Source organism: Diaphorobacter sp. LI3, assembly GCF_022807955.1.
GTDB classification, from domain to species: Bacteria; Pseudomonadota; Gammaproteobacteria; order Burkholderiales; family Burkholderiaceae_C; genus Diaphorobacter; species Diaphorobacter nitroreducens.
In genome coordinates this window covers 55,103-110,399 of the sequence record NZ_CP094346.1, presented here as the reverse complement: position 1 = coordinate 110,399, position 55,297 = coordinate 55,103, and the positions used below count along the sequence as shown (strand labels likewise).

Here is a 55,297-nt window from a genome sequence, read left to right as displayed (position 1 = left end):
CACGCCTTCGGCAAGGCCCTGGCCGAGCAGCCGTTGATGCGCGCGGTGCTGGCCGACCTGGCGCTGGAGAGCGAGGCCGCGCTGCACCTGGCCATGCGCCTGGCCCAGGCGTACGAGGACGACGGCACGCCCGCCCAGCGTGCCTGGAAGCGCGTGATGACGCCGGCCGCCAAGTTCTGGGTCTGCAAGCGCGCGGTGGAGCTGACCGGCGAGGCCATGGAGGTGTTGGGCGGTAATGGCTATGTGGAGGATGGCATGATGGCGCGCCTGTTCCGCGAGGCGCCCGTCAACTCCATCTGGGAAGGCTCGGGCAACGTGATGTGCCTGGACGTGCTGCGCGCCCTGCAGCGCGAGCCCGAGGCCGCACACGCTTTGCTGACCGAGCTGCACGCCGCGGCGCAGGACGAGCCGCGCATTGCCGCTGCCGCGCGCGAGCTGCAGGCCCTGTTGGCCACACCGGCTGAGCAGTTGGAAGGCCTGGGCCGCGTGCTGACCCAGCGCCTGGTGCTGCTGGCCCAGGCCTGCCTGCTGCGCCAGCAGGCCCCCGCAGCCGTGGCCGATGCGTTCATCGCCACGCGGCTGGCGGACAGCGGGGCCGGCCGCGTGGCGGGCGCTATCGACACGCGCGGTCTGGATGTGGCGGCGGTTCTGGCGCGCGCATTTCCGGGATAGTGGACGGGTCTTCAGAGAAAAAACGGCTTCTAGCGCTCGTCCACCAAGCGCAAGCAGCTATTTTTACAATAGCAAAAACTGCTTCACCTGGCGCGCTGCGCCACAATGCACCATGCTGACCTTCCAAGACATCCAGCACGCCGCTGAGCGCCTGCGCGGCCAGGTGCTGGAAACCCCCTGCGTCGAATCGCGCACGCTCTCGCAGATCGTGGGCGCGCAGGTATTCCTCAAGTTCGAGAACCTGCAGTTCACCGCCTCGTTCAAGGAACGCGGCGCCTGCAACAAGCTGAGCCAGCTCACTCCCCAAGAACGCGAGCGCGGCGTGGTGGCCATGAGCGCGGGCAACCATGCCCAGGGGGTGGCCTACCACGCGCAGCGCCTGGGCCTGCGCGCCGTGATCGTCATGCCGCGCTTCACCCCCGGTGTGAAAGTGGAGCGCACGCGCGGCTTTGGTGCCGAGGTGGTGCTGCACGGCGACACGCTGGAGGAAGCCCGCCAGCACGCCTACCAGTTGGCGGAGCAGCAGGGCCTGACCTTCGTGCACCCCTACGACGACGAGGCCGTGGCCGCCGGCCAGGGCACGCTGGTGCTGGAGATGCTGGCCGCCCAGCCCGACCTGGATGCGCTGGTGGTTTCGGTGGGCGGCGGCGGGCTGCTGGCCGGCATGGCAACGGCGGCGCGGGCCATTAAGCCGAACCTGGAGATCATCGGCGTGCAGACGGCGCGCTTCCCAGCCATGGTGAATGCCATCAAGGGCACGCACCACGCGCAGGGCGCGTCAACCATCGCCGAGGGCATCGCCGTGGGCCAGCCCGGAAAGATGACGCAGGAGGTCATTGGCCGGCTGGTGGATGACCTGCTGCTGGTGGACGAAGGCGACATCGAGCAGGCGGTGCTGATGCTGCTGGAGATCGAGAAGACGCTGGTGGAAGGCGCGGGGGCCGCCGGGCTGGCCGCGCTGGTGCGCCACCCCGAGCGCTTTCGCGGCAAGAAGGTGGGGCTGGTGCTCAGCGGCGGCAACATCGACCCGCTGCTGCTGGCGGCCATCATCGAGCGCGGCATGGTGCGCTCCGGCCGGTTGGCGCGCATCATGGTCAGCGCACGCGACGTGCCCGGCGTGCTCGCCCGCATCACTGCCCTCGTGGCCGAAGCGGGCGCTAACATCGAAGAGGTGCACCATCAGCGCGCCTTCACCGTGCTGGCCGCGCAAAACGTGGAGATCGAACTGGTGCTGCAAACGCGCGGCAAGGCGCACATCCAGCAGGTGCTGGACCTGCTGCGCGCCGCGCAGATGCAAGCGGAGCTGCGCTAAGGCGGGCCGGTGCCCTGCAGGCGCAGGAGTGCGGGTAAGGCCCGTGCAAGCGCGAGGGCGTTGTGGCTACACTTGTCCCCCATCAAGGCACCAGACCCCACAGGAGACCGAACCCATGGCCCATGACCACCCCATCGCCCCCAACGCCGCCGACGTCGAGGCCGCCACGGCCACCGATGCCGCCGAGTCCGTGGTGCATCTGATTCCCGTCGTGATCCCTGCGGTGGGTGCGGCCATGATCTTCCTGCTGGCCTTCATTGCGGTGTACATGGCCTGAACGCACCGCCCGCTCGCCACCCAGCCCCGCATCTGCGGGGCTTTGTTTTTGGTGATCGCGTTTTGCACCGACGCCATGACGCGCATAACGTCATGTGTTTTTTGCATGATTTAGCCCCCTGTCCGACAGACAAATCGGGGGCGTCTTCATAAAATCGTCACCCCAGCCGACCTGTGCAGGGGTGCCGCCGCGGTACCCCCGTTTCGCCAGCCGACTGAGTCCCAGCGGTTTTTTCAAAGGCAGCGCGCAGATCGGTTCAGCGCGGGCCTGTGCGTCGTGACCCGGTTCGCTTCCTTTGAAAAGACTGTTTTTCAACTTCAAAGAAGCCTTCCCGATGAACGCACCCACCATGCCCGTCCTGGACATTCAGGCGCCCGCATACGTCAAGAACGCCAAGCTGATCGCCTGGGTGGCCGAAATGGCCGCGCTGTGCAAGCCCGCCCGCATCCACTGGTGCGACGGTTCGCAGCAGGAGTACGAGCAGTTGTGTCAGCAACTGGTGGATGCCGGCACGTTCAAGAAGCTGAACCCCGCCAAGCGCCCGGGCAGCTACCTCGCGTGGTCCGACCCGTCGGACGTCGCGCGCGTGGAAGACCGCACCTATATCTGCTCGGAGAAAAAGGAAGACGCCGGCCCGACCAACAACTGGATGGCCCCGGCCGAGATGCGCGCCACGCTGCAGCCGCTGTTTGACGGTTGCATGGCTGGCCGCACCATGTACGTGGTGCCCTTCTCCATGGGCCCTCTGGGCTCGCACATCGCCCACATTGGCATCGAACTGACCGACAGCGCCTACGTGGCCGTGAACCAGAAGCTGATGACCCGCATGGGCAAGGCCGTCTATGACGTGCTCGGCACCGACGGCGAGTTCGTGCCCTGCATGCACACCGTGGGCGCCCCGCTGGCCGCAGGCCAGAAGGACACCACGTCCTGGCCCTGCAACCCCCAGGTCAAGTACATCGTCCACTACCCCGAGACCCGCGAGATCTGGTCGTACGGCTCAGGCTACGGCGGCAACGCACTGCTGGGCAAGAAGTGCCTGGCGCTGCGCATTGCCTCGACCATGGGCCGCGACCAGGGCTGGCTGGCCGAGCACATGCTGATCCTGGGCGTGACCAACCCCGAGGGCAAGAAGTACCACGTGGCCGCCGCTTTCCCCAGCGCCTGCGGCAAGACCAACTTCTCCATGCTGGTGCCGCCGGAAGCCGGCTTCGCCGGCTGGAAAGTCACGACCATCGGTGACGACATTGCCTGGATCAAGCCCCATGCCGACGGCAAGATGTACGCCATCAACCCCGAAGCCGGTTACTTCGGCGTGGCCCCCGGCACCAACATGCACACCAACCCGAACTGCATGCGTTCGCTGGACAAGGACGTGATCTTCACCAACGTCGCCCTCACCGACGATGGCGATGTGTGGTGGGAAGGCATGGAGAAGGACACCGGCAAGCTCCCGGACCACCTCATCGACTGGCAGGGCAAGGACTGGACACCGCAGATCGCCAAGGAAACCGGCGCCAAGGCGGCGCACCCCAATTCGCGCTTCACGGTGGCCGCCACCAACAACCCGGCCCTGGACCCCGAGTGGGACAACCCTGCCGGCGTGGCCATCGACGCCTTCATCTTCGGCGGCCGCCGCTCCACCACCGTGCCGCTGGTGACCGAGGCCCGCAGCTGGATGGAAGGCGTTTACATGGCCGCGACCATGGGCTCCGAGACCACCGCCGCCGCCTTTGGTGCGCAAGGCGTCGTGCGCCGCGACCCGTTCGCCATGCTGCCGTTCTGCGGCTACAACATGAGCGACTACTTCCAGCACTGGCTCGACATGGAACACAAGCTGGAGGAGTCCGGCCACCAGCTGCCCAAGATCTTCTGCGTCAACTGGTTCCGCAAAGGCGAGGACGGCAAGTTCGTCTGGCCCGGCTATGGCGACAACATGCGCGTGCTCAAGTGGATGCTGGACCGCATCGAGGGCACGGCGCAAGGCGAGCCGACCATGTTCGGCATTGCTCCGCAGTACGCCGAGATCAACTGGACCGGCCTGGACTTCAGCACCGAGCAGTTCAAGATGGTGACCAGCATCGACAAGGCTGCCTGGGCCGAAGAACTGAAGCTGCACACCGAGCATTTCGACAAGCTGGCCTACCACCTGCCCCAGGAACTGCTGGCCACCAAGGCCGCGCTGGAGAAGCGTCTGGCGGCCTGACCGCCCTGCCTCGGCTCGGCGCGTGTAATTCAGCCGGGCCTACACACACAACCCCGCGACCACATCTGTGGCGCGGGGTTTTTTCATGAATGCGCCCCATAGGAAGCTGCCGCGCACATAGCAAAAAGGGCACCCGAAGGTGCCCTGTTGTCGGTTGGCGCGGGGTCGCCGCGCGGCCGTTCAGCGGTAACGGCGCAGGTCGTCCACCGCGATGCCGTTCATCGCACGGCTCAGGTCGGCCATGATGCGGGCGTCGCGCAGTGCGGCATTCCAGGTGCGCTCGTCCTCTGCCGCACGCCGGTGCGCGTCCGACCAAGCCTTGGCAGCGGCACGCAGGCCCAGCACCGCGCTGCGCGCAGGTGCCGCCAGCAACGCCATTCCTGCGAAAGCGATCACCCACATCACCATCCAGCCGGCCAGCATGTGGCCATCGTTCCAGGTGTCCATGACCTGGTTGGCCACGACAAGCAGCGCGGCGACCAGCGCCGCCAGCAGCAGCGACGTTGCGCCGCGGGTGCCGTCAAAGCGGGCAGCGGTTTGCTTCAGATGGCTTGCGGCCTCTTCAATGCGTGCAATGCCGTGGTGCTGGACAGGAAGATCGATGTGTACAAACTTCGTCATGATGCGACTCGTACGCCACTGTTGGCGAAATTGCCGGGCAATGCAGCAATATTAGGGTTTACCCTGGTTTGTGTCCAATTTATATGTTGAATCACCCATATTCATCCGTGTGATGATTGCAGCATGCAGCCATTGAACTTTCGCACGCTGGATCTCAATCTGCTGCGCGTCTTTGACGAGGTCATGGCCGAGCGCAACCTGACCCGCGCCGCCGAGAAACTGGCCATCACACAGCCCGCCGTGAGCAACGCACTGCGCCGGTTGCGCGAGGTGCTGGGCGACGAGCTGGTCACGCGGCGCGGCCACGGCGTGGAGCCCACGCCGCGGGCACTGGCCCTGTGGCCCGCCGTACGGCACGCATTGGCACAGTTGCAGGAGACACTTTCCCCCGGGCGCTTTGTCCCGGCGTCCGCTCAGACGACCTTCGTTCTGGCGATGGCCGACGCCACGGGTGCCACGCTGATCCCGCCACTCATCGAGATCGTGGAACGCGAGGCCCCCGGCGTCTCGCTGCGCGTGGTGCCGCTGACCACGCGCGACCCGCGCCGCCTGCTGGACGACGAGAGCGCCGACATGGCCGTGGGTTACTTCCCCGCCGTGCTGGCCGACCTCACGGCGCGGGCGCAGTCGGACAACGTGGTGGCGCACGAAAGCACCCGCCTCTACGACGGTCAGTACGTGTGCGTGATGCGCGCGGATCACCCGCTGGCCGCCGTGCCGATGACGCTGGACCTGTACTGCGCCGCGCGCCACCTGCTGGTGAGCTTCTCGGGCAAGCCCTTCGGCTTCATCGACGGGGCATTGGCCGCGTTGGGACGTGAACGCCGCATCGTGCTTACCGTGAACCAGTTCTTCACCGCGGGGCGGGTGGTGGCCACCACGGACCTGCTCACCGTGCTGCCGCGCCACTTCGTCGGCGTGGCCAGCGTGCGCGACGAACTGGTGTGGCGCCCGCTGCCCATGACGCTGCCGCCCGTGCACGTGGACGCACTGTGGCACCGCCGACGCAACCACGACCCCGCCCACCGCTGGCTGCGCGAGGCGATTGCGCGCGCCGCGCGCAACACGCCCGCCCCCATTCACCGCCAGGATTGACCCCACCCACTCACCCATGAAGCTGCAACTGCTGTCCGACCTGCACCTGGAAGCCCACCCGCATTTCACCCCCAGCCCCGCCGTTGGCGCCGATGTCCTGGTGTTGGCCGGCGACATCGGCTCTTACCAGGCCGGCTCGCTGCTGTCGGATGAGGACTTCGGCCTGGCGCGCTTCTCCCCTCTGCCGCAGTACGCCGGATGGCCCACGCCAGTGGTCTTCGTCCCTGGCAACCATGAATACGACATGCAGGACTTCGACGCCGCGCATGCGCGCCTGCGCCGCATCTGCGACCGGCTGGGGCTGATCTGGCTGGAGCGTGAGAGCATGGTGCTGCAGGGGGTCCGCTTCGTTGGAACGACGCTGTGGAGCGACTTCGACGCGCTGGCCGACCACGCGGGGATCACCGACCCGGGCCAGCGACTGCAGCGGCGCGAGAAGGCGTTCCGCGCGGCCAATTTCTATCTCTCCAAGACTGGCAGCACCCGCCAGGGTGGGCCCTTCCTGGCCGCCGAGGTGCGCGAACAGGCCCTGGTTTGCCAGTCTTGGTTACGCAACGCGCTCGCACAGCCCTTTGCGGGCACGACGGTGGCCGTCACGCACTTCGCGCCCAGCCTGCTCAGCGCCGACCCGCGCTACGGCCTGGTGCCGGGCACGGCGGGGTTTTGCAATGCGCTGGACGACTGCCTGCCCCACGCCCAGCTGTGGCTGCACGGCCATCTGCATGCGCCCAGCGACTACCTGGTGCGCGGGGCCCGCGTGGACGGCACGCCCTGGAGCTGCCGCGTAGTGGCCAACCCGCTGGGCTATGCCCGCAAGGGGGAGCAGGCAACCTTTGAGCCGCACTGCGTGCTCACCGTATGATGCGTGCGGGCCCTGCGCCCGCCACCGCGTACCGCATCAAAAATATGACTGAAGTCAAGACAACAGGCGCCGGCGCGGATTAGTCTGAATTCTCGTTTCCGGAGCACTTCGAATGAACATCCTGCTTGCTGTCGACGGCAGCACCTACACCAAGAAAATGCTGGCCTACCTGGCCGCTCACGACGAGATGCTGGGCAGCTCGCACACCTACACGGCCATCACCGTGCAGCCCCAGTTGCCTCCCCGCGCGCGCGCCGCGCTCGGCAAGGAAGTCGTGGACAAGTACCACGCTGAGGAAGGCGAAAAGGTGCTGTCGCCCGTCGTGAAGTTCATGGCGCGTCAGGGCGTGCAGCTCAAGACCATGACCAAGGTGGGCCCGGCGGGCGAGACCATCGCCAAGGTGGCCGAGTCCGGCAAGTACGACCTGGTCGTCATGGGCACGCACGGCCACGGCTCGCTGGGCAAGCTGGTGATGGGCTCGGTCAGCACGCAGGTGCTGGCCAACTGCCAGGTGCCGGTACTGCTGGTGCGCTGATCAGGCCACCCGCATGGCGGGGCCGCTCGCCAGGCCGCTCAGGCAGGTGTCCGCGGCCCAGTCGATGATGCACTCGTCCGCATAGCCGCGGTCGCGCAGCATGCCGAGCATGGGATCGGCATTGCGCGCCAGCAGCGCACACAAGATCACATCGGGCGGCAACTCGCGCCGCAGCTGTCCCTGGGCCTGCGCCTCGACGATCCAGCCGAGGATGCAGGCATGCACCTCCTGCATCGATGCCTGGTAGGCGTCGCAGGCGCGCAGCGCCTGGGCCAGCGCGGAGTTGCGGCTGGGCAGCAGCGGCACCTCGTCGGCCAGTTGCAGTTGCAGCGTCCAGCACAGCAGCGCGTGCAGGCGCTGCATGGCGCCCAGTTCGGCCGGCAGTGCCGCCAGAAAGCGCTGCAGGCGCTCCACCACATGCACCATGGCGGCCGAGCACAGGTCGTCCTTGCCGGCAAAGTGTTTGTACAGGCTGGCCTTGGCAATGCCCACGGCCGCGGCGACCTCGTCCACGGTCATGGTCTCGAAGCCTTTTTCGCCCAGCAGGCGGCTCGCGGCCTCCACGATGGCATCCTCGCGCGCCCGGAGCATCTGCTCCTTGAAGGACGGACGGGGCGGCTGCAGCGTGTTCATGCGGGCGATGTTAGCGAGCCTTCACCCCGCGCAGGCCGATAACCCTAAAGACCCCCATCCGCGTGTGCCGTCAGGCCGACAGGTACTGCGCCGCCGCGCTGGTGAGCGCATCGGCCAGCGCATCCAGCACTTCCGACTCCAGGTTCCATGAGTGCCAATACAGCTGGATGGGCAGCGTATGGCCCGGCGCCAGGTCCACCAGCCGGCCCTGCTGCAGCCAGGGACGCGCGAGCAGCTCGGGCACCACGCTCACGCCCCAGCCCGCGGCCACGGCGCGCACCTGGCCCTCCGAACTGGGCACGAACACGCGGCTGAGCGACACGCGTTTCAGGCCAAAGGTGCGCGTGACGAACTCGGCCTGCATATCGTCCTTGCGGTTGAACGAGACGAAAGGCTCGTCGCGGAAGTTGTGCGCCGTGAGCCCTTGCGGCAGTTGTCGGCGCGCCAGCTCTGGCGCGGCCACGGCGACGTACTGCATCGCGCCCAGGGGCACCATGCGACAGCCGCGCAGCGCGCTCTTCAACGTCGTCACGCAGCCCATGACCTGGCCCGAGCGCAGCCACTCCTGCGTGAAGTCCTGGTCGTCGGCAATGATCTCCAGCGGCAGGCGCTGGCGCACCAGATCGCCGAGCGCGTCCACCGCCCAGGTGGCGATGCTGTCGGCGTTGATGGCGATGGCGATGCGCTCTTCCTCGCGGCCGCCGCCGCGCCCGCTGGGCATGAGGTCCTGCAGATCGCGCTCCAGGTCGGCGCGCAGCAGGCGCAACTGCTTGGTGTGCTTGAGCAGCAACTGCCCGGCCGAGGTGGGCTTGAGCGGCCGGCTGCGCACGATGAGCACCGAGCCCACCTGCGCCTCCAGCGCACGCAGGCGCTGCGACACGGCGGACTGGGTGATGTTCAGGCGGCGCGCGGCGCGCTCGAAACCGCCCTCTTCGACGATGGCGGCCAGGCATTCCAATGCGGCGGGGTCAAATGTGCTCACAGTCGGTATCCATTAGTCATTCTGATGAATTCCGAAGAAGTTTAATCACGCTTTTGTTTTTCATTGGGCCGCAGCACACTGCGCGCCATGAAAACCATCGTCCTGGGCGCCGGCATCATCGGCATTAGCACCGCCTGGCATCTGCGCGAGCGCGGGCATGAAGTCACTGTGGTCGACCGCCAGCCCGACGCGGCGCTGGAGACCAGTTTTGCCAACGCGGCGCAGATCTCGGTGAGCTACTGCGAGCCCTGGGCCAACCGCGAGGCGCCATGGAAGGCCCTCAAGTGGATGTTCGACAAGGAAGCGCCGCTGCTGTTTCGCCCCCAGCTGGACTGGGAGCAATGGCGCTGGTGCCTGAAGTTCCTGGCGCAGTGCAACGACACGGCCTTCGCACGCAACGTGCAGCAGATCGTGGCGCTGGGCGCGTACAGCCATGCCGCACTCAAGGACATAGTGCGCGCCACGGGCATCGAGTACCACCGGCTGGAACGCGGCATCGCGCACTTCTACACCGACCAGAAGTCCTTTGACGACGCGGCCCATGCTGTGGAACTGATGCGCCGCTTCGGCGTGCAGCGGCGCGTGGTCAGCCGCGACGAGCTGCTCGCCATCGAGCCGGCCTTCCGCGCTTACGGCGACCGCATCACCGGCGGCACCTACACCAGCACCGACGAGAGCGGCGACGCGCGCGTATTCACCCAGGCACTGGCCCGCCGCTGCGCCGAGCGCGGCGTGCAGTTCCTCTACGGTCACGACGTGCTGCGCCTGAACCGCTCCGGCGACGCTATTGAATCAATAGCTATTCGCGCTCGCCATGAAAGCGCTACAGGCCAAAAAGACCAAATACTGAAAGCCGATGCCGTGGTCGTTGCATGCGGCAGCTACAGCGCACCGCTGCTGCGGGGCGTGGGCGTGCACCTGCCCATCTACCCCGGCAAGGGCTACAGCGCCACGTTCCCGCTGCTCAAACCGGAGGGCGCGCCCATGGTTTCCACCATCGACGACGGCAAGAAGATCGCCATGAGCCGCCTGGGCAACGTGCTGCGCGTGGCCGGCACCATCGAGCTGGGCGGCTACGACCTGTCGCTGGACAGCCCTGTGGCGCGCGCGCGCTGCCACATGCTGTCGCGCCGCATTGAGACCATCCTGCCCGGCGTGTGCGACACGCGCACGCCCGAGGAAGGCGGAGATCCGCAGTACTGGACCGGCCTGCGACCCGCCACGCCCACCAACATCCCGTTCATCGGCCGTACGCCGCTGCACGGCCTGTGGGTGAACGCCGGCCACGGCACGCTGGGCTGGACGCATGGCGCCGGCTCGGGCAAGGCCATGGCCGAGCTGCTGAGCGGCGAGCGGCCAGCCATGGACTTCGCCTTTCTGGGCGACGACACGCCCGCTGCCGCCTACGGGGCGCCGCGCCTGGCCTGAGCGAGTCGCACCTCAGCGTTTGCGCTGCACCAGCAGGTTGCGCTTGGCATCCTCGGGGTAGGCGAAGGTCACCGCGCCGGCCTGCACCTTGCCCATCACCAGCATGTTGGGGGTGATGGCCTCTTTCTCCTCGGCCGAGAAGGGCCGCTCGTAGGTCGCCACCACGCCGTAATACACGCGCTGCAGGTTCTCCAGCGAATGCTTGAGGGCCGTGCCGTTGACCTGCCCGTCGCGGATGCCCAGCAGTGCATACATCAGCAGGTAGGCCGCGTCGTACCCTTGCGCCGCCGCCATCGGCACGGCCGGGCGGCCTTTGAAGGCGCGCGCGTAGGTGCTCAGGAACGAGGCGCGGCGTTCGTTGCTGGGCTCGGCGATGAAGGTCTGCGCCGTCAGCGCTCCCTCGGCGGCGTCCTTGCCGCCCTGGATGAAGAACGGGAACGACAGCGTCCAGCCGCCGACCTGCGGCACCTTCCAGCCCAGCTCCTTGCGACCTTGGGCAATGACAGCGTTCTCCGGCCCTACGGTGTAGCTGAAGATGACCTGTGCGCCCGCATCGCGCGCGGCCTGCAACTGGGGCGCCAGGCTCTTCACGCCCAGAGGGAAGTTGGTCGCGTACACGGGCGTGAGCTGGTGCGCGGCGAGCGCCGCTTCCACGTCCTTGCGCCCGGCCTGGCCGTAGCCCGTGTCGTCGGCAAAGAGGGCCACGCGCGTCCAGCCGCGGCGCAGGATGTCCTCCACCACGAAGGGCGCCTGGATGTTGTCGGGGGCCGAGGTGCGGAAGATGAAGCTCTGCGCCGCCGGATAGGTGCGTGTCACGGGGGTGCCCGTGGCGCACGGCACGATCAAGGGCAGCTTCGCCTGCTGGAACACGTCCAGCGATTTCATCGCCACGCCGGTGTTGCAAAAGCCCAGGGCAGCCACCACGCCTTCTCTGGCCAGTTCCTGCGAGCGTTGACGGCCGGTGTCGGGCGAGCCCTGGTCGTCCTTGACCACCAGCTCCACAGGCCGGCCCAGGTAGCCGCCCACGGCGTTGAACTGCTCCACCGCGAGCTGGATGCCCTGCAGCATGGGCGTGCCGAAGTCCGACGACGGCCCCGAAAAGGGGCCGATGACCCCCACCTTCACGGGCTGGGCGCCCGCCATGCCCGCCAACGCCCACAGCGCCAGCGCCCCTGCCCAGTGTCTGGGTCTCATGGCCATCATCGCGTCTCCGCAATGTTGTGAAAAACACTCCAGCCTAACCAAAAGCGCGGGCGCGCGATGTGGTTTATTGCGCAGCGGTGCGCGGTCGCGGTCAGGGGCGGGTATGCGATTTGCGGTGAGGGACCGCGCACGCGTTCAGTGCAGCACTGGCGCCGGGCCGGCCAGGAAGTCCAGCAGCGCCGCCTCGAAACCCTCGGGGTCTTCAAGCTGCGGCCAGTGGCCCACGCCGGGCAGCAGCACGGCACGCGCATCGGGCAGCACATGGGCCAAGGCGAGCAGTGCCTCGGGCGGAGTGCAGCGGTCGTGCTCACCCCCGATGAGCAGCGCGGGCACCTGCAGGCGCACAAGTTCCGGCGCACGCCGCGCGAAAGCCGTCAGGGCCTCCAACGCACGGCGGTAGGTGGCGGGCGGCACGCGGCCCATGGCGTGCCGTGCAAGCTGCAGCCCCTCGGGCAGCGCGCCGGGGCCGGCGTCGCGCGCCACGGTAGGGTCGGCCAGCCGGGCCATGTCCCGTCCATCGTCCAAGCCCGCAAGGCGCGGCGCCACCCACACGGCGGTGGCGGCCTCGTCCAGCGCCGGGCCGCCGGCACACAGCACCAGCCGCCGCACGCGCAGCGGTGCCCGCACGGCGATCTCCAGCGCCAGCATCGCCCCCAGGCCGTGGCCGACCAGCACCACCTGCTCGCACCGCAGGGCATCGAGCAACAGCAGCGCACGCTGGGCCAGGCCCTTGAAGTTGTAGGGCTCCACCGGCGCACTGCCGCCATAGCCCGGCATGTCCCATGCCACGGCGCGATAGCCCGCGGCGGCCAGGGTTTCCAGCGTCGGGGCAAAGCCCAGGTGATCGCTATCGGCATCGTGCAGCAGCAACACGGTAGGGCCGGAGCCGAGCAGGGAAAAGCGTGGAAGAAGAGACATCGCAGGGTCCAGGGCCGCAGGGCATGCGCGCTGCAGGCGCGCAGGTGCAGACTGATAATAGCCCTCCCATTGCCCTACGCGGCGCGCCCAAGGCGCCGCCCCCTTCGTGAACAGCCGCCTGCCCCACCCGCCCTCCAGCCAACCTCCCGTCTTCACGCCACGCGAGTTCCGCGACGCGCTGGGCATGTTCGCCACAGGCGTGACCATCGTCACGGCGCGCGGGGAAGGCGGCGCGCTGATCGGCATGACGGCAAACTCGTTCAACTCGGTGTCGCTGGAGCCGCCGCTGGTGCTGTGGAGCCTGGGGCACAAGACGTCGTCGCTGCCCGCTTTTTCCCGTGCCACGCACTACGCCATCAATGTGCTGACGGTGGAACAGCGCGCCCTGGCCGAGCAGTTCGCCACGCGCGGCATCGACCGCTTCGCCGGCGTGGCCTACCGCCTGGGACTGAGCAGCGTGCCGGTGCTGGACGGCGCGGCGGCCGTGTTCGAGTGCTTCAACCGCAGCCAGTACGTGGAGGGCGACCACACGATCTTCGTCGGCCAGGTGGAGCGCTGCAGCCACCGGGAAGGCGCCTCGCCCCTGCTGTACCACGGGGGGGTGTTCTATACGGAGCATCCGCTGGGAAGCCTTTCGGCCACCGTAGCCCGCCCGATGGAGAAATAGCCGCCCCGGCTTGCGCCGGAGCGCGGGCACGCCCGGCCGCTTCTGGGCTGGGCGGAACGGGCCTGATATCTGCCCGTTACTTGGCTGTCGCCTCGGGCAGTTCGATCTTCACTTCCAGCACTTCCAGGTCGTCCTGGCGCTCGAAGTGGACCTTCAGGTCGTCGGCGTTGATCTTCACGTACTTGGAGATCACCGCCACCAGCTCGCGCTGCAGCGCGGGCAGATAGTCGGGCTGGCCGGCGCTGCGGCCGCTGCGCTCATGCGCCAGGATGATCTGCAGGCGCTCCTTGGCCACCGAGGCCGTCTTTTTCTTCTCGCCGAGCAGGAAGGACAGCAGGGACATCTCGCTTACCTCCCGCCGAAGATGCGCTTGAAGAAGCCGGGCTTGGCCGCCTCGATGAAACGCAGGGGCTTGTCCTCGCCCAGGAAGCGCGCAACCACGTCCTTGTAGGCCTCGGACACATCGGTGCCCGACAGGTGGATGGCGGGCAGGCCCTGGTTGGAGGCCTGCAGCACGCTCTCGGACTCCGGGATCACGCCGATGAGCTTGATGCGCAGGATGTCCTGGATGTCCTCCAGGCTCAGCATCTGGCCGTCTTCCACACGATGGGGGTTGTAGCGCGTGATCAGCAGGTGTTCCTTGACGGGCTCGCCGCCTTCGATGGCGCGCTTGGTCTTGCTGCTGAGCATGCCCAGGATGCGGTCGGAGTCGCGCACGCTGGAGACTTCGGGGTTGGTGACCAGCAGCGCCTCGTCGGCGAAGTGCATGGCCATCAGCGCGCCGCTTTCGATGCCGGCGGGCGAGTCGCAGACGATGTAGTCAAAGCCCATGTCGGCGAGGTCCTTGAGCACCTTGCCCACGCCGTCCTGCGTGAGCGCGTCCTTGTCGCGCGTCTGGCTGGCGGCCAGCACGAACAGGTTCTCGCACTGCTTGTCCTTGATGAGGGCCTGGTTCAGGTTGGCCTCGCCCTGGATCACGTTGATCAGGTCATACACCACGCGGCGCTCGCAGCCCATGATGAGGTCCAGGTTGCGCAGGCCGACGTCAAAGTCGATGACGGCGGTCTTGTGGCCGGCGAGCGCCAGGCCCGATGCGAAGGCGGCACTGGTGGTGGTCTTGCCCACGCCCCCCTTGCCGGAGGTCACGACGACGATTTTGGCCATGTTCTGAGAGGTCCTTGCGTTGCGGTCTGTGGAGTAAGAAAAGGGGGGGACGGTCACAGCGGCTCGATGAGCAGCTTCTCACCGTCCAGCCGCACCTGGGCCGGCTTGCCGCGCACGTTGTCGGGCAGCTCGGTCTCGGTGGTGCGGTAGATGCCTGCCACGGAGACCAGTTGCGGCTCCATGCAGGTGCTGAAAATCCGGGCGCTGGTGTCGCCGCGCGCGCCGGCGATGGCCCGCCCGCGCAGCGGTGCGTACACGTGGATGTTGCCGTCGGCGATCACCTCGGCGCCAAAGCTGACCACGGCCATCACCACCAGGTCCGAGCCGCGGGCATACACCTGCTGGCCCGAGCGCAGCGGCTTGTCCACCACCACGGTCCCCGGCGCCGGCGCGGGCACGGGGACCTCGCGCACGACCTCCACCTCGCGGATGACTTCGTGGACCACCTCGCGGGGAGTGTTCTCACGCGGCGCCTGCATGCGCGGGGGCGGCGCGTCAGGGGCGGCAATCAGGCCCGCGTCGTGCGCGTCCTGCCTCTGCGCGCTGCTGCCGCCGCGCACGGCCACGGGCTGCGTGCGGTGGCTGCGCAGCGTCTTGACCAGCGCGGCGAAGTCGATGGGCTGTGGCTCGTCCTGCACGGCCGAGAGGTCGATCAGCACCGGGTCGTTGTCGAAAAATTCGGGGTCGTCGGCCCTGCGGGCAGCCAACTCGGCGGCGATGCTGGCCACGTCGGTGGTCTTGAGCACCATGGCCACCACGGGCAGCTGGGCACTCTTGAGGTCTAGGTGGGTGCGGGCCCGGCCCGCCGTATCAACGGCCATGAAGCGGTTCGGATGGGAAAAAAGACGCCGCGCACGGGCGCCGCCTCGAAGCCGCAAAGTGTACCTGCGCTGCGCCGCTGCCACCGTATCAGGACGTGCGGCGAACCCAGGCGCACCCCAGGCCTGGGCCGCCGCGGATCTGGCTTCGCCAGTCCACCGGCTGCGTCCCCCTTCCCGCCGCGCAGCGCGGCGAGAGAAGGGGGAAGGTGCGCCAGCGCCCGCGGGGGGGATGCTCAGAACTTCGGAATGCGGATGCGGCTGATCATCAGCGAGCCCGACAGCGCGAACAGCAGCACCAGCGGGTGCAGCGTGAAACCGCCGATCGTCACCGACCCCAGCCACAGCTGGCCGCGCACCGCGCCCACGCTGGCGGCCACGGCCATCAGGCCCACGAGCACGATGGAAGTGGGGATCGGCGTGCCCTCGAAGTACTTGACCTTGCCCGACGGGCCCTCGGCCAGCGTTTCGGCCGTGATGTTGAAGCGCGCTAGGCGCGACACGCCGCAGGCCACGAAAAAGGCCAGCACCACGCGGTCGTACAGCCCCTGCATGCCGCAGGCGTAGGCGATGATGGCGGGCGCCACGCCGAAGGAGATCACGTCGGCCAGCGAGTCCAGCTCGCGCCCCATGGCCGAGCTTTTCTGCCGCCAGCGCGCGATGCGCCCGTCCAGCACGTCGAACACCAGCGCCGCCAGCACCAGCGCACAGGCGAAGTACACATGGCGCACGTCCGACGTTTCCAGATAGGTCATCGACGAGAACAGCGCCCCGACGCCGCACACCGCGTTGCCCAGCGTGAACCAGTCCGCGAGGTGGAACTCGCGGATCATCGAAAAGCGTTTGTGGGGAGAAGCCATGGCGGCATTATCGAACGGCCGCCGGGCCTTTCCTTGTCCGCCGATGGCTGATTCGGTCTACTGGAAACGCGGGGCGCGCTTCTCGATGAAGGCGGTGACCGCCTCGCGGTGGTCGGCCGTCTTGTGGGCGATGGCCTGGTAGCCGGCGGAGATCTCCAGCAGCGAGGCCAGCGAGGCGTGCTCGCCCTCGCGCAGCAGCCGCTTGGTCATGCGCATCACGGCACCGGGGTTGGCGGCGATCTTCTCGGCCAGCGCACGCGCGGTGGGCAGGAGCTGGTCGGCCGGCACCACGCGGCTCACCAGACCGCAGGCCAGGGCCTCCTGGGCGCTGATGGCCTCTCCGGTGAAAGCCATCTCGGACGCCTTGGCCATGCCCACGGCCCGCGGCAGCAGCCAGGCGCCGCCGTCGCCGGGCACGATGCCCACGCGCACGAAGCTCTCGGCAAAGGTGGCGTTCTCTGCCGCGATGCGGATGTCGCACATGCAGGTCAGGTCCAGCCCCGCGCCGATGGCCGGGCCGTTGACGGCGCAGATCACCGGCACGTCGAGCTGGTACAGCGCGTTGGGGATCTGCTGGATGCCCTGGCGGTATTCCTCGCGGATCAGGTCGGGCGTGAGCGCATCGTCGAAGAAGCGCTGCATGTCCTTGACGTTGCCGCCCGAGCTGAAGATGGGGCCCGCGCCGGTGAGGATCAGCACCTTCACGCTGGCGTCCTTGCGCACGGTGTCGCAAAGCTGCACGAACTCCTGCACGGCCGTGTTGCCGGTGAGCGCATTGCGCGTCTCGGGCTGGTTCATGGTGGCGGTCAGGATGCCGCCGTCGCGTTCGATGGTCAGGAAGGCCATGGTGTCTCTCCGTAGTCAAAAGTAGGAGCTGCCAGCGCTCATCATTTCTTGAGTCCAATGCAAAAACACATTGAATGCCTTGATTGATATGCGCAAACAGCTATGGTTTTCAGAGCATTATTTCCACATCGGTGATGCGGCGCACGAGGTCCAGCGTCAGCCCGTCGTGCGCCAGCAGCGCCTCGCCGGCCACGCCGTGCCAGTAAGACTCGCTGCCGGCCGTCTGGCGCCAGGCGTGCAGGCGGCGGGTAAACAGCTGCAGGTCGTATTCCGCGGTGAAGCCGATGGCGCCGTGGATGGCATGGGCGAACTCGGCCACAGCCAATGCGGCCTCGCTGCAGCGCGCCTTGGCTGTGGCCACACGCAGCCGGTCGGGCAGCACACCGGCGCCGTTGCAGCCCAGCTGCGCAGCCATGCGCGCGGCGAACACATGCTCGCTCATCACCGCCAGCTGGTGCTGGATGGCCTGGAACTTGCCGATGGGGCGGCCGAACTGCTGGCGCTCGTTGGCGTACTGCAGGGTGCGGCGGAACACGTCGCCCAACGCGCCGGCCATCTGCGGGGCCACCACGGCGGCCTGCAGGGTGCGTGCGTCTTGCGCGGCGTCCACCGGCACCCCGGGCGCGGCCTCCCCCTGGGCAGCAGACCAGGCCAGGGCGGCATCCAGCGCCAGCGCCTGGGGCGCAGCCTGCGCATCGGCCGTGGCCAGCAGGTGCCAGGCGCTGCCAGCCTGCACCAGCACGTGATCGGCCACCTGGCCGCCGCGCACCAGGGCGCAGCGCACGCCGCCATCCGGCAGCTGCTCGCCACGCGCCAGCGTGATACTGCCGGCGGGGCGAGCCACGCCGCCCTGGGCCAGCAGCGCGCGCGCCACCATGGTCTCGCCCAGCGGCAGCGGCAGCGCATGCGCGCCGCATTGCTCCAGCACGCCGAACACCTGGGTCAGCCCCAGCCCGGCGCCGCCGTCGTCCTCGGGCAACAGCGCGTCGGCCAGCCCCGTGGCCTCCAGTTGCGCCCACAGCAGCTGCGTCGCAGGCGCGGCGCGCCCGCCGGATTCAATGGCGCGCACCACCGGGGGGGTGCACTGGTCGGCCAGCACCTGGCGGGCCGCGTCGGCAAACAGATCGTTGTCTTGGCTCATGTCGTGGCTCCGTTTCAGCGCAGGCCCAGGCCCCGGGCGATCATCCCGCGCAGGATGTCGCGCGTGCCGCCGCGCAAAGAGAACGAGGGCGAGGCCTCGGTCACGTATTTCAGGGTCATCAGCAGCTCCACGGGCACGTCCTCCGCCTCGCGGGCGAACAGGTCGTCGGAGATGGCCGCAGGGATCATCTGCTCCAGCGTGGTGCCCAGCTCCTTGACCAGCGCGGCCTCGACGATGGGGCTTTCGCCGCGCACCAGCTTGTCCTGAATGGCCACCGACATGGCGCGCAACGGCGCGAGCTGCGTGAGCACCTGGCCGGCCAGGCGTTGGGCCGACTCCGTGCGCCCTTGCGGCGTGCGCACGTACTGAAGCCACTGGTCGAACAGCACGATGCTGGAGAACAGCCGCTCGGGCCCGCTGCGCTCGAAGGCGAGTTCCGCCGTCACCTGCACCCAGCCCTGGCCCTCGGCGCCGATGAGCGCATCGGGGCCCAGTTGCACGTTGTCGAAGAACACCTCGCAGAAATGGCGGTCGCCCGACAGGTCCTCGATGGGGCGCACCGTGACGCCGGGCAGCGACAGGTCCACGATGACCTGCGACAGGCCCTTGTGGCGATCCTCGCTGATGCCGGAGGTGCGCACCAGCGCAATCATGTACTGGCAGTGGTGCGCGTTGGTGGTCCAGATCTTCTGGCCGTTGAGCACAAAGCCCTGGTCATTGGGCGTGGCACGGGTGCGCACGCTGGCCAGGTCCGAGCCCGAACCCGGCTCGCTCATGCCGATGCAAAAGAACGCCTCGCCCTTGCACACGCGCGGAAGGTAAAACTGCTTTTGCGCCTCGGTGCCGTACTTCAGGATCAGCGGCGCGCTCTGGCGGTCGGCGATCCAGTGCGAGCCCACGGGCGCGCCGCAGGCGAGGAACTCCTCCACCAGCACATAGCGCGTGAAGGCGCTGCGTCCGCCACCACCATATTCCTTGGGCAGCGTGACGCCGATCCAGCCGCGGGCGGCCAGCTTGCGGCTCAGCTCGCTGCTGTAGCCGCCCCACGAGCGGGCGCGGATATGCGCGGGCAGTTCGGCAATCGCCTCGGCCAGGAAGGCACGCACCTCGGCGCGCAGGGCCTCGTCCTCGGGGGGGATGCGCGTGAGCGCGAGTGAATCCAGGGTACTCATCCCAAAACTCCGTTGTCTCTGTGGGTTTGCAGTGCCTCGGGCGCAAGGCCGAGGTGGCGGGCCAGCACCGCATCGGTGTGCTGGCCCAGTTGCGGGGGCGTATGGCGGTAGCTCACCGGGGTGTCCGACAGGCGCAGGGGGCTGGCCACCAGCGGCACGCTGCCCGCCTGGGGGTGCTGCATGGCAATCTGCATGCCGCGCGCCTTGACCTGCGGGTCGTCGAACACCTCGCGCACGGTGTGGATGGGGCCGCAGGGCACGCCGTGCTGCTCCAGCAGGGCGATCCAGTCGCGCGTGGGCTTGCCCACCGTCACGCCGCGTATCAGCGCCACCAGTTCGTGGCGGTGCGCCACGCGCGCGGCGTTGGTGGCAAAGCGCGCATCCTGCGCCCAGCCGGGCTGGCCCGCGGCGTGGCACAAGCGCGCGAACTGCCCGTCGTTGCCCACGGCCAGGATCATGTGGCCGTCGGCCGTGGGGAAGTCCTGGTAGGGCACGGTGTTGGGGTGGGCGTTGCCCATGCGCTGCGGCACCTTGCCGCCGTACAGGTAGTTCATGCCCTGGTTGGCCAGGCACGCCACGCCCACGTCCAGCAGCGCCAGGTCGATGTGCTGGCCGCGGCCGGTGTGCTCGCGCGCCTGCAGCGCGGCCAGGATGGCGGTGCTGGCGTACAGGCCGGTGAGGATGTCGGTGAGCGCCACGCCCACCTTCATCGGGCCGCCGCCGTCCTCGCCGTCGGGGCGGCCGGTGACGCTCATCAGCCCGCCCATGCCCTGGATCAGGAAGTCGTAGCCGGCGCGGTGCGCATACGGCCCGCTCTGCCCGAAGCCAGTGATGGAGCAGTACACCAGGCGCGGGTTGAGTGCGCTCAAGGCGGCATAGTCCAGCCCGTATTGCGCCAAGCCCCCGGTCTTGAAGTTCTCCACCAGCACGTCGCATTGCTGCGCCAGGCGCCGCACCAGCTCCTGCCCCTCGGGGCGGGTGAAGTCTATGGTCACCGACTGCTTGTTGCGATTGGTGCACATGTAGTAGGCCGACTCGCCCGTGGGCTGGCCGGCGGGGTCGGTCACGTAGGGCGGGCCCCAGGCGCGCGTGTCGTCGCCGCTGCCGGGGCGCTCCACCTTGATGACCTCGGCGCCCAGGTCACCCAGCGTCTGGGCGGCCCAGGGGCCGGCCAGCACGCGCGACAGGTCCAGCACTTTCACGTGCTGCAGCGCGCCGGGTTGCAGGGCGGCCGGCGAGGTCATTGCAGCGGTACCTTGGCCTGGGTGACGATGCGCTTCCACAGCGCGATCTCGTTCTTCTGGAACTCGTGCATCTGGGCGGGGCCGCCGGTCATGGGCGTGGCGCCCAGGCGCTCGTAAAAGGCGCGGGTCTCATCCATCTTGGAGATGGTGGTGAACAGCTCGGCCAGCTTGGCGGTCTCGGCCGGGGGTGTCTTGCTGCTGACCATCGCGCCCACCCAGGTGTAGGCCTCGAAGCCGGGCAGGCCGGCCTCGCTGGCGGTGGGCACGTCGGGCGAGGTGGCCACGCGCTTGTCCGCCGCCACGGCCAGCACCTTGACGCGCCCGCCCTTGGCCAGCTCCTGCACGGCCGTGACTTCGGCAAAGGCGTAGTCCACGGTGCCCGCGGCGAGGGCGGTCATGGTCTCGCCGGCGCCCTTGAACGGCACATGCACGGTCTGCACGCCGGCGCTGTCGTTGAGCAGCTCGCCCATGAGCTGGTAACCGGCCGAACCGGCACCGAAGTTCACCTTGCCCGGATGGGCCCTGGCATAGCTGACCAGCCCCTTGAGGTCGGCAAACGGCGCCTGCGGGGCCGTGGCCAGCATGGCGGGCGAACGCATCATCATGGTCAGCGGCGCAAAGTCCTTCACCGGGTCGTAGGGCAGCTCCTTGAACAGCGCCGCGTTCACCGCCAGGGTGGAGTTGCTGCCGATGAAGACGGTGTAGCCGTCGGCCGGGGCCGAGAGCACCTGCTTGACCGCAATGAAGCCGTTGGCGCCGGGCTTGTTCTCCACCACCACGGACTGGCCCGTGAGGTTCTGCAGTTTGCGCGCGAAGTAGCGCGCCGAGGTGTCGGTGCCGCTGCCGGGCCCGAAGGGCACGACGAACTTGAGGGTCTTGGACGGGAAGGCCTGCGCCTGCACGGCGGGCGCGAGGGCGGCGCCCAGGGCCACGAGGCTGGCGCCCGCGAGGGCGCGCAGGGTGGTTCTGCGGTGGAATGCCATGTGCAATGTCTCCTTGGAGTCTCTGCTCCGCTACGGTGCCCCGCAAAGGGGTCGGAGTTGGCACTCTAGGCAGCACCTTGCATGCTGTCTAATATTAAAAGTTTAGATTTCAATACTTTTTTCATATCGCATGAACCTCCGGCAACTCAGCCAGTTCGTCGCATTGGCGGAAACCGGCAACTTCCACCGCGCGGCCGAGCGCCTGCACATGGCGCAACCGCCCCTGTCGGTGTCCATCCGCAAGCTGGAGGAGGAACTCGGCAGCCCCCTGTTCGAGCGCACCACCACGGGCGTGGTGCTCACCCCCGCCGGCGAGGCCATGCTGGGTGACGCGCGCCGCGCGCTGTTCCACGCCCAGCAGTGCCGCCAGGCGGTACAGGACGCGCGCGAGGGCGAGGGCGGGCTGCTGCGCCTGGGCATCATCGGCTCGGCCACCTATGCGCTGCTGCCGCAACTCATCCCCTCGCTGCGCCAGCGCTATCCGCAGATCGAGTTGGAGCTAAGCGAAGCCACGTCGTCCGAGATCCTGGAGGGGCTGGTGTCGCGGCGCTTTGATGCCGGCCTGCTGCGCTACCCGGTGCTGGACCCGAGCGGCTTCGAGCTGCTGCCGCTGGACCGCGACGACTTCGTGCTGGCCGTGGCCGAGAGCAGCCCGCTGGCGCAGCGCGACGCCATCGCGCTGGCCGAGGCCGCGCACGAGCCCTTCATCATGTACCCGCAGCACAAGGTGCCCAGCCTCTCGGCCCTGGCCATGATGCGCTGCCAGTTCTCTGGCTTTGCGCCGCGCGTGGCACAGGAGGCGATGCAGGTGCAGACCATCATGAGCCTGGTGGCCTCGGGCCTGGGCGTGGGCCTGGTGGCCAGCGTGGCGCGGCAGGTGGTGCCGCGCGGCGTGAAATGCCTGGCGCTCACCGACAACCCGCCGGGCTTTCACGTGGGCATTGCGCTGGCGCGCCTGGCCGGCGGCACCAGCCGCGTGGTGGAGCGCTTCACGGAGCACGCGCTGCGCTTTGCCAGCGTGCCGCGCGTGGAAGGCGAGAACTGGGACAAACCGGGCTGAACCACCCGTCCATCAAGCGCGAGCAGCTATCTTTTAAGCAACCGCCGCCGCACGCCGCGCGGCAAAGTCCACGTACCACGCCAGGCAGCCGGGATTGGCCATCGCGTCCGGGTTGACCACCTTGTCCGTCGGCTGGCCCAGCAGCAGCTTCTTGACGGGCAGCTCCTGCTTTTTGCCGCTCAGCGTGCGCGGCACCTCGGCCACCTGCACGATTTCGTCGGGCAGGAAGCGCGGGCTCAGGCTGGCGCGGATGGCGTCGTTGATCCGCGCGCGCAGGCCGTCGTCCAGCACCAGGCCGCTGCGCAGCACCACGAACAGCGGCATGTAGCTCGCGCGGCCCAGGTATTCCAGGTCCACGACCAGGCTGTCGAGCACCTCGGGCAGGGCCTCGACGGCGCTGTAGATCTCGCTCGTGCCCATGCGCAGGCCGTGGCGATTGATGGTGGCGTCGCTGCGGCCGTAGATCACGCAGCCGGGGTGGGCGCTGGAGCCGATCTCGATCCAGTCGCCGTGGCGCCAGACGGCGCCGGCCTCGGGCCCCAGGTCGCCGCCGCCGGGCCTGCGGCCATGGCCGGGGGGGTACATCTCGAAGTAGCTGGCGCGGTAGCGTGCGCCATCGGCGTCGCCCCACAGGAACAAGGGCATGGACGGGATGGGCTGGGTGCACACCAGCTCGCCCACGGCGTCCACCACCGGGCGGCCCTGCTCGTCCCAGGCCTCGACGGCCGCGCCCAGCATGCGGCACTGCATGCGCCCGGGCGTTTGCGGCAGCTCGCGATTGCCGCCGATGAAGGCCCCCGCGAAGTCGGTGCCGCCGGAGATGTTGCACCACCAGACCTGCGGCACGCCCGCGCTGGCCAGGAGTTGCGATCCCCACCGCTGCACTTCGGCAGGCAGCGGCGACCCCGTGGAGCCCAGCACGCGGATCGCCGACAGATCGCCGCAGGCCGCAGGGGTGATCCAGGCCTTCATGCAGTGGCTGTAGAACGCGGCGCCAGCGCCGAAGAAGGTCACGCGCTCCTCGGCCGCCATGCGCCACAGCACTGTCCAGTCGGGCCGCTCCTTGCTGCCGCCGGGGTTGCCGTCGTAGAGCACGCAGGTGGTGCCGCCCAGCAGGCCGCCGACCTGGGCGTTCCACATGATCCAGCCGGTGGAGCTGTACCAGTGGTAGCGCTCGCCCAGGGAGTTGGGCGCGTAGCTGCTGCCGATGTCGTTGTGCAGCACTGCCAGCTGCAGCATCACCAGCATCATGCCGCCATGGCCGTGCACGATGGGCTTGGGCAGGCCGGTGGTGCCGCTGGAATAGACGATCCACAGCGGGTGGTCGAACGGCAGCCACGCCGGTTCAAAGGCCGCAGTCTCTGCATCATTTCGGGCGATGACGCTTGCGTAGCAAGCGGTATCAGCTACTGTTTTTGAAGCATCCAGGTTGTTCACCAGCACCACGTGGCGCAGCGTGGGCAGTTGCGCGCGCAGCTCCGCCAGCACGTCGCAACGGTCATGGTCGCGCCCCCCATAGGTGACGCCGTCCACGGCCAACAGCACCGTCGGTGCGATCTGACGGAAGCGGTCCAGCACCGCGTGCGTGCCCATGTCGGGCGCGCACAGGCTCCACACCGCACCGATGCTGGCGCAGGCCAGGAAGGCGACGATGGTCTCGGGGATGTTGGGCAGGTAGGCTGCCACGCGATCGCCGGGCCGTACGCCTTGGGCCCTCATGTGCAGCGCCAGCGCCGCCACCTGCCGGCGCAGCGCGGGCCAGGACAGCTCGCGGCGCTCGCCGCGTTCGTTGCGGCCGATGAGGGCCGGCTGGCCCGCGGCCTGTGCGGCGTCCACATGGCGCAGCACCTGGCGCGCGTAGTTCACCTGCGCGCCGGGGAACCACTGCGCGCCGGGCATCACGTTCTTTGCGAGTACCGCGCGGTGCGGCGTGGGTGACTGCAGGTCGAAGTAGTCCCAGACGCTCTGCCAGAAGGCGTCCAGATCGGTGGTGGACCAGCGCCAAAGCGCGTGGTAATCGTCAAAGCGCAGGCCGTGCTGCGCCTGCAGCCAATCCTGGTAGCGGCGTATCTGGGGCGTGTAAGGCGGGTGTGTTGGGGGGATGTTGTGGTGTGTCTCCATGCGCACAGCCTAGCGCGGTCGCGGTCGCCGTGCGCGCCACGCACGTGACAACTGGCCGGTCGCACCTGGCCGGTCGCACCTGGCCGGTCGCACCTCGCCGGTCGCACCTCGCCGGTCGCACCTGGCCGGCTGCACCTGGCCTCAGCGCCGCGGCTGCTCCGTCACGCTGGTGATGGCATAGCCCTTGTCACGCAGCTGCCGTCCGGGCTCGGGAATACCAAGGTCGTTCCAGTGCGCCTGGGTTTCGTCCCGTTCCACGGCGCGGTGCTCGCAGTTCCAATCGGTATTGATGGCCTCCTGCGGTATGGGCTTGCCCTCGGGCACGGCCAGATGGGAATAACGCCCCTCGGCTTCGGATCGGCGGTAGATGTCCACGCGCATGTCGGGTCCTTTGCTTGCTGGTTGCAGGGTTCTCCACTGTAGTGAGACCATCGCCCGCCCGGCGTAGGAAGCGGCCGCATGGCCGCCGTGCTTGACGCAAGGCAAGATCGCCGCTTTCTGCCCTGCCGACAATTGCCCGCTGTTGCCACTGCCGGCGGCCTGTTTCTGAATCATGACAACACAAGACGTTTCCTCTCAGCGCAGCGACGTGCTCGTCGTGGGTGCGGGGCCTGCCGGGCTGTCGCTGGCGGCCTCGCTGGCCCAGGCCGGCATGCAGGTCACGGTGCTGGAGCAGCAACCCGCCTCCACGCTGGCCGCGCCCCCGGCCGACGGGCGCGAGATTGCACTCACCCACCCCAGCGTGGCCACGCTGCAGCGCATCGGCAGCTGGCAGCGCCTGGCCGCGCACGAGGTCGGCCTGCTGCGCGAGGCGCAGGTGCACGACGGCCCCGTGGGCCAGCGCGGGGCCATGCAGCTGCACGCAGGCGGCAGCGGCGTCCAGCATCTGGGCTGGATCGTGCCCAACCATGCGCTGCGCCGCACGGCCTACGAAGTGGCCGCGCACACGCCCGGCGTACGACTGGTCACCGAGGCACGCGTCACGCGCGTGGCCGTCACGCCCGCGCATGCCGAGCTGGAATACACCGACACCCGCAACCTCGACGCAGCGCCCCTGCGTCTGCAGGCCCCGCTGCTGGTGGCGGCCGACAGCCGCTTTTCCGCCACGCGGCGCCAGTTGGGCATTGGCGCAGCCATGCACGACTTCGGCCGCACGGTCATCGTCTGCCGCCTGCGCCATGAGCTGCCCCACCACGAGGTCGCGCACGAGTGCTTCGGCTACGAGCAGACGCTGGCGATCCTGCCGCTGCCGGGCGACCTGGTCGATGGCGCGCCGATGTGCTCGGCCGTGGTCACCACCGGCGCGGCGCATGCGCAGGAGTTGCTGGCACTGCCCCCTGAGGCATTCGCCGCACGCGTGCAAGCCCAGTTCAAGGACCGCCTGGGCGCCATGCGGCTGGTGGGCGAGCGCCACGCCTACCCGCTGGTCGCCGTGTATGCGCACCGCTTCGCCGCCGCGCGCTGCGCGCTGCTGGGTGACGCGGCCGTCGGCATGCACCCGGTGACGGCGCACGGGTTCAACCTGGGGCTGGCGGGTGTGGACAGCCTCACGCGCACTCTCACCCATGCACGCGAGCGCGGCGCGGACATCGGCGCCGCCAGCGTGCTGGAGGGTTACGCGCGCGGCCATCACCGCCACGCCTGGCCGCTGTACCAGGGCACGAATGCCATCGTGCGCCTGTACACCGACGACCGGCCGCTGCCCCGCCTGCTGCGCCAGGTGGTGCTGGCGGGCGCCAACCGGCTGCCGCCCCTCAAGGGCGCCATCGTGAGCCAGCTCACAGGCCGGCGCCCCGCCTGGCCCAGCGCCGCACCTTAGCGCGCACACCGCCATTCAACTGGAGGGGCAGGCACTCGCTGCCTGTCCCGGCCAGCGTCCTGCGGCACACCCATCCATAATGGCCGCATGGACAACCTGTTGGACCATCTCTGCGAGACCGTCACCCGCGCACGCACCGTCGAAGAGCTCACCCGGCCGCTGCTGGAGCTGCTGGAAGACATCACCGGGTTCGAATCCACCTACCTCACGGTGGTGGACCTGGAGCGGGGTGTGCAACGTGTGCTGTACGCGCGCAACACGCGCCAGATGCAGATCCCCGAGGGACTGAGCGTGCCCTGGCACGACACGTTGTGCAAACGTGCGCTGGACGAGGGCCGCCCCTTCACCGCCGACGTGGGGCAATGCTGGGGCGATTCGCAGGCCGCCGCGGCGCTGGGCATCCAGACCTACGCCAGCACACCGGTGCGCATGGCCGACGGCCAGCTCTACGGCACGCTCTGCGCCGCCAGCGACGAGCGCCAGGAGCTCACTTCGCAGGCGCGCAACGCGCTGACGCTGTTCGCGCGGCTCATTGGCCAGCAGGTCGAGCGCGAGGAGCTGCTGCAGCAATTGCTGCAGGCCAATGCCCGGCTTGCGGCCTATGCGGCGACCGATGCCCTTACCGGCCTACCCAACCGCCGCTCGCTGCGCGAAATGCTGCACCAGCAACTGGCGCAAGGCGCGCGCCAGGGCACGGCGGTGCTGATCGCTTTCATGGACCTGGACGGTTTCAAGGCGATCAACGACACCTATGGCCACGAGGTGGGCGACCTCTTCCTGGCCGACATGGCCGAGCGGCTGCGCGGCGCGGCGCGCGCGCAGGACTTCGTCGCACGCTACGGGGGCGATGAGTTCGTGGCCGTAGGCCCCGGCCCCGCGCCCGGCCCGGCGCTGGAGGCGGCCCGCCAGGGGTTCGGCCAGCGCCTGGCACAGGCCACGCGCGGGCGCTTTGGCGGGGCGGGCGCCCCCATCGACTACGCCGGCGCCAGCGTGGGTGTGATCGCCGTGCTCCCCAACGGCATGACGGCCGACGAGGCGCTGCGCGAGGCCGACCGCGCCATGTACGCCGCCAAGAAGGCGCGCCGCGCCGTGCGCTGAACAAGCCCCCGCACGGGCATGCGCGACAGGGGGCCGGGATAATCCGCCGCTCTGCCAGCCCCCTCCACCCCTTTGCCCATGCCCGCAGCCCTGCCCCGCGTGCTGTCCGTCATCCCGCCGATGACGCAGCTCAACACGCCCTACCCCTCCACCGCCTACCTCACGGGCTTTCTGCGCTCGCGCGGCGTGCCGGCGTGGCAGGAGGATTTGGCGATCGCGCTGGTGTTGCGGCTGCTCTCGCGCGACGGTCTCGCGCAGGTCGCCGAAAGGGCGCGGGCCCTGCCCGCAAACGCGCAGAGCCCGGCGGTGCAGTCCTTTCTTGCACAGCAGGAGCGGTACCTGGCCACCATCGGCCCGGCCATGGCCTTTTTGCAGGGCCGCGACAGCACACTCGCGCACCGCATCGTGGGCCGCCACTACCTGCCGGAAGGGCCGCGCTTCGCGGCGCTGGACGTGTACGAGGACGACGGCAGCGGCGACCCGCTGGGCTGGGCCTTCGGCGCCCTGGGCCTGACCGACAAGGCCAAGCATCTGGCCACGCTGTACCTCAACGACCTGGCGGACGTGCTGCAGGGCGCCGTGGACGCGCGTTTCGAGTTTGTGCGATACGCCGAACAGCTCGCCGGCAGCCAGCCCACGTTCGACCCGCTGGCCGACGCGCTGGCGCAGGCGCCGACCTTCGTGGACGAGGTGCTGCAGCAGCTCACCCATGAGGCCGTCGCGCGCCACCAGCCCGGCGTGGTGCTGCTCTCGGTGCCCTTCCCGGGCTCGGTGTACGGCGCGTTTCGCATTGCCCAGGCCATCAAGGCACGGCACCCGCACATCGTCACCGTGCTGGGCGGCGGCTTCGTCAACACCGAGCTGCGCGAGCTGGCCGACCCACGGGTGTTCGATTTTTTCGACTACGTGACGCTGGACGCCGGCGAGCGCCCGCTGCTCGCGCTGCTGGAGCACCTGCAAGGCCAGCGTGGGCGCCAGCGGCTGGTGCGCACCTTTGTGCGCAATGACGATGGCGCCGTGCAGTACGTCCACCTGGCGGAGCCCGACGTCGCCTTTGCCGAGATCGGCACGCCCACCTGGGACGGCCTGCCGCTTCAGCGCTATCTGTCGCTGCTGGACATGCTCAACCCCATGCACCGGCTGTGGAGCGACGGGCGCTGGAACAAGCTCACCGTGGCGCACGGCTGCTACTGGAAGAAGTGCAGCTTCTGCGACGTGAATCTGGACTACATCGGCCGCTACGAGGGCGCCAGCGCCCAGGTGCTGGCCGACCGCATCGCGGCCATCGTGGCCGAGACCGGGCAGACCGGTTTTCACTTCGTCGATGAAGCCGCGCCACCCAAGGCCCTCAAGGCGCTCGCGCAGGAGCTGATCGCACGCGGCACCGGCATCTCCTGGTGGGGCAACGTGCGCTTTGAAAAGACCTTCACGCCCGAGCTGGCCGAGCTGCTGGCCGACGCGGGCTGCATCGCCATCTCGGGTGGGCTGGAGGTGGCCTACGATCGGCTGCTGGGCCTGATGAAGAAGGGTGTCAGCGTGGACCAGGTGGCGCGCGTGACCCGCGCATTCAGCGACGCGGGCATCCTGGTGCATGCCTACCTCATGTACGGCTTTCCGTCGCAGACCGAGCAGGACACGGTGGACGCACTGGAATACGTGCGCCAGCTGTTCGAGAACGGCTGCATCCAGAGCGGCTTCTTCCACCGCTTTGCCTGCACCGTGCATTCGCCCGTGGGACAGAACCCCGAGGAATACGGCGTGACCCTGGCCCCGCTGCCGCCGGGCGGTTTTGCCAAGAACGATGTGGCGTTCATCGACCCCACGGGGGTGGACCACGACGCGCTGGGCGCCGGGCTGAAGAAGGCCATCTACAACTACATGCACGGCATCGGGCTGGAGCAGGACGTGCGCATGTGGTTCCCCTTCCACGTGCCCAAGACCACGGTGCGGTGCGACCGCATCGCGCGCGCCCTGGCGGCGCGATAGCTATTGTTTTAATAGCTTCTCGCGCTTTCCCCGCAAAGCGTTGCGCTCACCGCGCGTACACTACGTGCCCGGTATTTCTGAGCAACGAGGTGTCCTATGTGGTGGCAGCAGCAACGTTTTTCGGCACAAGGGCGCTGGCAGGCCATTGCAGAGCAGGCGGCCGTGGTCGAAGTGGATGTCCAAGGCGTGGTGCGCGAAGTGAACGCGCGGTTTTGTGACCTGCTGGGCTACCAGCGTGCCGAATTGATCGGCCAGCCCCAAACGATTTTCTATCCGCCGGAATACGTTGCCAGCCCTGCCTTTCAGGCCAATTGGCGGCGCCTGTGTGGCGGCGAATTCGTGCAAGGCACGGCGCAGCGCCGCTGCAAAAACGGCACCGTGGTCTGGGTGCAGGGCATGTTCTACCCCGTGCGCGATGCCCGCGGCCGGGTGGAGCGCATCGTGGGGCTGGTTTACGACGTGACCGCCACGCAGGAGCAGACGCAACGCGCCCATGCCATCCTGGAGGCCATCGAACGCTCCATGGCAGTGATCGAGTTCGACCTGCAAGGCCATGTGCTGCGCGCCAACGACCACTTTCTGCACACCATGGGCTATACCCGCCAGAACCTGGTGGGCCAGCACCATCGCATCTTGTGCTCGCCCGCATTCGCGCAAAGCAGCGACTACCCACGCTTTTGGGACGATTTGCGCGCGGGCGTGTATTCCAAGGGCAAGATCGAGCGCGTCGATGCGCGGGGGCGCACGGTGTGGCTGGAGGCGACGTACAACCCGGTGCTCGACCCTGACGGCGTGGTGAGCCACATCGTCAAGTTCGCCACCGACATCACCGCGCGTGTGCAGCAGGCGCAGGCGCGCGAGCAGGGCGTGAACACGGCGTTTGCCGTGGCGCAGGAGACGCAGCAGCTCTCCGAAGAAGGCACGCAAACCATCGTCGACGCCACGGCGCGCATCCAGTCGATCGCCCAGCTGTTCGAGGACACCGCGGCCCGCGTGCACGAACTCGGGCGCAAGACCGAGAGCATCGCCGCCAGCGTGCAGGGCATACGCCGCGTGGCCGACCAGACCAACCTGCTGGCCCTCAACGCGGCGGTGGAGGCCGCGCGTGCCGGCGTGGCCGGGCGCGGCTTTGCCGTGGTGGCCGAGGAGGTGCGCAAACTCGCCGGCGACAGCCGCACCGCCACCAACGACATCCACCAGACCATCCAGGCCGTGCTGCAGGAGATGCGGGCGATGATCGACCACATCCAGGGCGGTGTGGCGGCGGTGGAGCAGGGCGCCCAGCTGTCACGCCAGGCGCGCGACGCCATCGAGCGCATCCGCGAGGACGCACACAAGGTGGTTGACGTGGTGCAGGAGCTGCACGCGCTCGAGACCGGCAAGCCGGGGCGCTGAGGGCCTGGCAAACCTGGGCCCCGTGACGGCAGAAAACGGCCCCGCCACGCTCGGCAGGCCGGCGGCGATGGGCCCGTCTGGCACCCCTGGGTGATAGCGCACTCCTGCACACTCCTGATTTGATAGCTGTTTGCGCTTGCCACACAAGCGCCAGAGGCCCATCTAACCTCTAAAATCAGCGCTTTCACACAAGGAGAGCCCCATGGCCCTTTTGCAATGGAATGAGCGCCCGGCGCAGGTGCTGCAGGGTGGCGGCGTGATCGGACCGGACGAGCGCCTGCCCTGGCCGCAGACCGGGCTGATGGGCATACAGCACGTCATCGCCATGTTCGGCGCCACGGTGCTGGCGCCCATCCTGATGGGGTTCGACCCCAACGTGGCGGTGCTGATGAGCGGCATCGGCACGCTGATTTTCTTCCTCATCACCGGCGGCAAGGTCCCGAGCTACCTGGGCTCGTCGTTCGCCTTCATCGGCGTGGTGATCGCGGCCACGGCCTATGCAGGCAAAGGGCCCAACGCCAACATCGGCGTGGCGCTGGGCGGCATCATCGCCTGCGGCCTGGTGTACACGCTGGTGGGCGTGGTGGTGCACCTGGTGGGCACAGGCTGGATCGAGCGCTTCATGCCCCCGGTGGTCACCGGCGCGGTGGTGGCCGTGATCGGGCTGAACCTGGCCGGCATCCCCATCAAGAACATGGCGGCCAACAACTTCGAGGCCTGGATGCAGGCCCTGACCTTCGTGTGCGTGGCGCTGGTGGCGGTATTCACCAGCGGCATGCTGCAGCGCCTGCTGATCCTGGTGGGCCTGATCATCGCCAGCCTGCTGTACGCGCTGCTGACCAACGGCATGGGCCTGGGCAAGCCGATCGACGTGTCGGGCATCGCCAACGCCGCCTGGTTTGGCCTGCCGCAGTTCCATGCGCCGGTGTTCGAAGCCAACGCCCTGCTGCTCATAGTGCCCGTGGTCATCATCCTGGTGGCCGAGAACCTGGGCCACATCAAGGCCGTGACGGCCATGACCGGCAAGAACCTGGACCAATACATGGGCCGCGCCTTCATCGGCGACGGCGTGGCGACGATGGTGAGCGGCGCGGCCGGCGGCACGGGCGTGACGACGTACGCCGAGAACATCGGCGTGATGGCCGCCACGCGCATCTACTCCACGGCGGTGTTCTTGGTCGCGGCGCTGCTGGCGGTGCTGCTGGGCTTCTCGCCCAAGTTCGGCGCGCTGATCCAGGCGATCCCGCTGCCGGTCATGGGCGGCGTGTCCATCGTGGTGTTCGGCCTGATTGCGATTGCCGGCGCCAAGATCTGGGTGGACAACCGGGTGGATTTCTCGCAGAACAAGAACCTCATCGTGGCGGCGATCACGCTGATCCTGGGCACGGGCGAATTCACGCTGAAGTTCGGCGACTTCGCGCTGGGCGGCATCGGCACCGCGACCTTCGGCGCCATCGTGCTCTACGCGGCCCTGAACCGCGGCAAGTAAGGCTGGGCGGGAGCGCCCAGGCGCGCTCCCGTATCCATAGCTGCTGGCGCTTATCCTGAAACGATTCAAGGCACTTTCCGCCTTGAAGACCAATTGTGACAAGCGCCAGCAGCTCTTTTTTCAGTAGCAAACCGATCAACGCCGCAGCAGCGACCACACCATCTCGATGCCCGCGGTGAGCAGGTCGAACTCGTCGCTGCGCGTGCCCTCCAGCCGTTCGCGCTGGCGCGCACGCTCCTCCCGCGCACGGTTGCGCTCCAGCGCCACCAGCGCATCGGCCAGGGCGTCGGGCGAGGCGGCGTCCGCCGGCGCGGTCTGACGGGCGGCGCTGCCGTGGCGCACCAGGGCCTTGTCCACCGCCTGCGGGTCCAGCAGCGACAGGGCCGAGCGGCAGTAAGGGCAGGCGTGGTCGTGGCGGATGTCCACCGTGCCGCCGCAGCTTGTGCAGTTGATGGTGCCCACACGCTCGGCCAGCGCCTCGATCTCCATCGTGGACAGGTGCCGCACGAAGCCCTTCTCGACCATGAACGAACCAAAGGTCGAAAAGCGCCCGTGGCGCGCCGCGCAGCGGTAGGTGACGTAGCGCCCCCCCTGCGCCACGTCGTAGCCCTTGGCCAGCGCCTGGCTGCAGCGCGGGCAGCGCAGCCGGTCGGCCAGCGGGTGGTGTGCATCGCCACGGTGCTGGTGCAGCAGTTCGAACAGCTCCAGCACGGCCGCCGGCGCCAGGCGCGTGTTCTCCTGCGGGTCGAACCACATGCCCTGGCAGGCAAAGCACAGGTCCAGCTCCAGCGTGCCTCCGGTGCTGGCGGCAAAGCGCCGGATCTCGGTGGGCTGGCGGCACGAGGGGCAAAGCGGTGTGAACGGCATGGTGGACGCGATCGTACTGCCTGCCCGGCCGGTGCCGCGACGCGGCCGTGCCTGCGCGGGCGGCCTGCGTCAGCGCGGTGTAAGGCCAGGGTTATCCCTAGCCGCGCACGGAGCGGCTGCTAAGATTTACGCTCTTTTTTGCGCCCCGCGCCAGCTGCCCGCCAGGCCTGCACGGGGCGCTTGTCCGTCTGGAGTTAGCGTGTCCACCTCGTCGTCCCCCCGTATCCAGCACCCCGGTCTGGCCCAGAAAATCATGAGCGCGGCCGAAGCCGCGGCCCTGATCCCGGCCGGCGCCAATATCGGCATGAGCGGCTTCACCGGCGCGGGCTATCCCAAGCAGGTGCCCCAGGCGCTGGCCGCGCGCATCGAGGCCGAGCATGCAGCAGGCCGGCCGTTCCAGGTCAACGTGTGGACGGGCGCCTCCACCGCGCCCGAACTGGACGGCGCGCTGGCCAAGGTGAACGGCATCCACCAGCGCCTGCCCTTCCAGTCGGACCCGATTTGCCGCGACAAGATCAACGCGGGCGAGGTGCACTACCTGGACATCCACCTCTCGCACGTGGCGCAGCACGCCTGGTTCGGCTTCCTGGGCCCCATGCAGGTGGCCGTGGTGGAGGTGCTGGGCATCCTGCCCGACGGCCGGCTGATCCCCTCGGCCGCCGTGGGCAACAACAAGACCTGGCTGGAGATCGCCGACAAGGTGATCCTCGAGGTGAACTCGCTGCCCCCGATCGAGATGGAGGGCATGCACGACATCTACTACGGCACGGCCATCCCGCCGCGCCGCCAGCCTATCCACCTGACGCAGGCCACCGAGCGCATCGGCGAGCCGTACCTGCGCGTGGACCCGTCCAAGGTGATCGCGGTGGTCCAGACGCACCAGCGCGACCGCGACACGGCCTTCGCCAAGCCCGACGCAGTCTCCAACCAGATCGCGGCGCACATCATCGACTTCCTGGCCCACGAGGTGAAGGTGGGCCGCCTGCCCAAGAACATGCTGCCGCTGCAGTCGGGCGTGGGCAACGTGGCCAACGCGGTGCTGACCGGGCTGCTGGACGGCCCGTTCGACGAACTGCTGGGCTTCACCGAGGTGCTGCAGGACGGCATGCTGGAGCTGATCAAGCGCGGCAAGATGACTGCGGCGTCGGCCACCGCGATCTCGCTGAGCAGCGAGGCGCTGAAGGACTTCAACGAGCACATTGCCTTCTACCGCGACCGCATCGTGCTGCGCCCGCAGGAGATCAGCAACCACCCCGAGCTGGTGCGGCGCCTGGGCGTGATCGCCATGAACGCCATGATCGAGGCCGACATCTACGGCAACATCAATTCCACGCACGTGATGGGCTCGGCCATGATGAACGGCATCGGCGGCTCGGGCGACTATGCGCGCAACGGCTACCTGTCGTTCTTCGTCACGCCCTCGGTGGCCAAGGGCGGCAAGGTGAGCTGCATCGTGCCCATGGTCTCGCACGTGGACCACACCGAGCACGACACGCAGATCATCGTCACCGAGCAAGGCCTGGCCGACCTGCGCGGCCTGTCGCCACGCCAGCGCGCGCAGGTCATCATCGACAAGTGCGCGCACCCGGACTTCCGCCCGCTGCTGCAGGACTATTTCGACCGCGCGCGCAGCAAGGGCGCGCAGCACACGCCCCACATCCTGGGCGAGGCCTTGTCCTGGCACGAGCGCTGCCTGGCCACGGGCAGCATGCTGCCCTGAGGGCCCAGCCGTCCCTGGCGCCCCGGGGCCTACAGATAGCACCGAGGCGCAAAGCGCCTCAGCGGTGCCGTGTTCAGGCGATGAAGCGGCCCGTGCTGCCCAGCACGCCCAGGTCGATGAAGCGCGAGCCCACGTAGGGCGCCTGGCCGCTGTAGTCCACCACGAAGCCGCCCAGGTCCAGGTTGCGGATGCCCGCCAGCGCCGCGCGCAGCTTGGGCTGGGTCACGTCCTTGCCGGCGCGGTCCAGGCCTTCGATGAGCACGCGCGCATTCACGTAGGCCTCCAGGCTGCCTTGCGAGAACTCGCTCTTGCCCTGCGCGCGCATGGCGGACTGGTAGTCGCGCACCAGCTGCAGCTTGGCGCGGTTGGGGTCGGGCACGATCATGGACAGCGCGAGGCCGCTGCCGTCCTCGCCCAGCTGGCCCAGGCTGGCGCTGGGCAGCGTCACGCTCAGGCCGGCCATGAGCACGCCGGGCGCTTCCTTCTTGATGCCGCGCACCAGGCCCACGGACACCGTGCCCGCGGTCGCCAGCAGCACGGCCGAAGGGCGCGCCGCGGCCACGGCCTGCAGCACCTGGGGGAGGTTCTTGCCGTCGGTGGCCACGGCCACCTGCACGGCGGGCTTCATGTTCAGCGCCGCCAGGGCGCGCGTGGCGTCCTCCAGCATTTCGCGGCCGTAGCCGTTGTCCAGGTACACCACGCCGATGCCCTTCAGGCCCATGCCCGCCAGGCGCTGGATGAGGCGCTGCACCTCGTCGGTGTAGCTGGCGCGCACATGGAACACGTTGCGCGTGCTCTTGCGCAGCGACGACGCGCCCGTGATCGGCGCTACGTAGGGGATGCCGGCCTCTTCCACCAGCGGCACGATGGCCGCGTTGTTGGGCGTGCCCACGCACGACAGCAGCGCCAGTGCGCTGCCCTGGCCGATGATCTGCTTGACGTTGGCCAGCGTGCGCTCGGGGTCATAGGCGTCGTCCACCATCTGCAGCTGCAGCGTGCGCCCATGCACACCGCCGCGCGCGTTGGCCTGCGCGAAAGCAGCGCCAGCGCCCAACTGGATGTCGGTGCCAAAGCCCAGCAGCGGGCCGCTCATGGCGGCCGAGCAGCCGATCGAGAGGGCCTTGGCGGACACGCCTGGCGCGTCCTGCGCACGGGCCGGGAGCACGAAGGCCGGCGCGGCCGCGAGGGCGGCGGCTCGGCCGGCTTGGAGGACAAACTGGCGGCGTTGCATGGTCAAAGGAATGTGTGGGTTGGATGGGAAGGCTGCCCCGCGGCGCCCCGGCCCGCTGATGGGCCACGCAAAGCACTGCGCACGGGAAACGGATAAGCTCCAAACGAGCAAACCGGTCGATACTGGGCGCGTGGAGGTTGCAACTTCCGCCACCGAGCCCACCAATCGTGCCAAAGCCCGGCGCCGCTGCCGGGCGCAGCCCTGATGTGAGACCCCTCAGCCCATGTCCCTCTGGAAAAAACCCACCACCCTCGCGCTGATCACCGCCTCCAGCGCCAACACCGCCGTGAGCCACCTTGGCATCGAGTTCACCGAAGTCGGCGACGACTTCCTGCGCGCGCGCGTGCCCGTGGACGAGCGCACGCGCCAGCCCTTCGGCCTGCTGCACGGCGGCGTGAGCGTGGTGCTGGCCGAGACGCTGGGCTCGGTGGGCGCCTACCACGCCAGCCCCGAGGGCTGGCTGGCCGTGGGCCTGGACATCAACGCCAACCACCTGCGCGCCGCCAGGAGCGGATGGGTCACGGGCACGGCCCGGCCGGTGCACATCGGCAAGACCACACAGGTCTGGCAGATCGACATGGTGAACGACGCGGGCGAGCTGACCTGCGTGTCGCGCATCACCATGGCGATGCTGGCGCCGAAATAAAGGCATCCCCCTGAGGCGCTGCGCGCCTGGGTGCAGCCGCCAGAGGCGGCCGCTCTTTGGGGGATGTCCCAGCCTGCGCAGGCAAGCTCGGAGCCGCGCCCCTCAGCCCATTCTCTCGCGCTGCGCACGGGAAGGGGGACGACGCCAGGGGCTGGTCAAAGCCCTCTCCACGGCGTCTGCTGAGGTGGCCTGCTCCGCGGACTTCGGAAGAGGCAGCGTGGCGAGGAATCGCGCGCCGGCACCGTTCCGGGCCGCAGTGGGACAATGGGTCCAATCGGGGTGTAGCGCCTGATGGATAAGCGCGAGCAGCTACTTTTTTAATAGCAACACAACCCCACTCGCGCCCAGAGACAGCGCCTGCGGCCCACAGCCCGCGGCCTGCGCTGCGGCTTTCGGAAGGTTGGAGCGCGGTGATGGGTTGCGCGCCGGCGCACCTGCCGCGTTGCGGAGGCTTATGCGCCCCATCGTGCCGCAGCGCTTGACTCGTCTGCGCTGTCAGCTACTTATTCAGCAGCATCGTTCTGGCGTGCCAGGCGCTCGCTCTTCCAGTAGACCTCGCTGCCGCCGTCCATGCGGTTGAGCGCGCGCGAGAGCACGAACAGCAGGTCGGACAGACGGTTCAGGTACTGGCGCGGCGCGGCGCGCATGGTCTCGTGCTGCTGCAGCGCCACCACGGCGCGCTCGGCGCGGCGGGCCACCGTGCGGCACACATGGGCCTGGCAGGCGGCGCGCGTGCCCGCGGGCAGAATGAATTCCAGCAGCCGCGGCAGCTCGGCGTTGTAGCGCGCGAGCGCGTTGTCCAGCTGCAGCAGCGCATCGTCCTTGAGCAGCTCGTAGCCGGGCATGGACAGCTCGCCGCCCAGGTTGAACAGCTGGTGCTGCACGTCGATCAGCAGCTCGCGCATGTCCGCGGGCAGCGGCTCGCACAGCAGCAGGCCGATGTGGGAGTTGAGCTCGTCCACGTCGCCCATGGCCTGCGGGCGGCCGCTGGCCTTGGATACGCGGGTGTTGTCGCCCAGGCCCGTAGACCCGTCGTCGCCGGTGCGCGTGGCGATTTGTGTCAGTCTGTTTCCCATGGCGCGTTTCCTCCTCATTCGGGGCCGGGGCAACGATTGTGCGTTACATCCGCCGGGCCATTGTGGAGACGGGCAACAGCGGGCAAAAGTGCTGGCTGCGGCATCCATGCTGCGGTGCAATGAAGGCCTGTTCAACTTCCACCGGAGCCGAATCGATGCCTCACACACCGCAACGACGCACCCTCCCCTCCTTCGATGCCCGCAGCGTGATGCTGTTTGCGGCGCTGACCGTGGGCGGTGCGGCGGCGCAGGCCCAGACGCCCAGCGCCCCCTCCGCACAACCGCAGTACCAGACGGGGCCGGGCCCAGCCACAACGCAGCCCAAAGCGACCTTTGGCGGCAGCAGCACGGCCACGCCCAGCGGCAGCAGCGCCAGCGCCTTTGAACGCGCCGATGCCAACCGCGACGGCCAGCTGAGCAGCGCCGAGGCGGGCCAGCTACCCGCCATCGCCAACCGCTTCCAGGCGCTGGACAAGGACAAGAACGGCAGTCTGTCCCGCACCGAATTCGAGGCCGGCAGCCGGTCTTGACGCTTAAAGGGACGGGCATGGTCAAGCATTGATTACGCACCCTTCGAGCGCAACGCCGTACCCGTCCTGGGCGGCCCGTCTGGGCGACCCCGTCCTCTCGGGCCGCCACCACCCCCCGCCTGCACTGTCCTCCAGGGTGCGGGCGGGGTTTTTCCATGGATACACGCTAGATCGGCCTTTCGCCACAGCCGACCATGGTGGACTCTCAACACGCGGCCCGCAGGCCGCAGCCCGGACTTCTAGAATGGCCGCCACCCACGCGCCTTGAAGGAAGCCCGCCATGAACGCCCCCGCGACCACCGCCCATCTGCAACCCCTGACCACGCCGCGCCCCGTGCCGCAGGCGATGCTGGATGCGCTGGCCGCACGCTTTGGCGCGCAGTACTCGGCGGCGCAGGCGGTGTGCGAGCAGCACGGGCGCGACGAGGGCTCGCTGCAGGCGCCCCCGCCTGCGGCCGTGGTCTTTGCCGAGAACACGCAGGACGTGCAGGACGCCGTGCGCCTGGCCGCGCAGTACGGCGTGCCAGTGATCCCCTACGGCGCGGGCTCGTCGCTCGAAGGGCACCTGCTGGCCGTCCAGGGCGGCATCAGCATCGACATGGGCCGCATGAACCGGGTGCTGTCCGTTGACGCCGACGACCTCACCGTGACCGTGCAGCCCGGCATCACGCGCAAGCAGCTCAATGAGGCGATCAAGGACACGGGCCTGTTCTTCCCCATCGACCCGGGCGCCGACGCCAGCATCGGCGGCATGGCTGCCACGCGCGCCAGCGGCACCAACGCCGTGCGCTACGGCACCATGCGCGAGAACGTGCTGGCGCTGGAGGTGGTCACCGCCCGTGGCGAGGTGATCCGCACCGGCACGCGCGCCAAGAAGAGCAGCGCCGGCTACGACCTCACGCGCCTGATGGTGGGCAGCGAGGGGACGCTGGGCCTGTTCACCGAGGTCACCGTGCGCCTGTACCCGCTGCCCGAGGCGGTGAGCGCGGCGATCTGCTCGTTTCCCACCATAGAGGCCGCCGTGCGCACGGTGATCCAGACCATCCAGCTCGGTGTGCCGATCGCGCGCGTGGAGCTCATCGACGCCAACAGCGTGCGCATGGTCAACGCCCACAGCAAGCTCCGTCTGCGCGAGGAGCCGCTGCTGCTGATGGAATTCCATGGCTCGCCCGCCGGCGTGCAGGAACAGGCCGAGGTGGTGCAGGACATTGCACGCGAATGGGACGGCAACGCGTTTGAATGGGCCACCACGCCCGAGGAGCGCACGCGCCTGTGGACCGCGCGGCACAACGCCTACTTTGCCGCCGTACAGAGCCGCCCCGGCTGCAAGGCCATCAGCACCGACACCTGCGTGCCCATCAGCCGCCTGGCCGACTGCCTGCTCGACTCCGTGGCCGAGGCCGACGCGAGCGGCATCCCCTACTTCCTGGTGGGCCACGTGGGCGACGGCAACTTCCACTTCGGCTACCTGCTGGACCCGGCCGTCCCCGCCGAGCGCGAGACAGCCGAGCGGCTCAACCACCAGCTCGTGGCGCGCGCGCTGCGCCTGGGCGGCACCTGCACCGGCGAGCACGGCGTGGGCGTGCACAAGATGGGCTTTCTGGTGGACGAGGCCGGCGAAGGCGCGGTGGAGATGATGCGCGCCATCAAGCGCGCGCTGGACCCGCAGAACATCCTCAATCCGGGCAAGATCTTCGCGCTATAGCCTGCGCCGCGGCGGCCGCGCGGGCACTCCTGATTCAATAGCTGCAAGCGCTTGCTGCATAAGCGCTAGGGCCTTTTTTACCCTTGTTTTCCGCGCAACGGGCCCGAGCGCGCGGGCAATAAAGAGCCCAGCCGGTCCGCGGCTGGGCTGGGGCAGGCGCTCCACCACCCGGCACCACGCGGACCAAGCCGCGCCGCACCGGCGCGGCTTCAGGCGCCGAACAGCTTGTTGGCCGTCTCGGCCACCAGACGGCCCTGGAAGCGTGCGCCGTCCAGCTCGGTCGCGCTGGGCTGGCGCTGGCCCTGGCCGCCGGCGATGGTGGTCGCACCGTAGGGGGCGCCGCCCACCACTTCGTCCAGCGTCATCTGGCCCTGGAAGCTGTAGGGCAGCCCCACGATCACCATGCCGAAGTGCAGCAGGTTGGTGATGATGGAAAACAACGTCGTCTCCTGCCCGCCGTGCTGCGTGGCGGTGGAGGTGAACGCCGCGCCCACCTTGCCGTTGAGGGCGCCGCGCGCCCACAGGCCGCCCGCCTGGTCGAGGAAGCTGCCCATCTGCGAGGGCATGCGGCCAAAGCGCGTGGGCGCGCCGACGATGATCGCGTCGTAGTTTTCCAGCTCGGTCACGGTGGCGACGGGTGCGGACTGGTCCAGCTTGAAGTGCGCGGACCGGGCGATCTCCTGCGGCACCGTTTCGGGAACGCGCTTCACGTCCACCGTGGCACCGGCAGAGCGCGCGCCTTCGGCGACGGCCTGCGCCATGGTTTCGAGATGGCCGTAAGTCGAGTAGTAGAGAACGAGTACCTTGGACATGACTTTCCCTTTTCAAGAACGCTTGTGCAGCCACAAGCAGCATGGCAGGCAGCGCGCGCAGCACCCCGCCGCCTTCATGGGCCAGCACACGGTGGCACCCCGCTCCAGCGGGCTCTATCGGCGCCGGTTCGATCTCACTTAACCACCCCGGTCCTGCGCCGCGCGGTGTGCGCGCGCACCCGGGCAGCCAGGCAGCGCACGTAGTCATCGCGGATGCCCAGTAGGTCGAGTTGGCACGCCAGCTGGTCCAGGTAGTCGCGGTTGCTGCCCACGCTGCCCTGCGCGCTGGCGATGATGGCCGCGGTGTCGTCCAGCGACAGCCCGCCGCGGTGCAGCGGGTGCGCGGTGTTGGCGGACAGCACCAGCGCGCGCACACCGCCCTGCGGCGTGTGCAGCGGTTGAAAGCCCGGGCAGTAGCTGCCGTGGATCATTTCGCGCCGCCACAGCATGCGCGACTCCCGCTCCAGCAGCGCCTGCGGAATGCGGAATGCCAACCCCTCGCAGTCACCCACGCCGCGCTGCAGCGTGAGCACCAGGCCCGGGCTGTCGGGTGTACCGCGGCCGATCGTGGTGGCCAGCGCGAAGCGGCGCGCATGGTCCGCGAGCCGGGCGCGGCGCACCTCGTCAAAGTGGATGGCGGGGTTCCACATCAGCGAGCCGTACGCAAACACCCAGAGGTCGCACCCCTCGCTCTGCGCCAGCACGGCCTGGCGTGAGCGCTCGACCACGTCATCGGGCAGCCGCCAGTCGGCGGACAGGCCCTGCTGGCGCGCCTGCGCATCCCAGGCGGCGAGCACCTCGTCGGTCAGGCGCAGCCCGCTGGCCTGGGGCGGCGTGAGCCGTCCTTGCAGTTCGGGCAGGTGCCTGAAGGCGTGGGGTTCCATGGGTGGGGTCGATGCAGAACCGGGGGGAAGGAGCGGGCGCGTACGCTGGAGAACGGCGCGGCGGCGCGCAGCTCTTCACTGCGGTTCACTGTATTTCGCATCCACCGCTTGATCAATGGGCCAGAGCGCATCACACCGTCCTGCATAACGGCCGAATGCAGGCTGCGACGAACGCTTGCCGCCCCGCGCCCAGCGGCAGGGGAACCGCCAAGCCGGTATGCGCGGCGCAGGGCTTGCCCTGGAGGGCGCGCCAGCGCTCCTGTTTCAATAGCTGTTAGCGCTTGCTACGTATGCGCTGGAAGCCCCCGGCACCTGTCACGCGGCCTGCGCCTGGCGTCGCGCCACGCCACCGCCCACCAGGGCCGCCGAGACCACACTCAGCACCAGCGCCAGGGCCGAGCCGTAGAAGATGTCGGCGGTCTGCCCGCGGTCCAGCAGCACGCCAAACAATGGCGCCGCGACGGAAAAGCCCAGGTCCAGCCCCGAATACACCGTGCCGTACACGCGGCCCGTAGCGCCGGGGGGCGCGGCGCGCTTGATGAGCATGTCGCGCGACGGACCGGCAATGCCCACGCCCATGCCCGCCAGCGCGGCCACGGCCAGCGCCACCGTGCCGGGCAGTGCGCCCAGCCCCACCAGCACCAGCAGCGCGGCGGAGGCCATCAGGCAGATGCTGATGGTCTTTTCCAGCCGCACCACGCGGCCCACGAGGAAGCCCCCGATCACCATGCCCACGGCACTGCACAGCATGTAGCCCGTGACCACCATGGAGGTCAGCGACAGCGGCATGTCGTACATCCGCTGCAGCGCCGGGGCGGCAAAGCTCTGGATGGCGCTGAGCGAGCAGGTGCTCCAGAAGAAGAACGAGAAGCACAGCCACACGGCCGGGAGCTTGAGGAAGGCCATGGGGTGTTCCTGCGCGTGCGCGCTGCCCGTGGCGCCCTTGGCCGGCGCATGCGCCCAGGCGCCCTGACGGTCGTCCAGCGCGTCGCGGTTCCACACCATGACGGCCAGCACCACCAGGGCCAGCGCACCGCCGCTCAGGCAGGCCATGCGCCAGGATCCCGTGGCCGTGGCGATGCCCGCCATGAACAGCGGCGCGGTGGCCCAGCCCAGGTTGCCCGAGATGCCGTGCACCGAGAAGCCGTGGCCCAGCCGCGCGGGCGACACGCGCTTGTTGAGGATGGTGAAGTCCACCGGGTGGAACGGCGCATTGCCCAGGCCCGCCAGCACCGACGCCACCACCAGGCCCAGGTAGCCGCTGGCGCTGCCCGCGGTGAGGCCCGCCAGCGCAAAGCTGGCCAGCGCGGCGAACAGCACCGGGCGTGCGCCCACGCGGTCCACCAGGAAGCCCGACAGCGCCTGGCCCACGCCGGAGACCACGAAGAACACCGAGACCAGCAGCCCCAATTCGGAATAGCTGTAGCCGAACTCCGCGATCAGGAACGGAAACAGCGGCGGCAGCAGCAGGTGAAAGAAGTGCGAGGAGCCGTGCGCAAGGCCGATCAGGCCAATGGTGCGCGCGTCCTGGCGCAGGGTGGGGGCAGCAGTCGTCATGGCCATGATCTTAGGCAAGGCAGCCGCGGCCGATATACGATAGTCGGCCAATTGCTGTCGCGATCATGCCAAGCCCGTCCCTTCCCCGCCCTGCCCCACCGCCTGCCGAGCCCGTCGCGGCCAGCACCGCCGACCGCGCCGCGCGGCCGGTGCGCGTGCTGTCGTACGTGGAGTCGCTCACGCCGCACCTGTTCGTGCCCAGCCGGGAGCGCCCCGTGCGCGCCAAGCACCGCGAGCTGCGCGCCGACACGCAGGTGCGTCCGCACAGCCACCCCTGGGCGCAGGTGGCCATCTCCACCACGGGCGTGCTGCGCCTGACCGTGCCGCGCGGCACCTACATCGTGCCGCCCTCGCGCGCGCTGTGGATCCCGCCGGGCGTGGAGCACGCCGTGACCATGGTGGAGGACGCCGACCTGCGCACGCTGTACTTCTACCAGCCGCCCGGGCGCTGCGGCCCCGCCGTCGCGCGCGCGCAGGAAGAGCCCTGGCGCCAGTGCCGCGTGCTGGAGGTGTCCGAGCTGCTGCGCGCCGTGGTGCGCGAGATGCCCACCGACCCCGACGACGGCGCCCCGCCGCCGCCCGAGCTGCTGCACCGCGAGCGCCACCTGAGCGCGCTGATCCTGGACGAGTTGCGCCGTGCCAGCAGCGTGCGCCTGGGCGTGGACCTGCCGCGCGACAAGCGCCTGCGCCACCTGTGCGAGGCGGTGCTGGCCGATCCCACACGCCACGACACGCTGGCCAACTGGGCGCGCGACACCGGCGCCAGCCCGCGCACGGTGGCGCGCCTCTTTCGCCAGGAGTTGGGCAGCACCTTCACGCAGTGGCGCCAGCAGGTGATCCTGGCGCGCGCCGTGGCGCTGGCCGCGGGGCGCAAGCCCATCAACCAGATCGCGGCGGAACTGGGCTACAACAGCCCCAGCGCCTTCAGCGCCATGGTGCGGCGGGCCGTGGGGCTGGCGCCGGGACGCTTCCTGGGGTCGCCGTAGATTTCAAGATAAATAGGGCTCCAGCGCTTATTCCATAAGCGCAAGCAGCTCTTTTTTCAGGAGCACTACACAGACAGCATGCCCGTGGCGGCGGCCAGGCGGGCCAGCGTCCAGCCCCGGCCCAGCAGCAGGCGGCGCGTGGCCAGGGCTTCCTGCACGCGCGCATCCACCTGGCGGCCCAGGTAGCGCGGGGTCTTGTGCTGCAGGCAGACATAGCCCTGCGGGTAATCACGCCCCAGGCGCTGCCACAGCGCATGGGCCCCTGCGGACTGGCGCGCGCCGGACACCAGGCACTGCCCACCGTCCAGCGCCCAGCGGTACACGGCCGTGGCAAGGCCCAGCCGCTGGTAGGCGGGCGCGTAGCGCGAATGCGGCGCGCGCAGGTGGCGGTCGGCGCGGCGGTTCAGTTCGACAAGGCGGTTGAAGACCGTGGTGCCCGCCAGGCACTGGCGCAGCGGGTCTTCGATGTAGACGTACAGCTCGCCATCGGCCACGCGGCTGCGCACGAAAAGGCCGGGGTGCCCCGGCAGGGGCGTGGAGGGCAGGCCATGCAGGGCGTCACCGGGAGAGTGCAGCCGCTGGTGCAGGGCCGAGAGTTCCTGCTCGATCGTGGCGTCGGGCGGGTCCACGTCGATGCGCAGCTCGGCGGGCTGCGCGAGGCGGCGCGCCTGGCGCCGGGAGACTTCAAGAAAGGAGGAAAAAACGCCAGAAGCGTCGGGGGCGGGCGGCGGCTTGGGCCACGCCAGCCATGACGACCAGAACGGCGGCAGGGACAGGTACATGGAACTGCGGCAATAACGATGCGGCGCGCATGCTAGGCCACCGCGCGCCTGAAGGCCAGCCCCGCGGGCGATACCGCACCCCGCGGGTGCGATACCGTGCCGTTCATGGCGTTTTCGGGCTATGGCCCTTGCAAGAAAAGCGCTGGCAGCTATGAATAACGAAGCACTTTCCCCATAAAGCGCCCACGAAAAAGCGGCCCGAAGGCCGCTTGCTTGCCGGGGGCGAAGCCCCTTGCGCCCCGCTCAGCGCGACAGCGCGCCGGCCGTGGCCGAGTCCAGGCGGCCGGTGACGGGCAGGCCCTGGGCCTGCTGGAACTCGCGCAGCGCACGCGCCGTCTTGGGACCGGCGGAGCCGTCGGGCGTGCCCACGTTGTAGCCCATGGCGTTCAGGCGTTCCTGCGCCTCGCGCACCGACATGGCCGCGCCCGCGCGGGTCTGCGAGGGAGCCGCGCCGCCATCCACGCCCAGACGGCCGCCGCCGCCCAGGCCCTGGCCCTGCACCGACTGCGCCTTGTAGCTGCGTAGCGCCACAACCATCTGGTTGTAGGCATCCATGAACGCAGCGGTGATCACCTTGCCTTGCGCGGTGTTCTGGTAGCCCCCCAGGCCACCGCCGGCCGAGCCGCCGAACAGGCTGCCGAAGCCGGCAAAGTCGCTCTTGGAGGCGCTGCCTTCGGAGGCCGCCACCTGCACGCCCGAGCGGTTGTCCACCAGGGTCAGCATGGCGCTGGCCTCGCGCGTCTTCAGCCCGCCGCCGACGGCCGCCAGCGCACGGCCGCTTCCGCCGCCGATCAGGCCGCCCAGCACGCCGCCGATGGCGCCTGCGTCGTTGTTCGAGAAGATGATCTCGGGCGACATGCCGTAGTCGGACGCCACCATCTGGCCCCGGCCAAAGTTGCTGCCACCGCGCATCTCGCCGGAGCCCATGAGCTGGCGCTCGCGGTCCATGGCGCGCATGCCGGCTGCGCCGCGCTCCACCACGATGAAGCAGTTGGACTGCTGGATCAGCAGGCGCAGCAGGTTGGCCGTGGGGGGCAGCTTGTACTCGTTGCGCAGGATGGTGTACCAGCCGGCGTCCTGGTTCTCGACCAGCGACACGGTGCCCAGGGGCGACTGGCAGCGCTCCAGCTGGCCGCTCTCGTTGGCGGCGCTGCCGCCGGCGGCAGCGCCGGTGGCCACGGTCTTGGACTCGGCGCTGCCCATCCGCATGTTGGTGGTTTCGCAGCCGGTCAGGGCCAGGGCGGCGCAGGCGGCCGCCAGCAGCGTCAGTGGTTTACGGGACATAGCTTTCCTTCCTCTCTCTTTTCTTGCATTCCGGGGTGTGTGGACACGTCTCAACCGAGCGGTCTGCGCACCCGGTACAGGACCGGCGTGGCCGACGTGAATGAAAAATCATACCGATTCGGCAGTTTTTGCAACCGATGTTTGCAAGTTGTTTCGTTTTAGTGTGGCGTAGCACCGTCCCCCGGCAAAGGCAATTGGTAGATCCACACCGCATGGCCGGCGAAGGAATCCAGCCGCGCGCTGGGGCACACGCCCGGCACGGCGAACGCCAGACTCACGAGCCAGCGGCCCGGCGCCATCTCCGCGCGGGCCTTCGCGGCCACACGGGCCATGCTCTCGGGCCGCTGGAACACGTACACAAGGTCGTAACCGCCCCAGTCTGCGGCCCAGAGGTCACCGCGCCGCACGCGCGCCCAGGGGCAGCGCAGCCGGCACAGCAACGCCAAGGGTCCGCTCCACTCCAGCCCGTGCAGCCGCGCCTGCGGATAGGCCGCGCGCAGGGCCTTGAGGCCATCGCCCAGGCCGCAGCCGGCGTCCAGCACGGGCGCACCCGCGGGCAGCGGCGCGGCGTCCTGCAGGCCGTGCAGCGCACCCGGCGGGGTGGGAAACAGCGGCGCATCGCGCCAGGCATTGAGCGGATACACCAGCAGCAGCAGTGCCAGCGGCAGCAGCCAGCCCCAGGCCGGCAGCGCCACCGCGCCGCCCAGTGCCGCCGACAAGGGAAAGCCCAGCGCGATCAGGCCGCGGCGCCACCAGCCCTGCGCCAGCAGGCTGCCCGCCACACCCACGGCGCAGGCCAGCCCGAGCGCCGCCAGCGGGGCCACGCTGCCGCGCAGGCCCGCGAACAGCAGCCACGCCGCTGCCCACACCAGCACCGCCGGCAGCGGCCAGGGCAGGACGATGCGCCGCGGCGGCGGCGCGTGCAGATGATGGAGTCGGCGGGGCCGGCGCGGCATGGGCACGGGCCGCAACGATGCGGCGTCAGCCGCCCCGCAGGCGCTCGATGAGGCCGTTGAGCGCCTCCAGCGAGCCGAACTGGATGGCCAGCTCGCCCATCTCCTCAACCCGGCTGCCGCGCTTGACGCGCTTCTTGACGCGCACCTCGACCTCGGCCATGAGCAGGTCGGACAACTCTTCCTCCACGCGCTTGAGGTCGCGCGACTTGTCCTTCTTGGGCTTTTGCGGCGTGAGGGCGAACTCCGCACCCAGCTTCTTGACGAGGCTCTCGGCCTCGCGCACCGACAGCTTCTTCGCCGCGATCTGGTTGCCCGCGGTGATCTGCGCCGCGCGCTCCAGCGACAGCAACGCGCGCGCGTGGCCCATGTCGATGTCGCCGGCCATGAGCATGGTCTGCACCGGCTCGGCCAGGTTCAGCAGGCGCAGCAGGTTGCTCGCCGCGCTGCGCGAGCGACCCACGGCCTGCGCCGCCTGCTCGTGCGTGAGGCCGAATTCGCGGATCAGGCGCTGCAGGCCCTGGGCCTCTTCCAGCGGGTTGAGGTCTTCGCGCTGGATGTTCTCGATGAGCGCCATGGCCGCGGCCGCCTCGTTGGGCACGTCGCGCACCAGCACCGGCACCTCGGCCAGGCCCGCCAGGCGTGAGGCGCGAAAGCGCCGCTCGCCCGCGATGATTTCGTACAACGGCCCACTGGCGCTGAGGGCGCCCATTGCTGCCGAAGCCCCCTGCGATGCACGCTCCTGGCGGCGCTGTTGCGCCTGTTCGTCGTCGAGGCGACGCACAAGGATCGGCTGCATGATGCCCTGGGCCTTGATGGATTCGGCCAGTTCGTACAGCGCGCCCTCGTCCATGCGTGTGCGCGGCTGGTAGATGCCGGGCACGAGCCGGTCCAGGGCCAGCGTGCTCACCGGCCCGTCTGCCGCACCCGCTGCGTTGGCGCCGGCGGGCGCCTTGTCGGCCACCTTGGGGCCCAGCAGTGCTTCCAGGCCGCGTCCCAGGCCCTTGGGTTTCTTGGTGACCATGTGTCTTCAGTCCTTGTTCATCAATGCGCGCAGCAGTGCGTGCCCTTCGGGCCAGTCGCCCAGGTCGGAATCGGCGTTGATATGGCCGCGGGGCCCAGAGTCCACGAAGCGTGCGCCCCACGCACCGGCCAGCGTCTGCGCACGCTCAAAGCTGCAGTAAGGATCGTCCTGGCTGCCCACCAGCACGGCCGGAAAGGGCAGCACCTGGCGCGCGATGGGCGCCCAACCGGGGATCTGCGCGGCCAGGTCGGGCCGCTCCACATCACCCGGCGCCACCAGCAGCGCGCCGCGCACCTTGTGCGCGTGGCGGGTGTGCGCCGCCCACCAAGCGGTGAGGATGCACCCCAGGCTGTGCGCGGCCAGCACCACCTCGCCCGGCGCATCGGCCACGACCTCTTCCAGCCGCGCGGACCAGTCGCCGCGCAACGGACGCATCCAGTCGTGCTGCTGCACGCGCTGGTAGCCGTGCAGCCGCTCCCACTCGGTTTGCCAGTGGCCGGGGCCGGAGTTCTGCCAGCCGGGCAGGAGGAGGATCTGCGAGGGGTTCATGCGGTGTCACTATTATTTATATAGCTGATAGCGCTTATCCAATAAGCCTTGGAGGCCATTTTGACCGGTAAGACCTTGGCCAGGCATCACATGCGCTTCACGCGCTCCACCATCTCGCGCGCGAACTCCAGAAAAGCCTGGCTGCCCTTGGCCGCGGGATCGAACACCACGCCGGGCAAACCGTAGCTGGGCGCCTCGGCCAGGCGCACGTTGCGCGGGATCACGGTGTCGAACACCTTGTCGCCGAAGTGGTCCTTGAGCTGCTCGCTGACCTGGCTTTGCAGCGTGATGCGCGGGTCGAACATCACGCGCAGCAGGCCGATGATCTGCAGGTCGGGATTCAGGTTGGCATGCACCTGCTTGATGGTGTTCACCAGATCGGTCAGGCCCTCCAGCGCGAAGTACTCGCACTGCATCGGCACGATGACGCCGTGGGCGCTGCACAGGCCGTTCAGCGTGAGCATGGACAGGGAGGGCGGGCAGTCGATGAGCACGAAATCGTAGTCGGAGTCCACCGCCGCCAGGGCGGCTTTCAGGCGGCGTTCGCGCTGCTCCAGCGGCACCAGTTCCACCTCTGCCCCGGCGAGTTCGCGGTTGGCGCCCAGCACGCGGTAGCCGCACTGCTCCGACAGCACGGCGGCCTCAGGCACCGAGGCCGACTCCAGCAGCACGTCGTACACCGACAGCTCCAGCGCGCGCTTGTCCACGCCCGAGCCCATGGTGGCATTGCCCTGCGGGTCCAGGTCCACGAGCAGCACGCGCTGGCCGATCTTGGCCAGGCCTGCGGCCAGATTGACGGAAGTGGTGGTCTTGCCGACCCCACCCTTTTGGTTGGCAATGCAGAAGATCTTGGCCATGCGGGGCAATTCGCTATTACTTGGAAATGGCCAGCTTGACGCCGAAGCCGATGAGGAACACGCCCGCCGTTTTCTCCAACACGCGCGCCACCGTGGGGTTGGCGCGCATGCGCTCGGCCAGGAAGTGCGTGAGCAGCACCACAACCAGGCTGTACAGGAAGGTGAGCGTGGCGATGGTGGCGGCCATGGCGGCGAAGGTGACCAACCCGCGGTGCGTGGCCGGGTTCACGAACAGCGGGAAGAAGGCCATGTAGAACACGATGGCCTTGGGGTTGAGCAGCGTGATGACCGCCCCCTGGCGGAAGTAGTGGCGCGGCGCGATGTTCAGCACCGGCGCATCCCCCGGCTTGGCGGTGAGCATCTTGTAGCCCATCCAGCCCAGGTAGACGGCGCCTAGCCATTGCACGGCATGGAATGCCGCCGGATACGCGGCCAGCAGGCCCGCCACGCCGGCCACCGCCATCCACATGAGCACCTGGTCGGCGGCGATCACGCCCATGCAGGCGGCCATGCCGGCGCGCACACCGCCCTTGCCGGTGGAAGTGATGAGCGCCAGATTGCCCGGCCCCGGGATGGCGAGGAACAACACGATGGCGGCGACGAATGCGCCGTAGTCTGCAATGCCGAACATGGGAGCGCCTTGCGAAGCGGGAGGGGGCTTGAGTTTACGCGACGGGGCGCAGCCAGAGGATGCAGCGTTCGGCCTGCAGGCCCGGCACAGTGAGTTGTTCCACGTGAAACACGCTTACGTCCGCCGGTAGCGCGGCAATCTCGTCGTGCGGGTGCTTTCCCTTCATGGCCAGCCACACGCCGTGCGGTGCCAGTGCCTGGCGCGACCAGGCGGTGAAGTCCGCCAGCGCGGCAAAGGCACGGCAACTGACCACATCGAACGGACCGGCCAGCGTTTCCACGCGCGCATGGATGCCATGCAGGTTGGACAGACCGAGGGTGCCCGCCGCCTGCTGGATGAACGCTGCCTTCTTGGCCACGGTGTCCACGCAACTCACATCCACTTCCGGGCAACAAATGGCGAACACCACGCCAGGCAGGCCCCCGCCTGATCCCACATCCAGCAGCCGCGCGCCCGGGCGGGCCGCACTGCCCTGCCCCGTTTGCGCGACATGGCGGCGCAGCGGCGGGACGGCAGCCAGGCTGTCCAGCAGGTGGTGCGTGAGCATTTCCTGCGGATCGCGCACCGCCGTGAGGTTGTAGACCTTGTTCCACTTTTGCAGCAGCGCCAGGAAGTCCAATAGCTGTGTGATTTGCGCTTCCGACAGATCCAACCCCAAGGCGTTGGCGCCCTCACGCAAGGCGTGCTCAAGGCTTGTGTTCGACACCACGCTCATGCGACCGTCTCCACCCCATCCGCCGACTGCGGGGCAAACCCCTTGAAACCGCCCTTCTTCAAGTGGACCATCAGCAGCGAGATCGCCGCCGGTGTCACCCCGGAAATGCGCGACGCCTGGCCCAACGTCTCCGGCCGGTGCTTCTGCAATTTTTGCCGCACCTCGATCGACAAGGCCGCCACTTGCATGTAGTCCAGATCTTCGGGCAGGCGCAGCTTCTCGAAGTGCGCGGCGCGCTGCACCTCGTCCCGTTGGCGGTCGATATAGCCCGCGTACTTGGCGGCAATCTCGACCTGCTCGATCACGGGCGCACTCAGCTCGCCCAGCGTTTCACGTGAAACAGCCTCGCTCGCATACTTGCCGCCATCCATGGTCGTCAGTGCGTCGTACCCCACGTCCGGACGGCGCAACAGGTCGAAGAGGTTGTATTCATGTTCGATGGCTTTACCCAGCACGCGCTCGGCCTCCACCGTGGGCAGGTTGCGCGGGTTCACCCATGTCGATTTCAAGCGCTCTGTTTCACGTGAAACCGCATCGCGCTTGCGGCTGAAAGCGTCCCAGCGCGCATCGTCCACCAAACCCATGCGACGCCCCGCCTCGGTCAGGCGCATGTCGGCGTTGTCTTCGCGCAGCTGCAGGCGGAACTCGGCGCGGCTGGTGAACATGCGGTAGGGCTCGGTCACGCCCTTGGTGATCAGATCGTCCACCAACACGCCCAGATAGGCCTCGTCGCGCGCGGGCACCCAGGCACCCTCCCCCCGGCATTGCAGCGCGGCGTTGATACCGGCGAACAGGCCCTGGGCCGCCGCCTCCTCGTACCCTGTGGTGCCATTGATCTGGCCGGCGAAGAACAAGCCCTGGATCTGCCGCGTCTCGAAACTGCTCTTGAGCGAACGCGGGTCGAAGTAGTCGTACTCGATGGCGTAGCCCGGCCGCAGGATGTGCGCGTTCTCCAGGCCGCGCATCGAGCGCACCAGGTCGTACTGGATATCGAACGGCAGGCTGGTGCTGATGCCGTTGGGGTAGAACTCGTGCGTGGTCAGCCCTTCCGGCTCCAGAAAGATCTGATGGCTTTCCTTGTCGGCAAAGCGGTTGATCTTGTCCTCCACGCTGGGGCAGTAGCGCGGGCCCACGCCCTCGATCTTGCCGGTGAACATGGGACTGCGGTCAAAGCCGCTGCGGATGATCTCGTGCGTGCGCGCGTTGGTGTGCGTGATCCAGCACGGAACTTGGCGCGGGTGCATGGCCGTGCTGCCCATGAAGCTGAACACAGGCACAGCACCCTCGTTCACGCCGCCGGGCATGCCGTCGCCGGGCTGCTCCTCACACTGGCTGAAGTCGATGCTGCGCCCGTCGATGCGCGGCGGCGTGCCGGTCTTCAAGCGCCCCTGGGGCAGCTGCAGCTCCTTCAGGCGTGCCGACAGGCTTACGGCCGGCGGATCCCCCGCGCGGCCGGCCGCGTAGTTGTTGAGGCCCACATGGATCTTGCCGTCCAAGAAGGTGCCCGCCGTCAGCACCACCGTGCGACTGCGAAAGTGGATACCCACCTGCGTGACGGCGCCCACCACGCGGTCGCCCTCCACCATCAGGTCGTCCACCGCCTGCTGGAACAGCCACAGGTTGGGCTGGTTCTCCAGCATGCGGCGGATGGCCGCCTTGTAGAGGATGCGGTCGGCCTGCGCGCGCGTGGCGCGCACGGCCGGGCCCTTGCTGCTGTTGAGGATGCGGAACTGGATGCCCGCCTCATCGGTCGCCAGCGCCATGGCGCCACCCAGCGCGTCCACTTCCTTCACCAGGTGGCCCTTGCCAATGCCGCCGATGCTGGGGTTGCAGCTCATCTGCCCCAGCGTCTCGATGTTGTGCGTGAGCAGCAGCGTGCGGCTGCCCATGCGTGCGGCGGCCAGCGCGGCCTCGGTGCCGGCATGGCCTCCGCCAACGACGATGACATCGAAATCCTGGGGGTACAACATGGTGGGGTGCTCCGGGCCCGCTGCGGCCCTGTCAAACGGTGAACAAGCCCGGCTTTCACGGCGCCGGTACCGCCCCACCCTCGCGCCTGCGCTGCCGGCCCGGCGGGGAACCCGTGATTTTCCCATCTTTGCCACCCCGATGCGCGGCGGGGTTTGTTTCACGTGAAACCGCGCAGGAAAAGTGTGTCCAGGCTGTGCTCCAATCCCGCGCATGAAGTTCCTCGTGTTCGCGGGCAGCACCCGCACCCAATCATTCAACCGCCGCCTGGCCGCCGTGGCCGCACACATGGCGCGCGACGCCGGCGCCGAGGTCACGCTGCTGGAGCTGGCCGACTTCGACATCCCCCTCTACAACGCCGACCTGGAGACCGCGGGCACCCCGGCCGACGTGATCCGGCTGAAGGAAGTGCTGGACGCCCACCCCGCCTGGGTGATCTGCTCGCCCGAATACAACGGCAGCTACACCGGCCTGCTCAAGAACACCATCGACTGGGCCTCCAGCCCCGTGGCCGGACACGCGGAATGGAGTGACGGCACACGCCCGTTCGCGGGCAAGGTGGTGGGCATGCTCAGCGCGTCCAACGGCGCACTGGGCGGCCTTCGGTCGCAAAGCCACCTGGCGCCGCTGCTGCTCAACCTGGAATGCTGGCTGGCGCCGCGCCACTTCGCGCTGCCGCGCGCGGCCAGTGCCTTCGACGCCCAGGGCCAGCTGGTCGACGCAAGCCAAGCCGCCCACGTGCGCGGCGTGGTGGAGCAGGTCCTGTGGGCTGCCGGGCGGCTGCACGGCACCGCGTGACAGAAGCAAAATCCGGCAACAGCGCATATTCAGCAAGCGCTGACAGCTATGAATTAAATAGCGCCATGGATTGCCGCCCCGGCTGCGGCGCCTGCTGCACGGCGCCGTCGATCTCCTCGCCCATTCCCGGCATGCCGCACGGCAAGCCGGCCGGCATGCGCTGCGTGCAACTGGACGACGACGCACGCTGCCGCATCTTCGGCCGGCCCGAACGCCCCGCGGTGTGCGCCTCGCTGCGGCCCAGCCCCGCCATGTGCGGCGACAGCCGCGCGCACGCGATGCGCTGGCTGGCGTTCATGGAACAGGCCACACAGCCGTCCACGCCCCGCTGAGGCCGCCTTGCCCCCAGGCGCAGCGCCGCGGGGAAACGCCCCCACAAAGGCCTTGGCATGGCAGACCCGCGCAGGTCGGCATAGCATGCGCTGCGGAGATTTTCTTCATCACTCTCTTGAAAGGACAAGACCGCATGAAGCTCTACTACTCTCCCGGCGCCTGCTCGCTCTCCCCGCACATCGTGCTGCACGAAGCCGGCCTGGCCCACACCTCGGTGCTGGCCAGCACCAAGAGCCACAAGCTGCAGGACGGCACCGACTACTACACCATCAACCCCCTGGGCTACGTGCCGGTACTGGAGCTGGACGACGGCACGCGCCTGCGCGAAGGCCCCGCCATCGTGCAGTACCTGGCCGACCAGGCGCCGCACAAGAACCTCGCCCCCGCCAACGGCACGCTGGCGCGCTACCGCCTGCAGGAGTGGCTGACCTTCATCGGCACCGAGATCCACAAGGGCTTCAGCCCCCTGTTCAAGCCCACCACCCCCGCAGACTACAAGCCCCTGGTGCATGAGCAACTGCTCAGCCGCCTCAAGTGGGTGGACGGCGAACTGGCCCACAAGCCCTACCTCATGGGCGAGCACTTCAGCGTGGCCGACGCCTACTTGTTCACGGTGACCAACTGGGCCCCCGCCGTGAACCTGGACATCTCCGCACTGAAGAACCTGGCGGCCTACCGCGAACGCATCGCCGCCCGCCCCGCCGTGCAGGCCGCCATGAAGGCCGAGGGCCTGCTCAAGTAAGGCCCATATGGCCGCGCCCGGCATCTGCGGGGCGCGGCTT

Annotated in this window: 54 protein-coding genes (1 of these 54 only partly in view); 23 read left to right on the top strand and 31 right to left on the bottom strand. The window is 68.8% G+C overall.

The window, feature by feature from the left end:
* The 4 genes from MRB47_RS00530 to MRB47_RS00515 form a co-directional block, all read left to right on the top strand.
* On the top strand, positions 1 to 672 hold the 3' portion of the coding sequence (locus MRB47_RS00530) for an isovaleryl-CoA dehydrogenase (RefSeq protein ID WP_252101593.1). 984 nt of this gene lie to the left of the window's left edge; 672 of the gene's 1,656 nt are visible here — the last part of the coding sequence; its start codon lies off the left edge, out of view; it ends in the stop codon at positions 670 to 672.
* A gap of 112 nt (positions 673 to 784) precedes the next feature.
* Positions 785 to 1,984 carry a threonine ammonia-lyase gene (locus tag MRB47_RS00525; RefSeq protein WP_252101592.1) on the top strand — a complete coding sequence of 400 codons (1,200 nt, stop codon included), beginning with the start codon at positions 785 to 787 and terminating at the stop codon, positions 1,982 to 1,984.
* A 115-nt stretch (positions 1,985 to 2,099) separates the two neighbouring features.
* The gene (locus tag MRB47_RS00520; RefSeq protein ID WP_012655207.1) at positions 2,100 to 2,261 is read left to right on the top strand and encodes a hypothetical protein; all 162 of its coding nucleotides are present in this window, start codon (positions 2,100 to 2,102) and stop codon (positions 2,259 to 2,261) included.
* 334 nt (positions 2,262 to 2,595) lie between these two features.
* Positions 2,596 to 4,467, top strand: a complete 1,872-nt coding sequence (locus MRB47_RS00515) for a phosphoenolpyruvate carboxykinase (GTP) (protein ID WP_012655206.1) — start codon at positions 2,596 to 2,598, stop codon at positions 4,465 to 4,467.
* A 180-nt stretch (positions 4,468 to 4,647) separates the two neighbouring features.
* Here MRB47_RS00515 and MRB47_RS00510 read toward each other — a convergent pair whose 3' ends face one another.
* On the bottom strand, positions 4,648 to 5,088 hold the full coding sequence (locus tag MRB47_RS00510) for a hypothetical protein (protein ID WP_011803547.1): 441 nt from the start codon (positions 5,086 to 5,088) through the stop codon (positions 4,648 to 4,650).
* Positions 5,089 to 5,211: 123 nt separating this feature from the next.
* Here MRB47_RS00510 and MRB47_RS00505 point away from each other — a divergent pair, with 123 nt between their 5' ends.
* The 3 genes from MRB47_RS00505 to MRB47_RS00495 all read left to right on the top strand — a co-directional run bounded on the left by MRB47_RS00505 (position 5,212) and on the right by MRB47_RS00495 (position 7,580).
* Positions 5,212 to 6,183 (top strand): LysR family transcriptional regulator, encoded by a 972-nt coding sequence (locus MRB47_RS00505; protein WP_252101591.1) that lies wholly within the window; start codon positions 5,212 to 5,214, stop codon positions 6,181 to 6,183.
* Between the two features lie 16 nt (positions 6,184 to 6,199).
* Positions 6,200 to 7,045 (top strand): metallophosphoesterase, encoded by an 846-nt coding sequence (locus MRB47_RS00500; protein ID WP_252101590.1) that lies wholly within the window; start codon positions 6,200 to 6,202, stop codon positions 7,043 to 7,045.
* 112 nt (positions 7,046 to 7,157) lie between these two features.
* Positions 7,158 to 7,580, top strand: a complete 423-nt coding sequence (locus MRB47_RS00495) for a universal stress protein (protein ID WP_012655202.1) — start codon at positions 7,158 to 7,160, stop codon at positions 7,578 to 7,580.
* Here MRB47_RS00495 and MRB47_RS00490 read toward each other — a convergent pair whose 3' ends face one another.
* Complete coding sequence (locus tag MRB47_RS00490; protein ID WP_123675385.1) at positions 7,581 to 8,213, bottom strand: TetR/AcrR family transcriptional regulator; 633 nt, start codon at positions 8,211 to 8,213, stop codon at positions 7,581 to 7,583.
* 70 nt (positions 8,214 to 8,283) lie between these two features.
* Entirely contained in the window at positions 8,284 to 9,195 is a 912-nt protein-coding gene (locus MRB47_RS00485; RefSeq protein WP_252101589.1) for a LysR family transcriptional regulator ArgP, read from the bottom strand.
* 87 nt (positions 9,196 to 9,282) lie between these two features.
* Here MRB47_RS00485 and MRB47_RS00480 point away from each other — a divergent pair, with 87 nt between their 5' ends.
* Complete coding sequence (locus tag MRB47_RS00480) at positions 9,283 to 10,623, top strand: D-amino acid dehydrogenase (RefSeq protein ID WP_252101588.1); 1,341 nt, start codon at positions 9,283 to 9,285, stop codon at positions 10,621 to 10,623.
* A 12-nt stretch (positions 10,624 to 10,635) separates the two neighbouring features.
* Here the strand turns inward: MRB47_RS00480 and MRB47_RS00475 are convergent, their stop codons facing one another.
* Positions 10,636 to 11,826 (bottom strand): ABC transporter substrate-binding protein, encoded by a 1,191-nt coding sequence (locus tag MRB47_RS00475; protein WP_011803540.1) that lies wholly within the window; start codon positions 11,824 to 11,826, stop codon positions 10,636 to 10,638.
* Positions 11,827 to 11,961: 135 nt separating this feature from the next.
* Entirely contained in the window at positions 11,962 to 12,744 is a 783-nt protein-coding gene (locus MRB47_RS00470; RefSeq protein WP_220638260.1) for an alpha/beta fold hydrolase, read from the bottom strand.
* A 106-nt stretch (positions 12,745 to 12,850) separates the two neighbouring features.
* Here MRB47_RS00470 and MRB47_RS00465 point away from each other — a divergent pair, with 106 nt between their 5' ends.
* Entirely contained in the window at positions 12,851 to 13,411 is a 561-nt protein-coding gene (locus MRB47_RS00465) for a flavin reductase family protein (RefSeq protein WP_252101587.1), read from the top strand.
* Between the two features lie 76 nt (positions 13,412 to 13,487).
* Here MRB47_RS00465 and minE read toward each other — a convergent pair whose 3' ends face one another.
* The 9 genes from minE to MRB47_RS00420 form a co-directional block, all read right to left on the bottom strand.
* Positions 13,488 to 13,754, bottom strand: coding sequence for a cell division topological specificity factor MinE (gene minE, locus MRB47_RS00460; RefSeq protein WP_011803537.1), 267 nt, complete (start codon positions 13,752 to 13,754; stop codon positions 13,488 to 13,490).
* Positions 13,755 to 13,759: 5 nt separating this feature from the next.
* Positions 13,760 to 14,575, bottom strand: coding sequence for a septum site-determining protein MinD (gene minD / locus MRB47_RS00455; RefSeq protein ID WP_011803536.1), 816 nt, complete (start codon positions 14,573 to 14,575; stop codon positions 13,760 to 13,762).
* A 53-nt stretch (positions 14,576 to 14,628) separates the two neighbouring features.
* A complete protein-coding gene (minC, locus tag MRB47_RS00450) occupies positions 14,629 to 15,396 on the bottom strand; it encodes a septum site-determining protein MinC (protein WP_252101586.1) in 768 nt (255 codons plus the stop codon).
* Between the two features lie 233 nt (positions 15,397 to 15,629).
* The gene (gene pssA, locus MRB47_RS00445) at positions 15,630 to 16,253 is read right to left on the bottom strand and encodes a CDP-diacylglycerol--serine O-phosphatidyltransferase (protein WP_011803534.1); all 624 of its coding nucleotides are present in this window, start codon (positions 16,251 to 16,253) and stop codon (positions 15,630 to 15,632) included.
* 57 nt (positions 16,254 to 16,310) lie between these two features.
* Positions 16,311 to 17,099, bottom strand: coding sequence for a crotonase/enoyl-CoA hydratase family protein (locus MRB47_RS00440; RefSeq protein ID WP_252101585.1), 789 nt, complete (start codon positions 17,097 to 17,099; stop codon positions 16,311 to 16,313).
* A gap of 109 nt (positions 17,100 to 17,208) precedes the next feature.
* Complete coding sequence (locus MRB47_RS00435) at positions 17,209 to 18,240, bottom strand: acyl-CoA dehydrogenase family protein (RefSeq protein WP_252101584.1); 1,032 nt, start codon at positions 18,238 to 18,240, stop codon at positions 17,209 to 17,211.
* A gap of 14 nt (positions 18,241 to 18,254) precedes the next feature.
* On the bottom strand, positions 18,255 to 19,412 hold the full coding sequence (locus tag MRB47_RS00430) for an acyl-CoA dehydrogenase family protein (protein ID WP_252101583.1): 1,158 nt from the start codon (positions 19,410 to 19,412) through the stop codon (positions 18,255 to 18,257).
* Positions 19,409 to 20,656, bottom strand: a complete 1,248-nt coding sequence (locus MRB47_RS00425; protein WP_252101582.1) for a CaiB/BaiF CoA transferase family protein — start codon at positions 20,654 to 20,656, stop codon at positions 19,409 to 19,411. Before MRB47_RS00425 ends, MRB47_RS00430 begins: the two co-directional genes overlap by 4 nt.
* On the bottom strand, positions 20,653 to 21,639 hold the full coding sequence (locus MRB47_RS00420; protein WP_252101581.1) for a Bug family tripartite tricarboxylate transporter substrate binding protein: 987 nt from the start codon (positions 21,637 to 21,639) through the stop codon (positions 20,653 to 20,655). Before MRB47_RS00420 ends, MRB47_RS00425 begins: the two co-directional genes overlap by 4 nt.
* Positions 21,640 to 21,769: 130 nt before the next feature.
* Between MRB47_RS00420 and MRB47_RS00415 the strand changes: the two genes are divergently transcribed.
* On the top strand, positions 21,770 to 22,699 hold the full coding sequence (locus tag MRB47_RS00415; protein WP_123675391.1) for a LysR family transcriptional regulator: 930 nt from the start codon (positions 21,770 to 21,772) through the stop codon (positions 22,697 to 22,699).
* A gap of 33 nt (positions 22,700 to 22,732) precedes the next feature.
* Here MRB47_RS00415 and MRB47_RS00410 read toward each other — a convergent pair whose 3' ends face one another.
* Positions 22,733 to 24,820 (bottom strand): acetoacetate--CoA ligase, encoded by a 2,088-nt coding sequence (locus tag MRB47_RS00410; RefSeq protein ID WP_252101580.1) that lies wholly within the window; start codon positions 24,818 to 24,820, stop codon positions 22,733 to 22,735.
* Positions 24,821 to 24,961: 141 nt separating this feature from the next.
* Positions 24,962 to 25,201 carry a DUF6139 family protein gene (locus MRB47_RS00405; protein ID WP_012655189.1) on the bottom strand — a complete coding sequence of 80 codons (240 nt, stop codon included), beginning with the start codon at positions 25,199 to 25,201 and terminating at the stop codon, positions 24,962 to 24,964.
* A gap of 172 nt (positions 25,202 to 25,373) precedes the next feature.
* Here MRB47_RS00405 and ubiM point away from each other — a divergent pair, with 172 nt between their 5' ends.
* The 5 genes from ubiM to MRB47_RS00380 all read left to right on the top strand — a co-directional run bounded on the left by ubiM (position 25,374) and on the right by MRB47_RS00380 (position 32,607).
* Complete coding sequence (gene ubiM, locus MRB47_RS00400) at positions 25,374 to 26,639, top strand: 5-demethoxyubiquinol-8 5-hydroxylase UbiM (protein WP_252101579.1); 1,266 nt, start codon at positions 25,374 to 25,376, stop codon at positions 26,637 to 26,639.
* A gap of 87 nt (positions 26,640 to 26,726) precedes the next feature.
* On the top strand, positions 26,727 to 27,737 hold the full coding sequence (locus tag MRB47_RS00395) for a sensor domain-containing diguanylate cyclase (protein WP_252101578.1): 1,011 nt from the start codon (positions 26,727 to 26,729) through the stop codon (positions 27,735 to 27,737).
* A gap of 78 nt (positions 27,738 to 27,815) precedes the next feature.
* Entirely contained in the window at positions 27,816 to 29,723 is a 1,908-nt protein-coding gene (locus MRB47_RS00390; protein ID WP_252101577.1) for a B12-binding domain-containing radical SAM protein, read from the top strand.
* A gap of 96 nt (positions 29,724 to 29,819) precedes the next feature.
* The gene (locus MRB47_RS00385; RefSeq protein ID WP_252101576.1) at positions 29,820 to 31,118 is read left to right on the top strand and encodes a PAS domain S-box protein; all 1,299 of its coding nucleotides are present in this window, start codon (positions 29,820 to 29,822) and stop codon (positions 31,116 to 31,118) included.
* A gap of 202 nt (positions 31,119 to 31,320) precedes the next feature.
* A complete protein-coding gene (locus tag MRB47_RS00380) occupies positions 31,321 to 32,607 on the top strand; it encodes a solute carrier family 23 protein (RefSeq protein ID WP_088887971.1) in 1,287 nt (428 codons plus the stop codon).
* Between the two features lie 135 nt (positions 32,608 to 32,742).
* Here MRB47_RS00380 and MRB47_RS00375 read toward each other — a convergent pair whose 3' ends face one another.
* Positions 32,743 to 33,474 carry a zf-TFIIB domain-containing protein gene (locus MRB47_RS00375; RefSeq protein WP_252101575.1) on the bottom strand — a complete coding sequence of 244 codons (732 nt, stop codon included), beginning with the start codon at positions 33,472 to 33,474 and terminating at the stop codon, positions 32,743 to 32,745.
* 199 nt (positions 33,475 to 33,673) lie between these two features.
* Between MRB47_RS00375 and MRB47_RS00370 the strand changes: the two genes are divergently transcribed.
* Entirely contained in the window at positions 33,674 to 35,194 is a 1,521-nt protein-coding gene (locus tag MRB47_RS00370) for an acetyl-CoA hydrolase/transferase family protein (RefSeq protein ID WP_287740351.1), read from the top strand.
* A gap of 73 nt (positions 35,195 to 35,267) precedes the next feature.
* Here MRB47_RS00370 and MRB47_RS00365 read toward each other — a convergent pair whose 3' ends face one another.
* Entirely contained in the window at positions 35,268 to 36,425 is a 1,158-nt protein-coding gene (locus MRB47_RS00365; RefSeq protein ID WP_252101574.1) for an ABC transporter substrate-binding protein, read from the bottom strand.
* 223 nt (positions 36,426 to 36,648) lie between these two features.
* Here MRB47_RS00365 and MRB47_RS00360 point away from each other — a divergent pair, with 223 nt between their 5' ends.
* Positions 36,649 to 37,071 (top strand): hotdog fold thioesterase, encoded by a 423-nt coding sequence (locus MRB47_RS00360; RefSeq protein ID WP_011803515.1) that lies wholly within the window; start codon positions 36,649 to 36,651, stop codon positions 37,069 to 37,071.
* Between the two features lie 503 nt (positions 37,072 to 37,574).
* Here MRB47_RS00360 and MRB47_RS00355 read toward each other — a convergent pair.
* Positions 37,575 to 38,147 (bottom strand): cob(I)yrinic acid a,c-diamide adenosyltransferase, encoded by a 573-nt coding sequence (locus MRB47_RS00355; RefSeq protein WP_252101573.1) that lies wholly within the window; start codon positions 38,145 to 38,147, stop codon positions 37,575 to 37,577.
* A gap of 155 nt (positions 38,148 to 38,302) precedes the next feature.
* Between MRB47_RS00355 and MRB47_RS00350 the strand changes: the two genes are divergently transcribed.
* On the top strand, positions 38,303 to 38,677 hold the full coding sequence (locus tag MRB47_RS00350; protein ID WP_047350916.1) for a calcium-binding protein: 375 nt from the start codon (positions 38,303 to 38,305) through the stop codon (positions 38,675 to 38,677).
* A gap of 280 nt (positions 38,678 to 38,957) precedes the next feature.
* On the top strand, positions 38,958 to 40,382 hold the full coding sequence (locus MRB47_RS00345; protein ID WP_252101572.1) for an FAD-binding oxidoreductase: 1,425 nt from the start codon (positions 38,958 to 38,960) through the stop codon (positions 40,380 to 40,382).
* 209 nt (positions 40,383 to 40,591) lie between these two features.
* Here the strand turns inward: MRB47_RS00345 and wrbA are convergent, their stop codons facing one another.
* The 3 genes from wrbA to MRB47_RS00330 form a co-directional block, all read right to left on the bottom strand.
* The gene (gene wrbA / locus MRB47_RS00340) at positions 40,592 to 41,194 is read right to left on the bottom strand and encodes an NAD(P)H:quinone oxidoreductase (protein WP_252101571.1); all 603 of its coding nucleotides are present in this window, start codon (positions 41,192 to 41,194) and stop codon (positions 40,592 to 40,594) included.
* A 134-nt stretch (positions 41,195 to 41,328) separates the two neighbouring features.
* Entirely contained in the window at positions 41,329 to 42,078 is a 750-nt protein-coding gene (locus tag MRB47_RS00335; RefSeq protein WP_252101570.1) for a gamma-glutamylcyclotransferase, read from the bottom strand.
* A gap of 315 nt (positions 42,079 to 42,393) precedes the next feature.
* Positions 42,394 to 43,641 carry an MFS transporter gene (locus MRB47_RS00330; protein ID WP_252101569.1) on the bottom strand — a complete coding sequence of 416 codons (1,248 nt, stop codon included), beginning with the start codon at positions 43,639 to 43,641 and terminating at the stop codon, positions 42,394 to 42,396.
* A 59-nt stretch (positions 43,642 to 43,700) separates the two neighbouring features.
* On the opposite strand from MRB47_RS00330, the gene MRB47_RS00325 reads away from it, so the two are divergent.
* Entirely contained in the window at positions 43,701 to 44,621 is a 921-nt protein-coding gene (locus MRB47_RS00325) for an AraC family transcriptional regulator (RefSeq protein WP_252101568.1), read from the top strand.
* A 65-nt stretch (positions 44,622 to 44,686) separates the two neighbouring features.
* Here MRB47_RS00325 and MRB47_RS00320 read toward each other — a convergent pair whose 3' ends face one another.
* The 9 genes from MRB47_RS00320 to mnmG all read right to left on the bottom strand — a co-directional run bounded on the left by MRB47_RS00320 (position 44,687) and on the right by mnmG (position 53,386).
* Entirely contained in the window at positions 44,687 to 45,403 is a 717-nt protein-coding gene (locus MRB47_RS00320) for an N-acetyltransferase (protein WP_252101567.1), read from the bottom strand.
* A gap of 243 nt (positions 45,404 to 45,646) precedes the next feature.
* Positions 45,647 to 46,687, bottom strand: a complete 1,041-nt coding sequence (locus tag MRB47_RS00315) for a peptidoglycan-binding domain-containing protein (RefSeq protein ID WP_012655168.1) — start codon at positions 46,685 to 46,687, stop codon at positions 45,647 to 45,649.
* A 158-nt stretch (positions 46,688 to 46,845) separates the two neighbouring features.
* Positions 46,846 to 47,643: a class I SAM-dependent methyltransferase gene (locus tag MRB47_RS00310; RefSeq protein ID WP_252101566.1), complete on the bottom strand. Its 798-nt coding sequence runs from the start codon at positions 47,641 to 47,643 to the stop codon at positions 46,846 to 46,848.
* A gap of 25 nt (positions 47,644 to 47,668) precedes the next feature.
* A complete protein-coding gene (locus MRB47_RS00305; protein ID WP_011803503.1) occupies positions 47,669 to 48,664 on the bottom strand; it encodes a ParB/RepB/Spo0J family partition protein in 996 nt (331 codons plus the stop codon).
* Positions 48,665 to 48,670: 6 nt separating this feature from the next.
* Complete coding sequence (locus MRB47_RS00300; protein WP_088887981.1) at positions 48,671 to 49,213, bottom strand: RBBP9/YdeN family alpha/beta hydrolase; 543 nt, start codon at positions 49,211 to 49,213, stop codon at positions 48,671 to 48,673.
* Between the two features lie 86 nt (positions 49,214 to 49,299).
* On the bottom strand, positions 49,300 to 50,070 hold the full coding sequence (locus MRB47_RS00295; protein WP_011803501.1) for a ParA family protein: 771 nt from the start codon (positions 50,068 to 50,070) through the stop codon (positions 49,300 to 49,302).
* A gap of 16 nt (positions 50,071 to 50,086) precedes the next feature.
* On the bottom strand, positions 50,087 to 50,701 hold the full coding sequence (locus MRB47_RS00290) for a LysE family transporter (protein WP_011803500.1): 615 nt from the start codon (positions 50,699 to 50,701) through the stop codon (positions 50,087 to 50,089).
* 34 nt (positions 50,702 to 50,735) lie between these two features.
* Positions 50,736 to 51,416, bottom strand: coding sequence for a 16S rRNA (guanine(527)-N(7))-methyltransferase RsmG (rsmG, locus tag MRB47_RS00285; RefSeq protein WP_252101565.1), 681 nt, complete (start codon positions 51,414 to 51,416; stop codon positions 50,736 to 50,738).
* A complete protein-coding gene (gene mnmG / locus MRB47_RS00280) occupies positions 51,413 to 53,386 on the bottom strand; it encodes a tRNA uridine-5-carboxymethylaminomethyl(34) synthesis enzyme MnmG (RefSeq protein ID WP_252101564.1) in 1,974 nt (657 codons plus the stop codon). The genes rsmG and mnmG overlap by 4 nt, the downstream gene beginning before the upstream one ends.
* A gap of 211 nt (positions 53,387 to 53,597) precedes the next feature.
* Between mnmG and MRB47_RS00275 the strand changes: the two genes are divergently transcribed.
* The 3 genes from MRB47_RS00275 (at position 53,598) to gstA (ending at position 55,257) form a co-directional block, all read left to right on the top strand.
* On the top strand, positions 53,598 to 54,182 hold the full coding sequence (locus MRB47_RS00275) for an NADPH-dependent FMN reductase (protein WP_012655161.1): 585 nt from the start codon (positions 53,598 to 53,600) through the stop codon (positions 54,180 to 54,182).
* A gap of 65 nt (positions 54,183 to 54,247) precedes the next feature.
* Positions 54,248 to 54,514 carry a YkgJ family cysteine cluster protein gene (locus MRB47_RS00270; protein WP_123675410.1) on the top strand — a complete coding sequence of 89 codons (267 nt, stop codon included), beginning with the start codon at positions 54,248 to 54,250 and terminating at the stop codon, positions 54,512 to 54,514.
* A 134-nt stretch (positions 54,515 to 54,648) separates the two neighbouring features.
* Positions 54,649 to 55,257, top strand: coding sequence for a glutathione transferase GstA (gene gstA, locus MRB47_RS00265; protein WP_135148374.1), 609 nt, complete (start codon positions 54,649 to 54,651; stop codon positions 55,255 to 55,257).
* Positions 55,258 to 55,297 lie beyond the last annotated feature (40 nt).

Coding starts and splice junctions, on each gene's coding strand:
- MRB47_RS00525 (WP_252101592.1), top strand. CDS start 785: ATGCTGACCTTCCAAGACATCCAGCACGCCGCTGAGCGCCTGCGCGGC.
- MRB47_RS00520 (WP_012655207.1), top strand. CDS start 2,100: ATGGCCCATGACCACCCCATCGCCCCCAACGCCGCCGACGTCGAGGCC.
- MRB47_RS00515 (WP_012655206.1), top strand. CDS start 2,596: ATGAACGCACCCACCATGCCCGTCCTGGACATTCAGGCGCCCGCATAC.
- MRB47_RS00510 (WP_011803547.1), bottom strand. CDS start 5,088: ATGACGAAGTTTGTACACATCGATCTTCCTGTCCAGCACCACGGCATT.
- MRB47_RS00505 (WP_252101591.1), top strand. CDS start 5,212: ATGCAGCCATTGAACTTTCGCACGCTGGATCTCAATCTGCTGCGCGTC.
- MRB47_RS00500 (WP_252101590.1), top strand. CDS start 6,200: ATGAAGCTGCAACTGCTGTCCGACCTGCACCTGGAAGCCCACCCGCAT.
- MRB47_RS00495 (WP_012655202.1), top strand. CDS start 7,158: ATGAACATCCTGCTTGCTGTCGACGGCAGCACCTACACCAAGAAAATG.
- MRB47_RS00490 (WP_123675385.1), bottom strand. CDS start 8,213: ATGAACACGCTGCAGCCGCCCCGTCCGTCCTTCAAGGAGCAGATGCTC.
- MRB47_RS00480 (WP_252101588.1), top strand. CDS start 9,283: ATGAAAACCATCGTCCTGGGCGCCGGCATCATCGGCATTAGCACCGCC.
- MRB47_RS00475 (WP_011803540.1), bottom strand. CDS start 11,826: ATGATGGCCATGAGACCCAGACACTGGGCAGGGGCGCTGGCGCTGTGG.
- MRB47_RS00470 (WP_220638260.1), bottom strand. CDS start 12,744: ATGTCTCTTCTTCCACGCTTTTCCCTGCTCGGCTCCGGCCCTACCGTG.
- minE (WP_011803537.1), bottom strand. CDS start 13,754: ATGTCCCTGCTGTCCTTCCTGCTCGGCGAGAAGAAAAAGACGGCCTCG.
- minD (WP_011803536.1), bottom strand. CDS start 14,575: ATGGCCAAAATCGTCGTCGTGACCTCCGGCAAGGGGGGCGTGGGCAAG.
- minC (WP_252101586.1), bottom strand. CDS start 15,396: ATGGCCGTTGATACGGCGGGCCGGGCCCGCACCCACCTAGACCTCAAG.
- pssA (WP_011803534.1), bottom strand. CDS start 16,253: ATGGCTTCTCCCCACAAACGCTTTTCGATGATCCGCGAGTTCCACCTC.
- MRB47_RS00440 (WP_252101585.1), bottom strand. CDS start 17,099: ATGGCCTTCCTGACCATCGAACGCGACGGCGGCATCCTGACCGCCACC.
- MRB47_RS00435 (WP_252101584.1), bottom strand. CDS start 18,240: ATGAGCCAAGACAACGATCTGTTTGCCGACGCGGCCCGCCAGGTGCTG.
- MRB47_RS00430 (WP_252101583.1), bottom strand. CDS start 19,412: ATGAGTACCCTGGATTCACTCGCGCTCACGCGCATCCCCCCCGAGGAC.
- MRB47_RS00425 (WP_252101582.1), bottom strand. CDS start 20,656: ATGACCTCGCCGGCCGCCCTGCAACCCGGCGCGCTGCAGCACGTGAAA.
- MRB47_RS00420 (WP_252101581.1), bottom strand. CDS start 21,639: ATGGCATTCCACCGCAGAACCACCCTGCGCGCCCTCGCGGGCGCCAGC.
- MRB47_RS00415 (WP_123675391.1), top strand. CDS start 21,770: ATGAACCTCCGGCAACTCAGCCAGTTCGTCGCATTGGCGGAAACCGGC.
- MRB47_RS00410 (WP_252101580.1), bottom strand. CDS start 24,820: ATGGAGACACACCACAACATCCCCCCAACACACCCGCCTTACACGCCC.
- MRB47_RS00405 (WP_012655189.1), bottom strand. CDS start 25,201: ATGCGCGTGGACATCTACCGCCGATCCGAAGCCGAGGGGCGTTATTCC.
- ubiM (WP_252101579.1), top strand. CDS start 25,374: ATGACAACACAAGACGTTTCCTCTCAGCGCAGCGACGTGCTCGTCGTG.
- MRB47_RS00395 (WP_252101578.1), top strand. CDS start 26,727: ATGGACAACCTGTTGGACCATCTCTGCGAGACCGTCACCCGCGCACGC.
- MRB47_RS00390 (WP_252101577.1), top strand. CDS start 27,816: ATGCCCGCAGCCCTGCCCCGCGTGCTGTCCGTCATCCCGCCGATGACG.
- MRB47_RS00385 (WP_252101576.1), top strand. CDS start 29,820: ATGTGGTGGCAGCAGCAACGTTTTTCGGCACAAGGGCGCTGGCAGGCC.
- MRB47_RS00380 (WP_088887971.1), top strand. CDS start 31,321: ATGGCCCTTTTGCAATGGAATGAGCGCCCGGCGCAGGTGCTGCAGGGT.
- MRB47_RS00375 (WP_252101575.1), bottom strand. CDS start 33,474: ATGCCGTTCACACCGCTTTGCCCCTCGTGCCGCCAGCCCACCGAGATC.
- MRB47_RS00365 (WP_252101574.1), bottom strand. CDS start 36,425: ATGCAACGCCGCCAGTTTGTCCTCCAAGCCGGCCGAGCCGCCGCCCTC.
- MRB47_RS00360 (WP_011803515.1), top strand. CDS start 36,649: ATGTCCCTCTGGAAAAAACCCACCACCCTCGCGCTGATCACCGCCTCC.
- MRB47_RS00355 (WP_252101573.1), bottom strand. CDS start 38,147: ATGGGAAACAGACTGACACAAATCGCCACGCGCACCGGCGACGACGGG.
- MRB47_RS00350 (WP_047350916.1), top strand. CDS start 38,303: ATGCCTCACACACCGCAACGACGCACCCTCCCCTCCTTCGATGCCCGC.
- MRB47_RS00345 (WP_252101572.1), top strand. CDS start 38,958: ATGAACGCCCCCGCGACCACCGCCCATCTGCAACCCCTGACCACGCCG.
- wrbA (WP_252101571.1), bottom strand. CDS start 41,194: ATGTCCAAGGTACTCGTTCTCTACTACTCGACTTACGGCCATCTCGAA.
- MRB47_RS00335 (WP_252101570.1), bottom strand. CDS start 42,078: ATGGAACCCCACGCCTTCAGGCACCTGCCCGAACTGCAAGGACGGCTC.
- MRB47_RS00330 (WP_252101569.1), bottom strand. CDS start 43,641: ATGGCCATGACGACTGCTGCCCCCACCCTGCGCCAGGACGCGCGCACC.
- MRB47_RS00325 (WP_252101568.1), top strand. CDS start 43,701: ATGCCAAGCCCGTCCCTTCCCCGCCCTGCCCCACCGCCTGCCGAGCCC.
- MRB47_RS00320 (WP_252101567.1), bottom strand. CDS start 45,403: ATGTACCTGTCCCTGCCGCCGTTCTGGTCGTCATGGCTGGCGTGGCCC.
- MRB47_RS00315 (WP_012655168.1), bottom strand. CDS start 46,687: ATGTCCCGTAAACCACTGACGCTGCTGGCGGCCGCCTGCGCCGCCCTG.
- MRB47_RS00310 (WP_252101566.1), bottom strand. CDS start 47,643: ATGCCGCGCCGGCCCCGCCGACTCCATCATCTGCACGCGCCGCCGCCG.
- MRB47_RS00305 (WP_011803503.1), bottom strand. CDS start 48,664: ATGGTCACCAAGAAACCCAAGGGCCTGGGACGCGGCCTGGAAGCACTG.
- MRB47_RS00300 (WP_088887981.1), bottom strand. CDS start 49,213: ATGAACCCCTCGCAGATCCTCCTCCTGCCCGGCTGGCAGAACTCCGGC.
- MRB47_RS00295 (WP_011803501.1), bottom strand. CDS start 50,070: ATGGCCAAGATCTTCTGCATTGCCAACCAAAAGGGTGGGGTCGGCAAG.
- MRB47_RS00290 (WP_011803500.1), bottom strand. CDS start 50,701: ATGTTCGGCATTGCAGACTACGGCGCATTCGTCGCCGCCATCGTGTTG.
- rsmG (WP_252101565.1), bottom strand. CDS start 51,416: ATGAGCGTGGTGTCGAACACAAGCCTTGAGCACGCCTTGCGTGAGGGC.
- mnmG (WP_252101564.1), bottom strand. CDS start 53,386: ATGTTGTACCCCCAGGATTTCGATGTCATCGTCGTTGGCGGAGGCCAT.
- MRB47_RS00275 (WP_012655161.1), top strand. CDS start 53,598: ATGAAGTTCCTCGTGTTCGCGGGCAGCACCCGCACCCAATCATTCAAC.
- MRB47_RS00270 (WP_123675410.1), top strand. CDS start 54,248: ATGGATTGCCGCCCCGGCTGCGGCGCCTGCTGCACGGCGCCGTCGATC.
- gstA (WP_135148374.1), top strand. CDS start 54,649: ATGAAGCTCTACTACTCTCCCGGCGCCTGCTCGCTCTCCCCGCACATC.